Origin of the sequence: Bifidobacterium callitrichidarum (assembly GCF_003129905.1) — a bacterium.
Lineage (GTDB): Bacteria > Actinomycetota > Actinomycetes > Actinomycetales > Bifidobacteriaceae > Bifidobacterium > Bifidobacterium callitrichidarum.
Genome location: NZ_QFFM01000014.1, coordinates 1 through 54,190, shown reverse-complemented (window position 1 = coordinate 54,190; position 54,190 = coordinate 1). Strand labels below are relative to the sequence as shown.

Here is a 54,190-nt window from a genome sequence, read left to right as displayed (position 1 = left end):
GTGCCGTTGTCCATGTCGTCGAACAGGTAGGTGCTGATGTTGTAGAACACGTCGAGGCCGCCGAGGTCGATGCTGGCCACCGGGCCGACCAGGTTCCAGCGTCGGCCGAGGCTGTATTTCATCACATCATCCACGGTGGCGGCGTCCGCAATGCCTTCCTGGATGATGTGGAATTCCTCACGCAACACGGCCATCTGCAGTCGGTTGCCCACGAAGCCCAGCGATTCCTTCTTGATTTTCGCCGGCTTCTTGCCGATGAGATTCATGAGGTCGAACGTCACATCCACCACATGCGGGTCGGTATGGGCACCGGGCACCACTTCCACCAGCGGCATTAGCTGCGCCGGATTCCAGAAGTGGGCTACCACGAAACGTGCGGGACGCTCCAATACCGACTGGATGGCGGTCGGACTCAAGCCGGACGTGTTGGTGGCGAAAATCGCATCCTTCGGCGCAAACCGTTCGGTCCCGGTCCAGGGTCCAAGCCCCAGTGAGCCTCAGGCCGGCGGCCCCGAAGGTCGAGCCATTGTGGTTACAGAATGAGCCCGCGCGGGCATTATTCAAACTAGCAGCATGAAGAGAGGAGAAAGGAAACCGTGGGGGCGCACAGGCTTGAACTGTGGACCGGCGGATTATGAGTCCGATGCTCTAACCGACTGAGCTACACCCCCGTCACGGCGACGATGATGATAATAGCACAGACCACAAAGGAGGTGGTCTAAATGCAATTACAGAAAACACCGTGGCCGGACAGTTGGAAAGACTCGGCAGAGCAATGGCTGGTGTATCTGAAGGCCTCCGGGCTGAAGGACAGCACGGTGACAACGCGGCGGGTGAAGCTCTCGGGCTTCGCCCGCTGGGTTGATAAGCCGCCGTATGAGGTCACGTATGAGGATTGCGAAGCGTGGATGGGCCGTGAGCATCTTGCGGCCGAGACGCGCAAGGGCATACGGGCCACGATGTCCAGTTTTTTCGCCTGGATGCTGGCCACCGGCCGCATCGATGTTGACCCGTCCGTGAATCTGCCGCATGTGGCCGGTTCCTCGCCTCACCCGCGCCCTTGTCCCGAGGCGGGTATCAGGCTGGCGCTGGACACCCTGAGCGAGCGTGACGCGCTCATGGTCAAGCTTGGTGCCGAGCTCGCGTTGAGGCGTTCCGAGATCGCGGGGATACGCGGGACCGACATAATCACGGACGGCTTCGGCAACCAGAGCCTTGTGGTGCGGGGCAAGGGCGACAAGCAGCGGCTGGTGCCGCTGTCTCCCCGGTTGGCCGCGCGCATCAGCCTGGCCGGTGACGGCTGGCTGTTCCCGTCGCGCAACGACCACGGCGAAAGCCATCTGAGTCCGGGGCGTGTCGGGAAGATTATCGGGCCGGCGTTGCCCGATGGGTATTCCACGCACAGCCTGCGTCACCGTGCGGCCACGCATGCCTACACGGCGACGCGGGACCTGTTGGCGGTGTCCGCGTTCCTGGGGCACGCGAGCGTGGCCACGACGCAGCGTTACGTGGCCATGCCTCCCGAGCATCTGCGCGACATGGTGATGGCCTGCGCCCTGTAGAGGAACGGCCCCGACCGGGGCCGTTCGGCTTATTTGTTGTCCGCGTGCCTGGCGCGTGATTTCGTGGTGACGGGATTGTCCTTCCACCACGCCCACAGGGCCGCTCCCACGTTCCACGACAATGCCACGAGCTGATTGACGGTCTCGTCCGCTATGGGGATGGTGTCCACGCCGAACATGACCAGCGCCGCGTTGATGAGGCCCAGCAGCAGGATGGCGAAGCGTGCGATGGTGGCCGCGCTGATTGCGGGGATTTGGTTATTGCTCATGCGTTGTCCTTGAGTCGTGCGGCCACCTTGTCTGCGATCTGGTCCATCTGCGCGTCGGACAGCTGCACGGTCGCGGTTTCGGGGATTGTGGTATCCGCGTCCTTGATGCCGCAGAGTTTCTTGAGCAGGGCCATGGTGCGGTAGGCGCGGCCGGTGAGCCATTTCCATTCCTCGCTGGTGACGCGGTTGTTGATGCCGTTCGCTGCGTTGTCTATGCCGATGAGGCGGTCGCGGGCCTTCACGCCGTTGATGTTGACGTTCCAGACTTCCTCGGGTGACATGTCGTCTCCTTCCATTTGGTCGTAATACTGTTGGGCGCGCGCCATGTAGGCGTCGCGCTGGGTTCCTCCGATGCTTGCCGGGCATTCCGTGGCCTGGAAGTGGTTGTGGGGGAACACGTTCTTGAGCCATTCGGGGCGGCCGAGCCCGTAGTGATGGCACAGGGCGGCCACGAGGTGCGCGCCGTTGTCCAGGGTGGCTTCGCTGATGGTCCATGGCTGGCTGGTGATGTCCGCGTGCTCGATGCCGATGCTGGTGGTGTTGGCGTCCCAGTCTCCGGCGTGCCATGCGGTGTCCGCGTCGTTGACCAGGCGGCCGATTCGCCCGGCTGCGTCCACCTGGTAGTGCGCGGACGCGGCGCGGGTCTGCCATACCTGCCAGCAGCCTTCTATGCTCAGCGGGCCGGAGTTGTGGTGCACCAGAATCTTGTCTATCCGCCTGCCCGAGCGTCCCGGAGTGTAGTGGGTGGTGAGCAGCATGGTCTGGTCGGGTTCTAGCGTTTCCCAGTTCTTCATGGCGGTTCTCCGTTTCTAGGGTTCGTGTTGGAACAGGTCGTCGGGAGGTTCCGGGGGCGGCGGGCCTAGGCCCTTGTATATGTGGTCTATGAGGCTTCGGTTCCATTGCCACAGGCGCTGGTTGTCGGCCAGCATCTCCTGCGCGAGCATGTACGCCTCCAAGTGGGTCTTGGCGGCGGTGAACATCTGGGAGCCGGCGGCGCCGACTATCGCGCCCACGAGGCCCACGAGTGCAATCAGCAGGTCGTCGTTCACGGTTCACCCCTTGATTTGCCAGGAGCAGGAGACGCGCACGAGTCCGCCCACTGCGAGGTTCGAGGCCCCCTTGAGCTTGACCAGGTTGAAGTTGCCGCCGGTCTCCACGCTGGCGGCCCATGTCCACATGGTGCCGTCGCTCGGGTTGCTGATGGCCGGGAACACCATGTAGTTCGCCGGGGCGATGGCGGAGGGGAACGTGAGCAGTTTCTCCGTGGCCCAGTCGGTGGTGCCGCCCGATGCGTAGGTGACTTTTTTGACCTCGGTGTCCACGAACACGCGGTCGCCGATGATTTCGGCCTTGAACCAGTTGCGGTTCCAGTTGGTGCTGTTCGCGGTGAAGAAGTGGTTGGATATGTCGGTGGTGGCGCGCACCCATTTCGTGCCGTTCCAGTAGTACGCCCCACGGTTGTAATAGAGGCTGTCGGAATACACGTAGCCGGTCTGGCCGGTCACGCCGGTTTGTGCGTCGAGCGCGCTTTTGGTGGTGGCGATGACCGGTGTCGCCCCGGCCACGGTGGCGCGCTTGTCCACGAGGTTCAGGGCGCTTTCGACGCCGTTGGCGAAGGTCTTGAGCTGGGCGGGTGCCTCGGATACCAGGTCCGTGCTGTCCGGGTATGGGATGCCGTAGATGGGTGTATTGCTGGTCATTGCTCCTCGCTTTCGGTTTCGGTTGTCGTGGTGGCGGAGTCGAACGTGGATATGACGGCCAGTTCGGCCCATGTGCATGCCACGGCCCGGTATTGCGCGGGCCATCCCGCTATGTCCGCCCATTTGAGCCGTGTGGTCATGGTGGCGGCGGGCAATGGCCACACGGTCACCTCATGGCGAAGGACCGGGTCTCCGTTGCGCCACCGGTAGGTGAGCGTGCCGCCGATGGTGGTCCACGCCCCGGTGAAGGCCGGCAGCCCGTCGCCGCCCGCCAGACGGTGTATCGAGGCGTTGGTGAAAACGATGGGGCCGCTGGGGGCGCTCACGTACAGTTCGGGCCGGTTCACGGGGTCTATGCGCCGGCTGTCGAACACGATGCCTTGCGGGCGTATTCGCATGTTCACGGCGTAAAGCCAGTTCGCGGCGGATATGCGCTGGCTCAGCGACGGCGTCCATATGGTGCCGCCCCATGTTCCCGCCGTGCTGTCGCTTGTCACCACGTCGGTGTCCACGTTCATGGACGACTGGGTGGCGGTCAGGTTGGCCGGCAGCGAGTCCATGGACGTGAACGTGGTTTCGCCGTCCTTGAATGACAGGACGCCGTCGTTGTCCTTCTCCACGGTTTTGACGCCAAACGTGATCTGGGTGACCGGTTCTGGCACGTCGTATGATTCGCCGCCCTCGACCACGGAACCGTCCAGGGCGGGGCGCTTCACGCCGTTCACCGTCGTGTAGAGGCTGCCGGCCGCGTCCATACCAAGCGTGGCGGGGGTGCCGAGCGCCGTGTATGAGATGCGGCTGGACGCCTTGCTGGGGTATTCGCCCCACAACGGCATTTCCGGCGCGGTGGCGTACATACGGTGCAGCAGGTCGAGCTGGCTGGGGTAGTCGTCCGTGGGATACGGTGCCACATTGGGCGGCCGCGTCAGGCCGGCGGCGTCGGCCTGAGGTGCGCCGGCGGCCGTGGCCCGGCTGTTGAGCGTGGCGAGTCTTGTGACCGGGATGTCCACCCAGTGCAGGCCGGCCCATTTCGCGGCGCTGTTGGTCGGCCCCTGCGATTGGAGGCGCTTCCATAGAATCATGCGGCTGGATGCGGAGAGTTCCAGCAGGTAGCCGCGCGCGTCCGGGGTGACGGTGCCGCCCGTGCTCACGATGCCGTCGAACAGGGTTATCGCGGTGGAGTCCACGCCGGTCGGGTCGCCGGGCGTGTACGTGGCGTGCAGGCCGGCCCATGTGGCCGTCGCGGCGGCGTAGGTTCCGGCGGGCATGTCGGCCCATGTGGGCTGTTCCGAGATCTGGACGAGCACGCGCGCGCCGGCCATGGTCGCGGCCCGGCCGGCCAATAGTCCCGTGCGGTCCCTGAGCGTGAACGTGAGCACGCTGGGGTCGGGCTGCGTGTCGGGCGAGTCGGTGCCCCAGCGGACGGTCAGGCCCTCGAGGGCGGCCACGGTGGCGGTGTGGTCGTTCAGGAGCCGGAAACCGTCGCCCGTGTCCATGAACAGGTACACCTGCTGCATGCGTCACCCCCTCTTGCGGTCGTAGTCGTTCAACACGCGGCGTATCTGGCGGGCCACGCCGTCCGGGTCGGTCACGAGCCCGGTGAACGTGACGGACACGTTCACCGTGTCCCCTCCCCCGCCGGTGTCGCCGCCCGTTGCCGTCACGGCGGGCGCGGTGAGCACGGTGGAGGCCAGGCCGGTGTTGATGCGGGCCACGGCACTGCGCACGTCGCGGTCGAAGCCGGTGGTCATGCCCTTGGCCAGGCCCTGCATGATGAGCCGGCCGTTTCTGACCAGCAGCACGCGGTCGTAGGAGGCCGGGCCCTTGTGTTCGGCTATCCAGTCGGCGATGCCGCCCACGAAGTCGGTCACGTTGTTCCATGCGGACTTCAGGCCGTTCAGGAAACCGTCCAGAATGTTCTTGCCAGCGTTGTAGAGGATTGAACCGGCGTTGGAGAAGAAGCCTCCTATCATGCCGGGTATCGATTTGAACCACGCCACGACCGAGTTCCATTTGTCCTGGGCGAACCGGGCGGCGTTGGAGAACGCCTGGCCGATGCTGTCGCCGAGGCCCTGGAAGAAGGCGATGATGTTGTTGACGGCGGTGGATATGAACTCGGTGAAGTTCGCCCATATCTGCTTGCCGGTCTCGGTCTGGGTGAAGAAGTAGATCAGTCCGGCCACGAGCGCGGCTATGGCGGTGATGATGAGCACGATGGGGTTCGCGTTCATGGCGGCGTTCAGCGCCCACTGGGCCACGCTGGCGGCCGTGGTGGCCAGGCTGAAGCCCTGCAATGCGCCGGCAACTGCCTGGATGATGCCGGCGACCTTGAACACGGCGAAGCCGGTGCCGAAGCCCACGAGCGCGCTGGCGATGGGTTCGGCGTTCGCGGATACCCAGTCGCCGAACGATGAGAGCGCGTCGGCCACGGTCTTGACCACGCCGGCCGCTCCGGCGAAGGCGTCGCCCACGCCCTGACCTATGCTGCCGGCGTCGCCGAGGCCCTGCAGGCCGGGCAGGAGCGTGGTGGCGATGTCGCCCAATGCGCCGCCCAGTGATTGGAACGCGCCGCCCAATGCGCCCACCATGTCGCTGGCGGCCTGGAACGCGCCGGTGTCCTGGATGCCGCCGATGAAGTCCTTCATGGCCCCGGTGGCCTTGCCGGCGAAGTCCGACACGGTTTCGGCGGCCTTGCCTATGGCCCCGGTCACCAGTGGTTTGACCAGGTTGAAGGCGTCGGTCAGGCCGCCGGTTATGGCGGCCTCGAGGTTGCCCAACGCGCCTTCCATGGTCTGCGTCGAGGTGGCGGCCTCCTTGGCCACGTCGCTCATGCCGAGCTGCAGCAGGGCCTGGTTGAACTCGTCGGCGGTTATCTCGCCGTCGGCCATGGCGTCCCTGAAGTTGCCCGTGTATGCGCCGTTGGCCGCCAGGGCCTCCTGGAGCTTGCCGGACGCGCCGGGGATGGCGTCGGCGAGCTGGTTCCAGTTCTCGGTGGTCAGCTTGCCAGCGCCGGCGGTCTGGGTGAGCATCATGGCCACGGACTTGAACGTGTCCGAGTTGCCGCCGGCCACGGCGTTCAGGTTGCCGGCCGCCTCGGTCAGCTCCGTGTAGTTCGTTATGCCGTTGGCCGCCAACTGGGCGGTGGTGTTCTGGATGGTGGACAGGTCATACACGGTGTCGTCCGCGTACTTGCGGGCGGCTGCCGTCGCCTTGTCCACGGCGGCCGTGTCCAGGCCGGCGAAGCTCATGGTGTTCTTGAACTTGTCCGTGGAATCGGACATGTCCATGACCGCGCTCGAGAAGCCCTTGATGGTGTCCCACAGGGCGGTCACGCCCTTCAGCGCGGCCCCGCCCATGAACGAGCCGAACGCGGCGGCCTTGCTGGTCGTCTTCTCGAAAGCCCTTACGGCGTCGTCGGCGTTGCCGGTGATGCGCACCGACATGACCGCGCTACGTCCCGCCATGCCCTGTCTCCTCCATGCGTTCCATTTCCTCGTTCAAAAGCCGTATGCCGGTGCCCCAGTCCAGCTCGCTGGCCTCGGTGCGCCATTGCCATGGCGTGCCGCCGAAACGGCGCGCCAGGATGAACGACATGAGGCCGAGCGAGTCGTCGGGCCACTCGGCTAGACGGTAGGGTTTGCGGGCGTCTCCACGTCGATGGCTTCCACGGCGTCCAGCCATCGTTCGTACGGTTCGGACGTGTTGCCCGCGTAGCGCTGGGCGAGATAGGCCATGTAGTAGGACTGGCGCAGGCGGCTGCCGTCGCCGGGCGTCCATCCCTCGATCTGGGCGTGTTCCTCGCACGAGGTGACCACGCGCGGGGTCAGCGGGGCCGTGTCCACGTGCCCGTCGGTATAGGTGACCTTCGCTGTGCTGTACATTCATGCTCCCTTGACTTGGCTGAGTGTCTTCTCGATGAAGTCCATGTACGGCCGCTGCCATGCGTCCTCGGACTGGGCCACGCCGTCGTTGACGAACAGGCGCGGCCGTATGTTGTGGCCGGGCCACCCGTAGTTCAGCGGGCCGGCGTACGGGACGGCCTTGCGGCCAGCGCGGATGACGCCGGCCCTTTTCGTAGCTCCCACGCGCAGCGACTTGGAGAGCCGTCCCGTGTCGCCCACCGGGGTGAGGCGGCTGACGGCGGGCAGGGCGATTTCGGCGGCCTGACGGTTCACGCCCTTGAGCTCGCCCATGTCCGCGCCGGCCTTGCGCATGGTGGCCACGAACCGTTTCTGACCGACCACCATGAGCGCGCGGCCCGTGGCGCTCATGCGGTGGCGGGCGTGTACGCCGCGTGCGAAAGGTTCGTGACCGGGAACGAAAAGTCGTTGGTGTTCTTGGATTTCACGTCGCCGCCCATGGCCACCGGGGTCACGGTCACGTCGCCGGTCCATTTGATGCCGCCGGCCTTGTTCGGGATGAACTCGAACGGCAGGGTCTCGTTGGCGTGGTCGAAGCACCAGGTCGGCAGGCCGTCCTGGCTGAAGTCGTCGCCTATGGTGCCCTCCATGGTCCACGTGGTGCTGGTGTTCGTCTCCTCCGAACCGTCCAGATAGGTCACCGGGTCGTCACTCGAATTGCTCGGGTTCAGCTGGGCCTTGGTCAGGTCGGCGCTGAAGTCCCGGCCGGTGTCGGTGTCCGTGATCTTGAACGAGCCGGGGCCCAAAGTGCGTACTTTCGCCATAGTCTTATTCCTCCTCGATGAGTTCCAATGGGTTGAGTGTGAGCTGGTAGGCGGCCACCGTGCCCGCGCCTGCAAGGGACATGCTGACCGGACGGGCCGCCTGTATGTTGATGTCGTGCGAGGCCAGCACGTCGATGGCCCGCATGATGAGGTCGAGGCCGGTGGCCTGGGTGGCCATCGTGCCAGCTATCACGTCCAGCCGCCACGTGGTCTCGGGCAGGTCGCCCCACCGGGGATATTCCAGGTCGGGCGGTTCCACGAACACGGCCACACGGCCCGGGGACGCGCGGGCGGCCTGCAGGTCGTCGGTCACGACCTGCACGAGGTCGCCCAACGTGGATTCCAGCAGTTCCATGAGCGCGTCCCGCTCCCGTGTCACGCGCGCGCTCATGCGACCACCAGGCCCCCGGTCGGCACGCCGGCCGCGTTGAGCTTGGGCCATACGCTGCGCAGCGGGTCGCTGCTCACCCGGTAGGGTTCCAGCGTGCCGTCGGCCACGTTCATCACGCCCAGGCGCGCGTCGCGGCTGTTGTACAAATCGGCGGCGCAGCCCACGATGCAGTCCGCGCGCACCTCGTCCGCCACGCTGGCCCCGCCTATCGCGTTGTCCACGTAGACGGTGGCCGTCGCGATCTTCTCCGCCAGGCGCTGGTCGTCGCCGGCTGGCACGTTCACCTCGTCTCGCAGACGTGTCACGAGCGTGGTGGTGTCGATGGCCATGGCCTTTTCCTTTCTGCTATTCGTCGCGGGTCAGCACCGGCGTGAACGACACGTCGGGCGTCCTGCTGGTCGTGTAGATGCTGAACCGGTAGTCGCCGGCCGCGAGGGTCGCGCTCATGGGTTCCTTGTCGGAACGCAGCAGCCTGTTGCCGGTGCCGTTCCGGCTGACCAGCACGAGCACGTCGCTGAGCGGTGCCAGCCGGTACGTGCCCGCGTCCAGGTGGATGCCGTACGCCTCTGCCACGGGCGCGGGCAGGCTGTAGGTGGTGTCGGGCATGGTTCCGGTCAGGTGGAGCACGTCGCCGGTCAGGGACAGCGACAGGCCGGCGGCGGCGATGTTCGTAGCCTTGTCAGGCCAGTACGGCCACAGGTTGGTCAGCTCATAGGGTCGCCCCCCCCCCATCGGTCACGTCGGGCTTGCGCCACGGCGGGAGCGTTTCGCCCAGGTTGACCATGGGCCTGACGTCCTGAGCGGTGAAATCGCTGGCCGTGCCGGCGCGGCGTACCGCCATGAGCACACTGGTGGCGTCCTTGGGAATGACGCCGCCCGCCGCGTAGTCTCCTCGTACCGGGTAGAGGAACTGGTGAGCGTTGTCGCTCTGGCCGTTGAACCTGACCAGTATTTCGGTGTTCGCGGGCAGGTTGTCGCATCCCAGCTGGAAGGTCTCGCCCGGCGGGAACGCCGTCATATCCTGCTCCCATTTCAGCCCGGACCAGCCGACTTTCGTCTGGCCGGACAGGCTGAGCGCGCCGGCGGCGTCCACGGTGGCCGTGTCGCCGCCGTTCTCGTTGGAGACGGGGCCGTAGCGCAGGATATTAGGGCTCGGGCTCACGCTTTTGGGAACGCTACCGGGATGAGGCCCTGGGCGTTGGTGGCGGCGACGGCCATGTAGCCGTAGACCGAGTAGTTTTCGGTGAGCTTGGTCGGGTCGCCGTCGGACAGCTGGGTGGGGCCGCCGGACTCCCAGACGGTCACGGCCTCGGGGTCGATGAAGCACGCGGTGCCTTCGGGGGCCTTGGGGAGCATCTGGACGGGCAGGCGCAGGAACTTGCCGGCGATGCCGGTCAGGTCGAAGTCGCCGATGGTGTCCGAACCGTCGCCGGACAGGTCGAAGAACCGGCTACCGGAGTCCTTGAGGGCGATGAGCGCAGCCATGACGTCCTTGCTCACGCCCAGGCGGGTCAGGTTCACGTTGCGGTCGTCGGCGAGTTCGGCGGCGTCCATGATGAGCGTGGCCCACTGGTCGATGGTCATGGCGGTGAGCGCGGCGGGCGCGTCGATCTTGTTCGCGTCGCTCGTGGCGTCTCGCTGCGCGGCGATGGTGTCGTACAGGAACGTGCGCACGGCGTTCTCGGTGGCCTTGGCGTAGGCGTTGCGCAGGGCGGACAGCGCGGTGTTGAGCATGGGCGTGGTGCTGCGTTCGATGACCTGGCGGGATAGGGTGGTGTAGCCGCCGTAGGTGTTGATGGCCACGCTCTTGGTTCCGAACGTGACCTTGCCGAACGTGAGCGCGTCGCCCTCGGTGGCCTGCTTGCCGACGCTGGTGGTGTCGGTGGCCACGACGTTGTATTCCATGGTCATGCCCTTGTCGGGCAGGGTGTCGTGGGTGAGCAGGTTGGTGACCTTGCGGCGCATCTCGATAAGGCGCAGGTCGTCGGCAATCCAGGTGGTGGTGTTGCCGGTGTCGCCGGTGGCGATGAGGTCGCGGCATTCGTGCATGAGGTCCACGGCCGCCTGGTCGCCCCGGTAGAGGGCCTGGAGGTAGTCGCCGGCGGTGCGGTATTCGCCGCCCAGCGTCTTGTGTTCGGGCGCGCTGCCCTTGGCCATGGCGGCCTTGAGGCTTCGCTGTTCGTCCTGAATCGCGTTCAGGGCGTCCTGTAGTTCCTTGTCCATGCGGGGTTCCTCGCTTTCCTTGTCGTTGTCCGCTTGGTTTTCCAACGTTTCCGTTCCGGCCGCGTCCTGGATGGCGCTGCGTTGGCCGGTTATCTTCGCGGCCTCGTAGGCCGGCCAGCTGACCACGCTCGTTTCCAGGAGGCGCACGCGCCGGCGGTGGGTGATGCCGGCCTTGTCCAGTTCGTCCTGCACTGGGATGAAGCCCACGCTCAGCGAGTCCAGAGCCCCGTCGCGCAGCAGCTCCACCACGTCGCGGCCGCGCTGCGTGTCCGAGATGCGGGCCGTGATGTGCAGGCCGTCGTCACGGCTCTCGGCGGCGGTTATCCGGCCGATGAGTTCGCCGTGCTGGTAGCAGAGCTTGGCGGTGTCCACGTCGTCGAAAACGCAGTCACGGTCGAACGTCTCCGCGCCGTCCCAGGTGTCTATGATCTGGCCGAACGGCACGGCCACGCCCTCGAGCGTGCGCCCGTCGCCCTCGTCGGCCGTCCTGAGCGTCAGGCCCTTCAGTCCGATTTCACGCCGCTGCATCCTGTTCCCCTTCCCCGCCGTCGCCGGCGTTGCTGGTGGTCTCGTTGGTTTCGAGCGGGGGCAGCGCCTCGCGCGCCCTCACCTCGTTTATCTGCATCCATCCCGCGTCCAGCGCGGTCTTGTAGGCGTTGAACCGGTCGGCCATGTCGGCGCGGCGGCTGGAGTCCCAGTCGAACGCTGCCGTGCGCCCGCGCGGCAGCAGCCTGTTGAACAGCTCTTCTATCTCGCCGGTGTAGGCGGCCAGCGTGTAGTCGGCGAACTCTATCCAGGACTGCTCGATGTTGCTGTAGGTCAGGTTGGAGCCATCGACGGCGGCCAGCATGATGCTGGCGGGGATGCCGAGCAGGCGGGCTATCTGCGTGGTGTCGAACTTCTGGGTCTCGAGGAACTGCAGGTCGGCGGGCTTCATGTCCAGGGGAACGTAGCTGAGGTTGTTTCCCAGCACCTTGATGTCTCCGGCGGTGCCCTGGGCCTTCCAGTCCTGCTTGGCCTGCCTGGCGTAGTCGGGTGTCACTTTCTGGTCGGTCTTCAGATATCCCTTGAGGTTGCTGGAATCGGTGTAGAAGCGGGCCTTGTAGTCGCGGGCGAGCTTCGCGCCCTCCACCTCCTCGCGGGCGGCCGATATGGGGCCGAGGCCCCTGAGCCGGCCTGGCACGTTGAGGAACTTGCAGTGCACGATCTGTTCGGAGGTGTAGTCGCGGCCCAGGTACGAGTAGCGCAGGCGCGGGGCGGCCGGGTCGTTGCCGTCGTCGGTGACGGTCACGAGGCTGGGCGGCAGCACCTCGCAGCTGACGATTTCGCCGGCGTAGGACACCAGGCGCACGAAGGCGTTGCCGTCGAGCACCATGGACGCCACCATGTCGGCGATGAAGTCGCGGCGGGAACGGTTCACGTCGGGCTGGGCGATGAGCCTGGAGACGCCGTCGAGCTTGAGGCCGTCGCGCATCTCGTGGATGGGCAGGCCGGTTATGGCGGTCTGCAGCACCTGGACGCCACGGAACACGGTGGACAGGGCCAGCGGGTCGTAGGCGGATGCGCGCGAGGGCGGGCGGATGCCGTCGGGCATGTCGTCCATGCCGCTGCGAGTCAGGACGCGGCCGGCCAGCTTCACGCGCTGCCACAGGCTCAGACGTTCGTTGTTCATGCGGCCGATTATGCGGGCGGCGGCGCGGGACTGTCCACCACCGTGCCGCCAATCACCGCCAATCACCGCCAATCACCGCCAATCACCGACATGCGGGGTTAGTAGATCTGCAGGGGGCCTGCCTCCTCGGGCCGGTGGCTGGCTCCCCATGCGGCCAGCATGCAACTTTCGAGCGGGGACGTGAGGCCGGTGGAGCCGCGTCGGCTCACGCGCCAGGCGTCACCGGCCCATTTGCGTGCCGAGTTGGCGGCGCTGGCGTCCAGGTCCGGGTCGGCGGCGTGCAGTATCGCGCCGTTGACCAGGCCGCTCACGTAGCTTTGTCCGGCGGTCAGGTAGTCGGCTGCGTCCATGTCCACGAACGTTATTATGGGGTCGCCGTTGTGGTCGGTCATGTGGTGCAGCCGGTCGGACAGGTCGGCGGCGGTGCCCCGGCTGTCTATCACCACCGGCGCGCCATAGGCGGCGCATAGTCTGGATAGTTCGGTGGGCGCGTATCCGGTACCGTCAAGTATCTTCAGCAGCTGCGTGGTTACGGTGCCGTCCGGGTTCGATATGCCGGCCGAGATGCTGGTGTACGTGGAGTCCACATCGACGGCCACGCCGAACACGACGGGCCTGTTGTCAAGGTCGGCGGGGGCAACCGGTGCCGTGGCGGTGGCGGCCCATGTGGCTTCGTCTATCACGCGGTCGGTTATGCCTTCGTCGCGGCGGTTGCCGAAAGCGCGTGCCCAACCGGCCGGGTTGTCCCTGAATTGTTCGCGGAAGTCGATTAGCTGCGACTTGTCCCACAGGAGCCCCGCCGCCGGGTGGTGGCGCATGATGGCGTCGAGGTCCTCAGGGTCCGCGTCGGCCGGCAACCCGAAATCGAACCAGCAGGTGCGGCGTGATTGCTCGCCGGCACGGCAGGAGTCCAGACGTTTGTTGAAGAACGTGCTTTCGGCGGTCCCCTCGGTCGAGGTTATCCACAGTTGGGGCTGCACGCCGGTGGCCTTCAGACGGGTGGCCATGGTCGGCATGAAGCCGTCCAGTATCGTGTTGCCCGTCTCCTCGGACAATGAAAAGGCCTCGTCCAGCGTGATCTTGTCGCCCTGGACACCGTGGCCGGCAACCTTCGTGACGCTTTTGGGCATGATGATTGAGCCGTTGAGGAACGGCTGGGCCTCAGAGCCGTGCGCCATGTACGGGCGCGACGTGATGGCGGCCAGCGGCGAAGCCTGAAGGGTCTTCAGATACTTCTTGAAGTGGTCGCCCGCGTCCTTGCCGGTCTGAGCCAGGTAATAGATAAACCGGTCCGGCCCCCATTGAGCGTTCCTGGTGTCCACCGCGTCCACGAGCGTCGATTTGCCGCATTGGCGCGGGGTCGAAAGTATCACGGTGTCGTAGTAGTAGGTGCCGGTGTCCGGGTCGATTTCGCCGGCCACGTCCGCCACGAGTCTTTGCCACGGCAGCAGAGGGGTGCCCAGGAGTTGGGCGAAGCGGGCGACTATGGGCCCGTCCGTCGCGCGTTCCGGGTTCCTGGGTGTGCCGCCGCGCGGCGTGGCCGTCATGCCTTGGCCTCGGCCAGCAGGGCGGTAAGCGCCGGGTCCAGTTCCTTGGCGGCCGGCGACTTGTTTTCCAGTTCCTGGTACCAGCTGAGAAGCTGGGCCATGACGCGCGACGTGTCGCGGCCCTTGGCATTCAGGGCGTCGAAATTGCGGGCTATGTTAATCATCGTTTTGCAGATGTACACAGCGGAGGGGTTCAGCGGCCGGCCTTGCACGTAGGAGTCGATGAGTTCTTTTGTGGCCTTCTCCTGCAGGCCCTCGTTGGGGGTGTAATAATCATCGAAGCCCGGTAGTGTCATTTGCATTTCGTTACCTCGTGTATTTGCTTGTTTTCGTTGGTATTCCGCCGTTTTCTAATTTTTTTTATTTGGTTTGGGGGGATAAAAAACTGGGCGCGGGGTCTTTTGGCCGGCCGGGCTTTTAAAAAACGGCGGTCACCATTCCGGCCGCGAAGGCGACTGCGCACGATCAGTGCGAAGGCCGAGGGCCACGAGCCTCGCGCGTCGCTCCCGCTGCCTCGCGTCCACCAGTTCCTGTGACAGGTGAAGCGCGTACCATTGCCGCACCATCTTGCGCGCCGCGTCGTCCCCGGCCCGTTCCCACTCGATGCCGAAGCCGGGGTCTATCACATGCACGTCGTAGTCAAGCGCTATCCATTCGTCCAGCATGCGGGGGTGGCGTTTGGTGCCGGGCGTGGTACGGACGCACCACACGTCTATGGGCTCAGCGCTGATGGCGAACTGGCGGTAGGCACCCGACCAGGCCATGGCCACCGCGCGGCGTTCGGCCGGGCTGGGGGACACGAGGCCCATAGCGGAGGCCATGGCATTGAAGCTAACCACGGGGTCGCCCGTATTCCTATGCGATTCGATGTAGTCCACGGCCTCACGGTCGCAGCTGCCGGGCGGGGCCACGATCATGTGCAGCCTCGCGCCATATCCATACAGCACGCGGTCCTGTCGGCTGGCATTGCAGTGCTTGCATGCACGCCGGATATTAGGCACCGTGTCCATACCGCCGTGCGAATACGGCACTATGTGGTCGTCCTCGGTGCCCACGCGCGTGCATCCGGGCAAGCCCAGCCAGCATTCGCCGCCCCATGTCTCGATGACCTTCGCCCGCACCAGCGGGTCTATGGTCTGCCTGCGAGCCATCACCTCGCCCCTTTCCGAGCCTTCACCCACATGTCGAGGTCGGCCACCTCGTACATGCACGGGCTGTTCAGCGAGTCGCCGGCGCGGAACCACGTGGGCCCGGCGCCGTTGTCCCTGAGTCGTTCCATCTGCCGTTTGGACAGGCCCACGTACCGGGCGGCCTGCGTGGTGGTCAGCTTCGTGCGCGGGTTCACTGCACGCCCGCCCATGACTTGAGCGAGGCCAGCAGGTCGGCCCGGTCGAACACCTGCACGCCGGCACGTTTGGCCGGGCGCAGCACCACGCCCTTGCTGATGAGCTCCTGAAGCACGTGGTCGCCGGTCGGGTCGGCGGTCGGTGCGATCTTGCCGAGCCTGAGCAGGCCGCACACCATGTCGCGGCTGATGGTCTCGGCTCCCAGGGTGTCGTGCTCCAATTGGGCGAGGTTCCAACGGACGGCGTTCCTGATGTCCTTCGTCCGCTGGGCCTTGTTCTGGGGCGTCTGCCTTCTCGCCCTTTTCCTGTTCGGTCTGTAATCGACTGCATATCCCATTCTGTTACCTCGCTTCGTGTTCTGTATCCGGGGTCTGTCCGGCAGGTCGGTGGATGGAAGAGTTTTCATGTCATGTCACCTTCGGGTGGTGAACGGTTGAGCGGGGGAACCTAAGCCGAAAACAGGCGTGGAGCCATAAGGCTCCGCCATTCGTTTCCGGTGAGGTTCGCCCAATTGCTTCGTAACGGAGCCACGTATATCGCATTGAGGTCAGCGGCCGAGGCCGCGCGCAAGGTCACGACAAGGGGCCCGCCACGCATGGCGGTGAAGCACCCTGTTGCACCCTGACAATGCGCCCCAAGTCGTTCAGTAGTCCCGCATGGCGGCCCCCGGCCGCCGTTGTAACCACGCCACCGCATGACGTGTGTTTGTAACGCGCTGGGCAAGGCGCGCCCGGGTACTTTTCAAGCGTGGGCTATGGCTAACCGAGTGTCGTCACCAATCACGGCCCGTTGAGTTATTCGGAAGGAACGCCGGCCCTATTCGGCCGGGTCCGGCATGATGTTCAGCACGGCGATGAGCCCCCGCACCTCGGAGGGCGTAAGCGTGTACACCTGGGATGGTCTGTCGCACACCGTGCCGTCACGGCGGATGGGATGCGGCCGTATCAGCAGCTTGACGACACCGTTCTGGCTCAATGCCGTCAGGAACGTGTAATCGCCCTCGTCCGTCTGCCTGAGCTTCGCGTGACACATCAGCGGCCGGCCTCCCCGCGTTCGGGGCCGCGCACGGGACTGCCGTCGGACCGCACGGTCCTGCAGAACACCGTCACCGCGATCACCGCCACGGCCCCCACGGCTATCGGCCATGTGCGCCACGACAGCGACGACACCAGCAGCATGATTTCGGCCGGCAGGAAAAGAATCTTCTCGTACAGGGTCATGCCCTCACTCCTCTCAGCTGGCGGCGCACGCCGCCGATTGCCCTGGCTATCGCCTTGTTGATGTCCAGCAGTTCCGCCATGGACATGCCCGAAACCGTGAAATAATCACCGTCCACGCTGATGCTGAAACCGAACGAAAAACCCTCGTTCACGTCCCCGAACGTGTCCACATCGAAATGGTTATGGGATTCCTTCGTGAAAACCGCCATCAGTCCCGAGCCTCCCCGCGACGGATACCGCCGACGAACGCCATTTCGCCGGGCGTGAGAACGTCATAGGCATTAGCCCCGCGACGCTCCCCCGGCATGCCGCACGACAGCACCGGTTGAACCGGGGTCGTGACGGTCCAGCACAGCACGCGGAACGCGCGCGGGACGCCATGGTCCTCATACACGGCGATATCGTTCGGCAACAGATCTAGCTCATTCGCAATCTCCATCACTTCACCTCCATTGGCTGCTTAATGTCAGAACGACCAGTCAGATAGTCAATTGACACGTCGAAGTAATCTGCCAACCGGCTCAGGTCGCGCAGCGTGTAGTTAGCGCGGCCGTGCAATTTGTTGCCGAGCAGCTGAGGTGAAATGCCAATAGCGCTAGCCGTGTCCCTTTGAGTGACACAGCATTGGCGCATGAGATTCCACAACCTCTCTGACGTATCTTTTGACGACTGAAGTAAAACCACACGATAGTGTTATCACATAAATATCGAGTGTATCAACACAACACGCCGAGAGAAGTAAAACGTCGTTGTATTATGTAGCTATGACAGCAACAATGACACAGCCAGCCGCAAGGGCAAAAGCACAAGATATCGTGGCAATGAACGTTAACTTAATGGTCAACGCCCGCCATATCCAAAAGAAAGATTTAGCGCACGCACTTGGCATTGCGCCACAAACAGTGTCCAAGAAACTTCGCAGCGAGATTACTTGGACAATCAACGAGACTCAGGCCGCCGCCGACTTTCTGGGGACCGACGTTGCAACGTTGCTTAACCCGAATCTGACCACGCCCGAACTTATGGGTTATACAAACAACCGCCGCCCCGGCGATTCCGGTGACGGCGGTATGAAAGTCTTTCAAGAAGGTCTAGCACCCAGGACCGGGCGATTTCGCGCCACACGTCCTGCTTGACTCCCCGGTTTTCCGCCACCGATTCGATGACGAAATCGGCATCGGCCACACCCTGCTCATAGCCGACGACCGGCGTGATGCGGGCCAGCACATCATCCACGGATTCGCCCGCACGTAGCAGTCCGGCACCGGCGAACGTCTCCGCATCCGACCGAATGCGGGCCATACCACGGTCAAGCGAGGCCTCGCTACGGCCCACCAAGCGCGTCTGGTAGCCGGCGAGCGCGAATTGCAACGCAATGGCATGCCCCATCGTGCCCGTGCCCACATTGGCAATCACCTTGATATCGTTCGCGCTCTTCACGTTCAGTGCCGCCGCGCCCTCATGCTCCTGTGCCATCGTCGCCATCTCCATTCATCCCATCATCGGTGATTCGGTCCAGTTCCCGATTATGCCACCGATTCGGCGGTGGCGGCAGTCATGGGAGCATCCTTCCAACGCAGGAATTCGAATGCCAGTACGTACGCGAGCAGTAGCGCGGATGCGAGGAACACCGCGCGCAATGCCAGATCCAACGAGGGCAGGAATGTGGCGATCACGCCGAACACCGCCACGCCGATCGCGCCGCCGACCTGGCGGAACGTGTTGAACATGGCGGAAGCGATGCCGGCCTGCGAGGCGCTCACGCTTTTCAGAACCACTCCCGCAGCCGCCGGCGTGGTGATGGCCGCGCCGAATCCGACCACACTCAGGCCCGTGGCGATCACCCACACCGGAATCGGCCGGGCGCACAGGAATTCGAACAGGAATCCGGCGATCATGATGGCCAGGCCCAACGTGATCGAGAACTTCGAGCCGCGCGCAGTGACGATGCGCCCTCCCATCAGGTTGCCGACAATGGTCACGAATGCGGACGGCACGAACACCAGGCCAGCCGCGAACGGGTTCATATGCAACTCGTTCTGCAGGAACATCGTGCAGATGAACACCATGCCGTACCAGTTGAAGATCATGATGAATCCGATCTGCAACGCCACCTGCATGCCGCGCACACGGAACAGGCCGAGCGGCATCATCGGGGAAGAGACCTTGGTCTGCGAATACACGAACATCGCGAGCGCCACTATGCCGGCGACCAGCAGCGTCAGCGTTGAGGGCGCGGAGAATCCTGCGGAGCCGACCTGGATAATGCCGGCGACCAAGGCACTCAATCCGATCAACGCCAGAATCTGACCGATCCAATCGAATCGGGTGGACCGTTGCGGCGAAGGCGCAATATGCGGGGCGACCGCCAGAATGGCCAGGCAGAACGGCACGTTGATGGCGAACACCAGACTCCAGTGGATCGGCGTCAGCAATCCGCCGAGCAATGGCCCGACCGCGGAAGCCGAGGCACCGCCCGCACCCCAGAGCGCCAACGCCCATGCGCGATATCGCGGGTTCGGACTGGCCTCATTGATCAGCGACATCGACGCCGGCAGCAGCAGCGCCGAGGCGACGCCAAGCACACAGCGTCCGGCGACCAAGGCCATCATCGACCATGCGAACGAGCAGAACAGCGAAGCGGCGCCGAACAGGGCCGCGCCGATGAGGAAGATGCGTTTGGCGCCGAACTGGTCCGCGAGACTGCCGGCGAGCAGTAGCAGGGCCGCGAACAGGAGCGTGTAGCCATCCACCACCCACTGCTGCACGGCCATGTTCCCGCCGAGGTCGGCGGCGATGGTGGGCAGCGCCACGTTGACGATGAGCACGTCCATGCCGGCCAGGAACGAGGCGATGGCCGCCGCGGCTGTGGCGAGGTTTGCGGAATACTTCGATACTGAACTCACTGGTATCCTTCATATGTATACTTTTGGTTACTGCGTGAGATACTGTACGCTTGGGAAGTGTTGGAAGATATGGGTTTGTGAGTGATTGTGGTTTATGGGTTGTGAACTATTAGTTTATGGAAGCTCCCCTCAGTCAGTCTTCGACTGACAGCTCCCCTCAGAGAGGGGCGCCAGAACAGACGGGAAACGAACCACTCCTCCTCGGCGACCCTCGGCTCGGAGAAGGTGGAACACCACGATTCTGGATCCCCTCGCTGAGGGGGCATAGCAAGAAAGGGCTAGGTCACACCATGTATGACAAGCGACTGGACGCGGTGATCGCGGCGGCGGACACCGGCAGCTTCGCCCACGCCGGACGCGAACTGCATATCTCGACGCCGGCCCTGGCCAAGCAAATCAATACGTTCGAAAAGGAATACGGGCTGAAACTGTTCAGCCGTTCCCGCAACGGCGTGGAGCTCACGCCGCAGGGGCGCGATTTCGTCGCCGACGCGCGCGGCATCATGCATCAATGCAGGGAAATCATCGACCGCACGCAACGCCGCTCCGCCTCGGACGCCGCACCCGTGCGCCTCGGCGTCTCCGTGCTGCGCTCCGGCCGGCGCATTCTCGACCTCTGGCAGAAGGACGCCGGCAAGCATCCTGAGATTCGCCTGGAACTGGTCTCCCTCGCGGACGACACCACGACCATCAACAGCATCATCGCCCATCTGGGACAGGACATCGACATGGTGTCCACCGCGTTCGACGCCGACTACTGGAGCCGCTATTGCGGCACTTTGGTGCTCGACCATGAGCCGCTGTGCCTTGCCGTGCCGCGCGAGCAACCGCTCGCTCGCCTGCCGCGAATCACGTTGGACGATCTGGCAGGCACACGAATCCATATCATCGCCCAGCATCATGGCGGCGACGAGACCGCCCGCAGGCTGCTTTCCCAGCATGCCGACATCGAACTCATCGACATCGATCACTACGGCCTCGACACGTTCAACGAATGCGCGCAGGCCGGCGATCTGCTCATTTCCAAGTCCCTCTGGGCGGACGTGCATCCGCAATTGGTGAACGTGCCGGTGGATTGGCCCGAACCGGTCGGCCTGTCCTACGGCCTGCTGTATCCGCGCGCCCCCTCCCCCGCCGTCGCCGCGTTCATCGAACGTATTCGGGAGCTTGCCGCGATCTGACGGACGCTATGAGGCCAGCGGCAGCGTGATCAGCATCGTGGTGCCGGAGGATGACGTGGACTCCACACTCAACGTACCGCCGTATCGGCTGGCCACGTCGCGGGCCAAAGCCAGTCCCAGCCCGTAGCCCTGATGTTCGGTGCCGTCATCGTCGCGCGCGAACCTGCGGAACAGTCTCTCCGGATCCGAGCCGATGCCGCTGCCACAATCGGCGACACGGATGGCCACATCGCCGTGATGATGGTAACCAAGCGAGACCGTGACCGCGGAATCTGTCGGCGAATGCGCGATGGCGTTGTCGAGCACCGCCACCAGGCAACGCGAAAGCCCCACGGCATTGCCACGCACCACGAAATGCGATGGATCACCATCGATATGGGTGTTCAGGCCCACGTTGCGCTTGTCCGCCAGAGGCCTGACCGAGTCCACGGACTGGCTGATGACCTCGGCGAGCGCCACCGGTTCGGCGTCTACAGCGCCGCGCGCGGCCACCAGCAGATCGGTGATGATGGCGTCCATACGATCCACATCGCCGCGCAGATCGGCGATGGCGCCGTCGATGGGCTGACCGTGTGTGCGACGGAATTCAATCAGGTCGATGCGCGTGGAAATCACCGCCAACGGCGTCTTGAGCTCGTGACTGGCGTCTGCCACGAAGTCCTTCTGCAGTTCGAAGGCGTGCTCCAGCGGCGCGACCTCCTTGCGCGAATAGTATCGTCCGAGAAGCGCCACCGCCGCGATGACACCGAGCACGAACAGCACGGTGAATCCCACGGCCTTTCTGGTGTCGATGACCATCATGCCCGAGCCGAATTGCTCGGTGACAGACATGGCATTCGGGTCGAGCCCGCGCTCGGTGAACTCATGGCGCGAGCCGAGCAGCACGCCGGCCACGAATATGAGCCCACCCACCACGGTGATGACGGTCATCGCAATGGTCATACGCAGGCTGATCAAACCGGCGACGCTGCCGACATGATGGCTATATTTGCGCTGCGTTTGTTTGCTGCTCGTCATGTTCCACACTCCCTTCTGAATGACTAATGGATGACTGACGAATAACCGACGAATGATTCGCGGGCTTGTCACCACGTCCATTTCCTGTTGACCGGCGCCTCATCGAATGACTTCCCGGCCAAGTCTTCCTGGTCGACCAGGCCGGCGCTTTCCGGACGGAAGCGGCCGGAAAGCCCGCCGTCTAATCCTGCGGCCGCCCGATCCGATACCCCTTGCCGCGCACGGTGGCGATGATGCCGCGCGTGGTTTTACCGCGCACATACGACACGTACACGTCCACGGCGCCGATGTCGCTTCCGGTCGAAAAAGCGTTTTTCAGCAGTTCCTCGCGGCTGAACACATGGTCGGGCGCGGCGGCAAGCGTGGCCAGCAGCTTCGATTCCACGTCGGTCAGCGGCACGGCCCGCCCGTCCGGGTCCTCGATGATATTGGAGTCGGGCTTCAGGAGCCAGTCGCCGATCATGATGCTCGCCGCCTGGGCGTGGAAGCCACGGAGCAGCGCACGGAGCCGGGCCTCGAGCTCCACCACATGGAACGGTTTGGTGAGGTAGTCGTTGGCACCCGCGTCCAGACCATCCACGATATCGTCCACCTCGGCGAGCGCGGTCAGCATCAAGGCAGGCGTGGCGACCCCGGCCGCACGCAGGCCGCGGATCAGGTCCAATCCATCACCGTCCGGCAGGCGGCGGTCCACAATCAGCGCGTCATAGGTGCCGTCGGTCAGCTTGCCACGCGCATCGGCGATCGTCATGACCCAATCGATGCGGTAGTCCAGCCCAAGCATTTCCGCGGTCATCGATCCCAGATTCGGGTCGTCCTCGATGAACAGCACCGCCGGCAGCAGTAGCCGTTCCGGATCAGTCGCGTATTCGTTCGCCGTCATCATCCGCATACCTTTGCAGTAATACCATCACCGAGCCCCGCGTGCTGGCTCCCCGCTAAGGGGAGCCGTCTGCTTCCACAGACTGAGGGGAGCTCAGCCCAAGCGTCAAGCCTTTTCCTACGGTTATATCAGACCGCCAAGCATCTAAGAGTCCGCTAAGAAACGCGCGGACGTTGGCGCGATGCCACCGTCGAAGTAACGTGCCCAATATGAGCAATACGGAAAAGGTATTCACCGCGAACGGGGTGACGTGCATCGTACCGGCGCAGGGTGAGCGCCGCACGATTTTCGAGAATCTTGAATTTGCGATTGCCCCCGGCGAGATCGTGGATCTGGTCGGACCGTCCGGTTCCGGTAAAAGCAGTCTGCTGACAGCGTTCGCACGACTGAACCCGCATACAACCGGTTCGTTCGCACTGGATGGGCATGATTCCGGCAAGTTCACGCCGCAGCAGTGGCGGCATGAGGTGGCGTATCTGCCGCAAAAGCCGATTCTGCCGGGCGAGACGGTGGCCGAAGCGATTCGCCTGCCGTTTACGCTGGCGATTCGCGCGGGTGCCGTCGAAGGCGACAGTCAGGACGGCGCCGCCACTGCCGCCGGAGCCACCACGGCCGCTGATACCGCCGCCCCGCACCGTATCGGCAAAGTCGGCCTGGGGCGCAGGTTCGTGGCACTGTTCCGCAACAATGATCAGCAGGCGCGCAAGCTGCTCACCGATCAGAAGATCCGCATGACGCTGGATGCGATGGGATGCGAGGACATCGACCTCGACCGTCCGCCGCATGACCTGTCCGGCGGCCAAGCGGCGCGCGTCTCCTTGGCGCGTACACTCCTGACCGAGCCGAAGGTGCTGCTGGCGGATGAGGTGGATGCCGGCTTGGACGACGAGAATGCCGAAAAAGTGGCGGATATCATGGCCGCCGCAGCGTCCGGGGGCATGGCAATCATCCGCATCCGCCACCGCCCGCCGGATGGCCGTGCCTTCCGAATCGTGACCTTGGCCAACGGAATCTTAAGCGAACAAGCTGGCAAGCAAGCGTGACTTCACTATTGGCGCCCCTCCCTGAGGAGAACCGTCCGCCACGCGGCCTGAGGGGAATGAATCGTGAAAATGAAGGAAAGCATTAGACATGACCGGTAACGCATACGACATTGATATCTGGGGCCTGCTGGTCGCTTTGGCCATGGTGGCCGTCGCGGCCGGCATCAGCGAGCTTATGCGCATCAACATCGGCAAGACGCTGCTGTGGTCCGCATGCCGCGCGCTGCTGCAATTGTGCGCGATGGGCTTCATCATCGGCTATGTGATTCGCGCGAACAACGTGTTCCTGGTGTTCGCGGTGATTGCGGTGATGCTGGTGGCCGCCGTGCAGATCACGCTTTCGCGCGCCAAAGGCGTGCCGAAAGGCCTCGCCGGCCCGGTGCTGCTGAGCCTGACCATCACGATGCTGCTCATGATCTCGCTGGTCACCGAACTCGTGGTGCGCCCGCACCCGTGGTACGCGCCGCAACTCGTGGTGCCTCTGACCGGCATGCTGCTCGGCAATACGGTGTCCGCGCTGGCCGTGGGCCTGAGCCGGTTCTACGAGAGCATGAACGAGCGCCGCGACGAGATCGACACGCTCCTGGCCTTGGGATCCACCGCCTGGGAAGCCGCCCGCCCTTCGATCGTTTCCTCGATTCGACTGGGCCTGCTGCCCACCACGGCCACGCTGGCGTCCTGCGGCATCGTGACGATTCCGGGTATGATGGCCGGCCAGGTGATCGCCGGCGGCGACCCGCTTGAGGCCGCCAAATACCAGTTCGTGGTGTTCGCGGCCATCGCCGCGCTGACGCTGGTGGCCGACAGCCTCATCATGGCGATGGTCTACCGCACCTGCTTCACTGCGGACGACCAATACAAGCCGCCGGAGATGCGGTAGCGGGCATCAGACGGCCACGGATTATGCAAAACCCTCACTAAGTATGCGGCTCAACGAAGTACCCGCATACATAGTGAGGGTTTTAGGGTTCAAAGCCTCACTATGTATGCGAGACCTTGGTTCGCCCGCATACTTAGTGAGGCTTAAGGCGGCGTTCCGCCACCGAAAGCGGCCCAGGCTAGTCGAATTGGGCTGCAACCGCCCCAACGACGTAGGTAGCCGAGCCGTCACGCCAGCCTGCTGTAGGCTTCCTCGTCGACCGGTTCAAGCCACTCGGTGGAAGCACCTTCCTTCTTCGGCATGACGGCCACATGGGCGAACGCCTCGGTCGGCGCGGCGCCATGCCAGTGCTTAGTGTCCGGCGGGATGTAAGCCACCTCGCCCGGCTTCAGCTCCACCGGCTCCTGGCCTTCGATCTGGTAGTAACCGCGGCCGCCCACGGCCAGCAGAATCTGGCAGATGCCGTGGTGGATGTGCCAGTGATTCGTGCAACCGGGCTCGAAGGTCACGTTCGCCACGTTCACCTGATCATCGCCGGCCAGCGGGGCCAGGTAGCTTTGGCCTTCGAAATACTGGGCGAAGGCGTCGTTCGGCTTGCCCAACGGGAATACGCTCGGATTTTCCATGACTGTCTATGTCCTTTCTTTGTTACAAACCGAGTCCGGCGACCCACTTGGCGAGTTCGGGTTCCTTGATGTTGGCGGCCAGACGACGACCGTTCACCCAGTGCGCTGCCGGCGCGGAATCGTGCAGCTGCACGCCGTCGGCGCCGCGCGTGCTGGAGCCGGATGTAGCGAACGTCACGATGGTCTTGCCCGCCCAATCCTCGTTTTCCAAGAACGTGCGCACCACGCGCGGCGCGGTCTCCCACCACAGCGGGTAGCCGACGAACACCACGTCATACGGCTTCACATCAATCGGCTTGGCCAACGCCGGACGCATGTCACGGTGCGCATGTTCCACGGACGAGCGGCTTGCGGCATCACGCCAGTCCACGTCGGCCGCGGTGTACGGTTCGGCCGGTTCGATCTCGGTCAGATCAGCGCCGATCGCCTTCGCCAGACGCTCCGCCACCGCCTTCGTGGTACCGGTCGCGGAGAAATACGTCACCAGAATCTTCTTGCTCATATGCAATCCCTTTCTAGACATTCGTTTCCATTGAAGACCTGCCGGCGTCATTCGTCCAATAGGTATCGCCGATGGCTTACCATGCGAAAAATGCATGATTGCAGCGTCCGGTGTCTTAGTTCCAGGCAAGCGCGCATGCCATAGCGTAAGTGCCATGAACATTGCAACCATTACGCAGTGCCCGGTTTCCACGGGCGGATTCATCGGCGCGATCACAGACTGGCTTGTGGGTCTTATGTCCATCATGGGCTGGCTCGGCACCGGCATCGCCGTATTCCTTGAAAACCTGTTCCCGCCGATTCCCAGTGAGGTCATCCTGCCACTCGCCGGCTTCACCGCGGCACAGGGCCACATGACTTTGGTCGAGGCCATCGGCGGCGCGACCATCGGCTCGGCGGTTGGCGCATTGGTGCTGTACGGCATCGCCTATGCCATCGGTGCGAATCGCATGCGCAGGCTGTTCGATCTCCTGCCGCTTACCGACGCATCCGACATCGACAAGGCCAACGCCTGGTTCGCGAAATACGGCTTGGTTTCCGTGCTTATCGGCCGCGTGATTCCGATTGCGCGCTCGCTGATTTCGATTCCGGCCGGCATCGCCCGCACGAATCTGCTGAAATTCACGCTGCTCACCACGCTGGGTTCCGCGGTCTGGAACACGATTCTGGTCATGGCCGGCTATGTGCTCGGCGCCAGCTGGTGCTCGATTCTCGGGTTCCTTGACAAGTTCCAGTACGCGGTGGCCGCAATCGTGGTGGCGCTGCTCACATGGTACGTGGTGGTGAAGGTCCGCTCACATCTTCAGGCCGCCCAGGAATGATCCGGCTTTGGCCTCATCGGTGCGGTACGCCTTGCCGAATTCGTCGATGAGGCCATGGAATTCCTGCAATTGCGTGACGTCCAGCCGCGTCTCCAGCACAATCGGGGCAAAGGCCTTATGGAATGCCGGATAGCCCGCCGGCACGTCGAACCCCAGAAACGCGAATAGCCGTCGTGCATAGGTGTCCGCCACGAATGCACGACGGCCGAACACATACAGCACGAGATCGTCGGCGGTCTCCCCACCGATACCGAACAGCTCCAACAGTTCGGCACGCAACTCATCGTCCGGAATATCCGCCACGCCTTCAGGCCGTGCACCGCATCGTTCGACGTACCATCGGCTCAGCGAGCGCAGGGTCCTCGACTTGTTCCGATAGAAGCCCGACGGGCGGATGAGGTCTTGCAGCGTTTCCGGATCCAACGCCGCAATGGCATGGGGGTCAAGCGCACCGGCCTCCTTCAGCGCCGCGAGCGAACGTTCTACGTTGCCCCACGCGGTGTTCTGCGTGAGCACCGCACCCACCATGATCTCGAACAACGTATCCGCCGGCCACCAGTTCGTGGGGCCGATCGCCGGCTCCATCACGGCATACAGCGATTCGATGTCGGCCGGGACCGGCAGACGCATGTCCCGCGTGACACGTGCGGTGCGTCCGGCCCCGCTTCCCCGGCCGTACAGTCCAAACCGACTATCGCGACCATCGTGTTCCGGGAAACCGCCAGTCGCCCCGCCGGTGCCATCCGCCCCGGGCTCAGCCCCTTTCCCGCCGACGCTCAGTCGCCGAGTTCCTGCTTGAGCCACTGGCGTTCGGCATCGATTTCGGCGTCGTGGACCATGATGATCGCGCGACGGTATTTGTCGGTGACTTTGTCGTTGTCGATTGGACCCTCGCCGTCGCTGTAGAGGCGGCGCACGTCGGATTCGAGCAGGTCGAGACGGCGCTGCAGCACCGCCCGCCGGTCACTCTCGTCCGGAATGACGGAGAGGAACGACATGACGACCGCCCATTTGGTGATGTTGGTGAGGTTGTAGCCGCCGGTGTTCTTCAGTTCCTCGACGAGTGCGTCACGGCCGGTCGGCTCAAGGTGGAATTCACGCAGGCGTCGGCCGTTGACCACATTGAAGGTCTCGCCGATGTAGCCGGCCTTGACGAATTTGTTGGTGACGGAATGCAGGGTGCCGTCGGAGACCGCCTGCATGTAGCCCTGCAGCTGGTCCATCTTCTTGCGCAGCCGGTAGCCGCACAATGGTTCCTCCGAAAGGAAGCCCAAGGTCATGAGTTCTACGGTGTTCATCATATATTCATGATATCTCAAGCCGAGATATCTCAAAACGACACGCCGTGAGTGGAAGACCGTAACACCCCCGCAAACACCGGAATTCCAGCGATTTTCAGTTTGATATAAATCCTCTCGATATATCTCAGTTTGAAATATCTCTTGTCGAGGTGCATACTGGCATCAACGCGAACGCAACGGATACCAACCGAGGCAGCCAAGCAATCGCAGGCAACAACCACATACACCAACGCAACAACCCCGCCGTCACCGGCAATCATCGAAAGGACTCATTATGAGCAACATCACCATCTTCGGCGCAGGCAACATCGGTTCCGCAGTGGCGGGCATCGCCGTCAAGGCCGGCGCGAACGTGCAGGTCATCGACCGCAACCCGGATAAGGCCGCCGCGGCCGCCGAAGGCGTCACCGGCGCGAAGTTCGGCGAGGCCGTCACCGGCGACATCGTGGTGCTGGCCCTGCCGTTCCCGGCCTACGAGGAGACCCTCGCCGAGTACGCCGCCCAGTTCGCCGGCAAGACCGTGGTGGACGTGTCCAACCCCATCGACTTCACCACCTTCGACCTGGCCCTGCCGGAAGGCACCAAGTCCGCCGCCGAGTGGCTGGCCGGCAAGCTGCCTGAGTCCAAGGTGGTCAAGGGCTTCAACACCACCTTCGCCGCCACGCTCGCCACCGGCGAGAACGACGGCGCCCCGACCGTGGTGCAGCTCGCCTCCGACGACGAGGACGCCAAGAAGTCCGTGGCCGCCTTCATCGAGGCCGCCGGCCTGAAGACCGTGGACGCCGGCCCGCTCAAGCGCGCGCAGTACCTCGAGGGCTACGGCGCCCTGCAGATCATCCTCGGCGTGACCGAGCAGACCCCGTGGACCGGCGGCTTCAAGGTCGTGAAGTAAGCAGATATCCCACACCCCGCGCGCGGTGGCCGCCCGTCTCACACTTAATACAGGCTGCCACCGCGCGGAACATATTTTTTTGGCTCTGTTAAACCAAGATTGACATGAATTCCATTGGACTACCCCTCAGTCGGCTTCGCCGCCAGCTCCCCTGACAAGGTGGCCAAGAATAAGGGGCATGTCAATCTTGGTTTAACAGAGCCTATGTTTTCGGTGGGTGGAACCTTGATTTCCCAAGGTTTCACCCACCGTTCGTTTTGCGCGTCAACCAGCGTTTTCACCGTACGTTTGCGGCAAAGCACGATCCTCGGCGGGTCAGACATTCGTGATACGGTGAATCCATGTGTTCTTTGCGTTGTGCCTCGACGCCGGACAACAACGCTCCGGTGTACGCCCCTGGTTTCGTCTAACTCTGTAGACCCCGACCACGTCAGCCAACAGGCGCAACATTTTTCACTTCACCTATATATTCATCTGTGTATATGTATATATAGGTATTGCTAAGGAACACCTATATGTCTTATGCTCCCAAATCGCGCGCATCAAACGGCGTCGATTCATGGATTCGCCATATCGCACTGCTCCTGACCGGACAGGCATTCTCGCTATTGGGGTCCAACATCGTGCAATACGCATTGTGGTGGTGGATCGTCCTGCAGGAGAAATCCGGCTGGTCCATGCTGCTCGCCACCTTGTTCGGAGTGATGCCCCAAGGCGTCGTCTCCATATTCGGCGGATCGATGGCCGACCGGTATAACCGCAAGACGCTAATCATGCTGCCGGATCTCATCATCGCCGCGGTGACGGTGCTGCTGTCGGTGAGCTTCTCCATGGGATGGGCGAATCTCGCCATACTGTTCATCGTATTGTTCATCCGTTCGGCCGGAGGCGGCATTCAGATGCCAGCCATCCAGTCATTTATCCCGGATATCGTGCCGACCGGCAAATTGCTGCGCGTCAACTCGATATACGGTGTCATCAATTCGGTGAATCTGATTGCCGCGCCAGCGATTGCGGCGGTGCTCATCAATATCGTACCGTTGTGGTCGATTCTGCTCATTGACGTGGCGACGGCGATCATCGGCGTCGGGTTTGTCGCCTGCATCCGGCCGCCGCGCAAGGCACGCAAGGATAGAAAGACTTCACCATCCGCTCCGCTTGCGAACACAGCCTCCAACAATGACGAAACCCGGCAAGGCAAAGATCCGATTACGCTGCTCGTCGCCAGCGCGCGACGTTCCTTCGCCGACCTGCAGGCGGGATTCGCATATGCGATGAGCCGTCCGATGCTCAAAGGAGTGATTCTGGGCGACGCGCTCACCTGTTTTATGTCCGTCGCCCCGATGAACCTGACCCTGCTGCTCATGACCCGCGAATACTCGGACATCGATCTCAATCTCGGATTCATCAACCTCACCACCGCCTCGGACAAACTCGCGGCCAACGAGCTCGGCTGGAGTATCGGCATGCTGCTTGGCGGCGCGTTGATGTCTTCGCTCGGAGCCAAGGTGCTGCACGGCAGCCGCGCACAGATACGGGTGGCGGCATATTCCGTCGCCGTCGTCGGCCTTTCCATCGTCGGACTCGGACTGGCACCGAACCTGCTGACCTATCTGCTGATCGACCTGGTCAGCGGCGTCTCATTTGCCACATGCGTCGGCCCCATGCGCACGATCATGCAGTCGGAATCCGACGAGGCGATGGTCGGACGCATCTTCGGGCTTGACACCACGATAACGACGTTCGCCATGCCGTTGGGAATGCTGATCTTCGCTCCTCTTGCCGACATCATTCCCATTTCCTGGGTTTTCGTCGCCGGAGGCCTGCTCACACTCCCCGGAGCCTGGTACATGCTCTCCGTCACCCAGAACAGCGCTTCCCACGAACGAGAAAACATCACCGCCGTCGGCGGCGATGCCCATGATTCCGCCGACGGAACCAGGCATCGGTCCTGAATCATCAATAACGAAGGAGTACAGAATGCATACGATCCGCATGTACATCAACGGCCAATGGGTCGAATCCGCTTCCGGCGAGATCACGACAATCATCAACCCGGCCAATGGCAGTGTGGCGGCGGAGGCCACGCGAGGAACTGCCGATGATGTGAGCAAGGCCGTCGCGGCCGCCAAACAGGCGTTCACGCCGGGCTCGCCCTGGCGCAATCTCACGGCGGACGAACGTGCGGAACTGCTCAATACGACCGCCGACCTCATCGAGGCGAGAGCCGAGGAACTGGCGGTGGCCGAAACCAACAGCATGGGCAGGGTCTATAAGGAGACCCGATACGATGACATCTATGCCGCCAGTGGCGTCTTCCGGTATGCCGCGTCGCTGGTGCACGAATTGCAGGGCACGGCTTCCGCGGAAAACGGCGATATGCTGACCGTGACCATCCGTGAGCCGCTCGGCGTATGCGCGGTGGTGGCTCCTTGGAATTATTCGATGGGCACCATGGCTGCGGGCATGGCCCCGGCATTGGCCGCCGGCAATACGGTGGTGATCAAGCCGTCTTCGCTGACGCCGGTTTCCACGGCAATGATGGTTCAGGCCATGGAAGAGGCGGGCTTCCCCGCCGGTAGCGTGAATATGGTACTCGGCTCCGGCTCGGAGGTCGGTTCGGCATTGGCGCAAAGCGAGGACGTTGCCAAGATCACCTTCACCGGCGGCACCGCGACCGGCAGGGACATCATCGCGAAATCCTCGACCAGCGTGAAGCGGTACGCCATGGAGCTGGGCGGCAAGTCACCGTTCATCATCTTCGATGATGCCGATTTGGACGTGGCGGTGGACCGGCTGATGTTCGGTATTTTCCTGAGTCAGGGCCAGGTATGCATCGCCGGTTCGAGGCTGTTGGTGCAGGACGGCGTCTATGAACGGGTCACGCGCATGCTTGAGGAGCGCATCCCGAGGATTCGCATTGGCATGCCGCTCGACGAGGAGACGGAATTCGGCCCGATGGTGTCCAAGCGCCATATGGAGCATGTACTGGAATACATCGAAATCGGCAAGGCGGAAGGCGCCAAGGTGCTGATCGGCGGGCATCGCATCACCAAAGGCGATTTCGCGAAGGGCTACTTCATTGAGCCGACCGTGCTGGTGGATTGCAATGAGCACATGCGCGTGGTCAATGAGGAGATTTTCGGCCCGGTGCTCACCGTGCAGACCTTCAGCGACGAAGCCGAGGCAGTGCGCCTTGCCAACAGCACTGGTTATGGTCTGGCCGGCGGTGTGTTCACGCGCGATATGGGCCGTGCCCTGCGCGTGTGCGCCGACGTGGATACCGGCATCATGTGGGCGAACACCTATATGGACGAGACGCCGGGTGTGCCGGTGAGCCCGCACAGGCAAAGCGGCACCACGGTGGATGGCGGTCTTGACGGGCTTAAGGAATATACGGTGTTGAAGCAGATCAATCTCAAGATGAGCCCGGAGAAGTCGGGATGGTTCAATAACTAGTCAACGAGTCAACCGCGGGAGCCTACCGGGCCGACCGTATGGTCGCGATGCATGGAATGCTGATCAGCGCCATCAGCGCCGCGCCGATGAACACCGGACGGTAGGTTCCGCACACCGCATATATGGAGGAGGTGATCACGGCGGCCAGGATCATGCCGGATGTATTGGCGAGGTTCAATATGCCCAGTCCCTTGCCGGCCTCATCCTTGTTCGGCAGGACATCGATGCTGAGCGCCTGATTGCTGGCGTTGTAGGTGCCGTATCCCAGTCCGGCCAGCACACCGTATATATAGAATCCCGGTACCGAAGGCACCAGCCGAGGAGTGAGGAATCCGCAAGCCAGCAGTACCGCAGCGATGATCAGCAGCGGCTTTCTCCTCCCCCATCGCTCGGCGATGATGCCGGAGACGATCATGCCGGTCAGGCTCGCGGCCATGGTGCATGATGACAACACCGCGATGGTGGCCGCGGCCTGTTTGGCGTCCTGCCCAAGGTAGCTTTCGAGGATGTAGAGCTGGTAGGCGAACACCATGTTGTAGGCGAGCATCAAGCAGAATCGGCCAACCAGCGCCTTGTAGAAATCCGACGCCCCTCGAGTGGGCGGTTTGAAGCTTTTCAGGATCGCGGCCACGCCGTCTCCGGCTTTCGGCAGGTTTGCGGCGGACGGCTCCTTGGGCCATATGGACGTGACGATAAGACCGTCCAATGCCAGCAGACAGGCGGCGGCGACAAAGCCGACGGTCTTCTGGTCGTGGAACATCGCACCAAGCATGGTGCCGAGCGCGTTGCCGGTGGTGGTGCCGAGACCGTACGCCACGGACATGCGTACGCGAAGGTTGCCGGGGATCCGATCCGACAATGTGGCGAGGGTCGGCGACAGCAATGCGTTGAGGAACAGCTGCAATCCGCACCAGGCCGCGATGATGGTGATCGTCTGCTGCGCGACCGCCACCAGGAACAGGCAGGTTCCCGATGCGATGGCGCCGCCGATCATGAACGGCGTGCGGCGTCCGAACCGCGAGCGCGACCGGTCGGAGAGCGAGCCGAACACGATGTTCGCGCATAGCGCCACGATCGCGCCCGCCGCGTTGAGCTGCGCGATCATGCCGTTCGGGTCGGCGAACCCGTCGTCCTTGAGGCGTTGCGGAAGCAGCACCATGCTGGCGGAATTGAAAGCCGTCATCCACAGCAGGCCACAGAGGAAGAAACCCGTGAGGAAGCGGATCATGGTCGGCATGGGAAGGGCGATCCGGGACGAGACGTCTTCCTCATGACTCATTGATTCGTGATCCTTTGGAGGGTATGGCTGCTGGTGGGTGACGGCTGACGGACCGTGTGCCCGCCGGTCGTTATCCGGCGGGCACACGTCGTATGGTTCCGGAGGTCGGGGAATCGTCAGATAGCGTTGGCCTTGACGATCTCGCCGTAGCGCAGGGCGGAATCCTTCCAGATGCGCTCCTCGGTGTCATAGTCGACGCGGACGATGCCGAATCGCTTGCTCAGGCCGAGCGCCCATTCGAAGTTGTCCAGCAGCGACCATGCGTAGTAGCCGGTGACGTTCGCGCCGGCCTCGATGGCGTCGGCGACCGCGCGGATGTGGCGGTTCATGTAGTTGACGCGCTGCGGGTCGTGGACGATCTTGCCGCCGGGGGCCGCGGCGTCCTCGGTCACCACATCGTCCCAGGCGGAACCGTTTTCGGTGACCATAAGCGGCAGGTCCCGGAAACGAGAGCTCAGCTCGGTGAGCAGCGTGGTCAGGCCGTGCGGCTCCTGGTTCCAGCCCATCGCGGTCAACTCGCCGGTCGGCGGCAGGAATTCCACGATGTCCTGCGCGGGGGCCGGCACGCCCTCGTTGACGTTGCCCGGAGCGGCGGCGCGCACATGCGAGGTGGAGTAGTAGTTCAGGCCGAGCACCTGCAGCGGCTGGTGAATCGTCTCCAGGTCGCCGTCCTTGACGAAGGACCAGTCGGTGAGGTCCGCGGTGACGGCCAGGATGTCCGGATCGTAGCGGCCTTCAAGCATCGGGCCGTAGAAGACCTCGTTGTTCATCAGGTCGGCGCGGTGCTTGGCCGCGATGTCCTCCGGCGCGTCCGTCTCGGCGATGTTGACCGCCGGGTTCAGCGTCACGGAGATGCGGGCCTTGTCGCCGAGCACGGAACGGATGGCCTGGGTACCGAGGCCGTGCGCGAGGTTGAGGTGGTGCACGGCTTCAAGGGACTTCGCGTAATCCTTGACGCCCGGCGCATGCACGCCGTTGCCGTAGCCAAGGTACGCCGCACACCACGGCTCGTTGAGCGTGATCCAGGTGTCGATGCGGTCGCCGAACCGTTCGGCGAGCACCTGCGCGTAGTCCGCGTAACGCTTCGCGGTGTCGCGGTTCGGCCAGCCGCCCTGGTCCTCGAGGTACTGGGGCAGATCCCAGTGGTAGACGGTGCAGGCGGGCTTGATGCCGGCCTCGCGCAGGGCGTCCAGCAGACGCAGGTAGTAATCGACGCCGGCCTGGTTCACCTTGCCGTTCGGCTCGGGGATGATGCGGGACCAGGACACGGAGAAACGGTAGGCGCCCACGCCCATCCGCTTCATGATGTCGATGTCCTCCATGTAGCGGTGGTACTGGTCGCATGCGCGCTCGCCGGACGTGCCGTCGGCGATGGTGCCGGGCTTGGCGCAGAACGTATCCCAGATGGAGGGGGTGCGGCCGTCCTCATGGATGGCGCCTTCGACCTGGTAGGAGGCGGTGGCGGTGCCCCAGGTGAAGTCTTGCGGGAAAGTGAAAGTCATGGGTATGCTCCTCGACTTTGAGGTTGGTGGAAAGACGGAATTACCCGTCAGTACAAGGCAATAGGACGAAGAAAGGGAACGGCTGCCGGCCTCCCGAGTTCACGGGAAACCGGCAGCCGCCAAAGGAGGGACAGGGAAGTCTATCAGCCCTTGACGGCACCGGCCATGATGCCGGAGACCAGCTGCTTGCCTGCGAAGAAGAAGAGCAGGACCAGCGGGAACGTCGTCAGCAGCACGCCGGACATCACGATGGTGTAGTCCGTGAAGTACGCGCCCTTCAGTGCCGCGGCGGCGGTGGTGAGCATGCTGTTCTTGTTGGCGCCCAGCACCAGCATGGGCCAGAAGTAGTTGGTCCACTGGCCGATGAAGGTGAAGAGGAACAGCATGGCCGCCGCCGGACGCGCGGCCGGCAGGCCGACGGAAAGGAACGTACGGAACATGGAGCAGCCGTCCACACGCGCCGCCTCGATGAGTTCGTAGGGCAGGGCATCGGAAAGGTACTGCGTCATCCAGAACACGCCGAACGCGCTGACCAGGCCGGGGATGATCACGGCGAGCAGGTTGCCGTACAGGCCGGCCTTGTTGGCCATGATGTACAGCGGGACCACGCTCAGCTGCTGCGGGATGGTCATGGTGGCCACCACGCAGGTCAGCAGCACGTTACGGCCACGGAAATGCAGCTTCGCGAAGGAGTAGCCGGCCAGCGTGCTGAAGAACACGGTGGAGATGGAGACCACGGTGGCCACGGTGAACGTGCCGCCAAGTGCCTGCCAGAACTTGAGTTCGCCGAAGGCACGGCCGAGATTGCGGAACAAAGATCCGCCGGGGATCAGGGCCTGCACGCCGTACTGGTTGCTCGGGCTGTCCTGCGAGGCGATGGAGATTGCATAGTACAGCGGGAACACGAAGAGCAGCAGGGTCACGATCAGTCCCGCATAGCTGCCCCAGCCGGGTTTGCGGCCTTCGGAGGTCATGCCCAGACGGGCCTTGCGCTGCCGAGCGGCCGCACGGGACACGCCCTTGCCGTAGACCTGCTCGAGAACTGGGGTGCCGAGTTCGTTCTTGGTTGATTCTTTACCCATGATGATTCCCTCTTACTCGATTCCCGCAGCCGCGCGTGCGTTCACACCGGAACGGATGGCGCGCTGACGTTCGGCTTCGTTACGTTCCGCGGACAGCTTCTGGGCCTTCTTGTCGCCCTTGCCGCGCCCGCCGGAGGCCATGCGCTGGGTCAGGTAGAAGTTGAGCAGTGCGATCGCCACGATGATGAGGAACAGCAGCCAGGCCACAGCGGCCGCGCGGCCCAGGTTCGGCTGGCCGGGGGTCACGTTCACGAAGCCGAGCTTGTACAGGTAGAGGCTCACGGTCAGGTACTGGTTGTTCGGACCGCCGCCGGCGCTCGCCGCGTTGTGGAAGAGCTGAGGCTCATCGAAGATCTGCAGACCACCGATGGTGGAGGTGATGATGACGAACAGCAAGGTGGGACGCAGCATCGGCAGGGTGATGGAACGGAAGGTACGCCACTTGCCGGCACCGTCCACGACGGCCGCTTCGAGCACGTCACGCGGGATGGCCTGCATGGCGGCCAGCAGAATCAGCGTGTTGTAGCCGATCCAACGCCAGTTGACAATGGTGGCGATGGCGAGATGCGACCAGATCGTGCTGCCGTGCCACATGATGGGCTGCAGGCCGATCTCCTGCAGGACGACGTTGATGGCGCCCATCTTGTCGGAGAAGATCTGGGAGAAGATGATACCTGCGGCGGACGGGGCCACCACGTACGGCAGCAGCACGCCCATACGCCAGAAGGTCTTGGCCTTGAGGTTGGCGTCAAGAATCCATGCGAGCCACAGGGCGATGATGATCTGCGGCACGGAGCTCAGCAGGAAGATGCTCACCGAGTTGCGCAGGGCCACATAGAAGGTGGGCTGGTGAAGCACCCACTGGAAGTTGCCGTACCAGGACGGCGTGGTGCTATCACAGGTGGCGCCGCACACGGCCAGACCGGCGTCACCGGTCAGCGTGTTGTACTGGCGGGTCGCGATGACCACGGTGTAGATCAGCGGGAACAGGCCCACGATCAGGAACAGGATGAAGAACGGTGCGATGTAGATGTACGGCGAAGCCTTCCATTCGAAATTGCCGAGCCTGCTCCGCCACGAGGCCTTCGGCTGTGCGTTGTTCGCTGCCATGTTGTCTCCTTTGACAAATCCCCCAAAGAGAAGGTGCCGGGCCGGAAACCTGCCAACCCGGCACCCTTTCAATCACTTATGCGATGTCAGGACAGTGCCTTGACGTCCTCGACGTACTGCTTCCACGCCTGGGAGGCGGACTGCTCCTGGGTCACGTCCACGCGACCGAGGGCATCACCGAGCTTGGAGTCGATGTCGTAGTACTGGGCGCCGGTGTAGGGCACGACCTTGACGGCCTCGGCGCGGTCGGCGAAGATCTTGCCGATCGGGGCGTTGTTCAGGAACTCATCGGTCTTGTCGGCCACGGCCGGGTCCTTCATGGCGGTCGGGGAGCTCGGGTAGTTGGAGGCGGCCTTGAAGGTGGCGACCTGCTGCTCCGGGGCGGTCAGCCAGGCGACGAGCTTGGCGGCCTCTTCCTTCACCTTGGAGGTCTCGGGGACCACGAGCCAGGAACCGCCCTGGTTGGAACCGCCGCCGGGGGTCACGTCCGCGACGTCCCAGCCCTTGAAGTCGGAACCGGAGTTGCCCTTGATGTTGTTGACCAGCCAGGCCGGGCACATGATGGTGGCGAAGCCGGTGTCGGACTTGAACTGGGCGTTCCAGTCGTCGGACCACTGGTTGAGGTGGGCGGACATGTCCGTGGTGGCGGTCAGCTGGTCGTACATCTTCTTGATGGTGTCACCGGTGGCGACCACGGTGCCGTCTTCCTTGACATAGGCTTCCTTGACCTGGGTCTTCATGGTGCCCCAGATGCCGCCCATGGCGTCGTACCACGGCAGACCGGTCTTCTCGGTGTACTGCTTGCCGACTTCGAAGTACTTGTCCCAAGTGGCGTCATCGCCGCCGAGCATCTTGGCGACCTCGTCACGGTCGGTCGGCAGGCCGGCCTTGGCGAACAGGTCGGAGCGGTAGCACAGGGCGGTCGGGCCGATGTCGTTGCCGGCACCGATCAGCTTGCCGTCGGAGGTCTTGCCGCCCTCGGTCTTCCAGTCGAGCCAGTCGTTGCCCTTGACGTAATCGCTGAGGTCCATGAACGAATCGGGCATGGCGAGGATGGAGGGCATCCAGGCGATATCGGCGGCGTAGATGTCGTACGCATCGGCACCGGAGGAGATGGCGGTGTTGAACGCGGAGCGGGCCTCATCGGAACCGGAAGCGACGGTCTCCTCGATCTTGACGTTCGGATGCTCCTTCTCGTACTGGCTCCACAGATCGGCGCCCGGGCGCTCGTTGGTGGCCTTGCCGTAGCCGAAGTTGTTGAAGGTCTGGATCTTGATGATGGTCTTGCCGTCGGAGGTCTTCGCACCTTCGCTGCCGGAGTTGGATCCACCACATGCGGCGAGGCTGACCATCGTCGTCATGGCCAAGGCCGCCGCGACGATGCTCTTTGCCGACTTCTTTATCATGTTTGTTCTCCTTTTCCATGGACGCATCGCTGCGCCCTCTCCTCATGACGCTTCTTCGCGTCACCCTAGTTTTTGGAACCGTTTCCAAAAACTGATGAAGAATTTACCATACCAATCGGTAATTAAGCAACATCACGGCATGTTGTGCGTGTCGCGTAAGTTGTGCGCGTTCACATCAAACAAAAATGAACAAACCGGTTCGATACATCCGGCTTTCAGACATGGTTCAGACACTCTCCCGTTCCACGAGACGTGCAGGGAACAGCACGGCACGCCGCTTCCATTCCCCCGTCTCCAGACGCTCCACCAGCATCCCCGTGGCCGCTTCGGCCATAGCTGGCAACGGCTGAGCGAGCGTGGTCAATCCCGGATTCAAAACCCCAGCGGTCTGAAAGTTATCAAATCCGATGACCGACACGTCTTCGGGGACACGTTTGCCGGCAGTATGCAACGTCCGGTACACGCCTGCTGCGATATCGTCGGAATGCGCAAACACCGCGTCCACTTCGGGATGCTTCTCCAGAATCTCACGCATGCCTCGCTCACCATGTTCAATCGAATATTCACCGGGAACGGTTCCAATTATCTCACAACCAAACTGCCGTGCGGCATCAACGATACCCTCCGTACGCAACTGCGGCGTGAGCATATCGGTTGGTCCTTCCACTATTGCAATACGCTTGCGTCCGTGTTTCGCGAACAGCTCACCTGCGGCATATCCCCCCTGATAGCTGTCGACGTCCACATAAGGGTAGTGCATCGAAACATGCGGATGGCCAACGAACACCACCGGCTTGCCGTATTCCTTTACGGCATCGGCGAATGTTTTCGTGTAATGGAAACTGACGATTACCGCGCCCGCAGCCCCTGAACCATTCAACAGTTTCAGAAAGCCCTTGGCATCGTGCGGCTGCGTCAGCACCAAAAATGGCAGGAGATGGGCTGATGCGAACGAGGTCGCCAGTTGGGACACGACGCCCGAAATGAACGCATCATGGAACACGAAATCCGGTTCTTCCGTGGCCACAATGGCCACAATGTTCGATTTACCCGACGTCAATTGCTTCGCCGCCTGATTGGGCACGAAATGCAGGGCCTCCGCCGCCTGCTGAACCTTCAATCGGGTCTTCGCGGAAGCCGACCCATTGCCCAACGCACGTGACGCGGTCGACACCGCCACTCCGGCCAGCTTCGCCACATCACGAATCGTAACCGCATCGCCTTCCATGGCGAAAACCTCCTATGCCCGTCTCCTATGGCCGAGCACCACTTCGTATCTCGTATTGCCTAGCTTACAACGCCGCGATGTTCACAAACCACGCATTCTTTCATCGTCTACGATAAGGAATGCAAGGCCTTTGACGAAAGGAACCACGATGTCCAACAGCATGGCCGACGGCGATATCCTGTGGGCGCAGCGCAAGCGCAACTGGTGCCGCACCCCGTTCACGTTCACCACCTACACCTTGACCAACGACGAGATCGCGGTCAAATCCGGCATCCTGCGCGAGACCTACGACGTGACGAAGCTGTTCCGCGTGGTCGACCTGACGGTCACACGCACGCTGCTGCAGCGACTGTTCGGCCTGTCCACCATCACGCTGGAGACACGCGATCAGTCCTCCGGCGGGCAGCTGGTGCTCAAGAACGTCATCCACGGGTTCGAGGTGCGCCGCGTCATCCAGCGTGCGGTGGACCAGTCGCGTAACGTGAACCGCGTCAGCGCCCGCGAATACATGGGCGACTCCGCCTTCGATGATTCCGGGGAAGCCGACGACGACTACACTGCCCGGTAACGACTATCGAACCTCACCGAACGCCACGCGGCGGATGCCTTCGCGCAGGTCGTTCGCGTCCTTGGGCTCGCCGCCGAGCGCCCGGTGCAGGGTGAGGCCCTCGATCATCGCGTCCAGCAGCGCCACGGTCCGCGCGTCGAAGAAGCGACTCAGCTCCTGCTGCACGGCACCCATCCACCGGTCGCTGATGTCGCGGAAGGACTCGTCACGGGCGGCGAGCGTATAGAACTCGAGGGTGATGACCGTGTCCCGCTCCGTGGCGAGCACGTCGTGTTCGACGCTGGCGGCTATGGCCTCGCATGCCTCCTCGGGCGTGCGAGCCGCATCCATTCGCGCCGCGAACGCGGCGATGGACCGGTCGGCGAACCGGTCGAACGCCTGATGGAGCAGGTCATGCATGCCATCGAAGTAGTAGGTCATGGAGCCGAGCGGCACATGCGCCGCAGCCGCCACCACGCGATGCGAGGTACCCGCCACGCCGCGTTCGGCGACCACCGTCAGGCAGGCCTCGATGATGCGTTGCTTGCGGTCGGGGTCCACGCGCCTGCGCGGCGCGTCAACGTTGCTCTCTTCCATACCGGCCGACCTTACCCGCTTACAGGTACATGCGTACACACCCGATTGCCGCTGTCAGAACACGATTGCGGAGACCAGGGCCAGCGAGCACAGGGAGAACAGCGTGCTCACGAGCACGAATCCCACCGCGTATTCGGGCATGTTGTCCTTGCGGCCGGTGAACATCGCGATCGTGGTCATCGTAGGCAGGCCGGCAATCACCGTGATCACCAGTATCATGTCGTGCGTGATCGGCACCCAGGTCGGCAGGAAACCCACAACGGCCATGAGCAGCGCATAGAACGCCAGCGGGAACGCGATCATCTTGGCCACAAGGCCCACGTACAACTCGTAGCGACGCAGCACCTTCCACCAGCGGGTCAGCGCGAACAGACCGCCGAGGTAGATGAGCGACATCGGCGTGGCCATGTTACCGATGGTGTGCAGTGGCTTCAGGATGATGTCCGGTACGCGCGCGCCCAGCAGGATCAGCGCCAGCGCGATCATCACGCCGATGAAGGCGGGGTTGACGAAGCGGCGCAGCAGGCCGAGCACGCGGGAGCCGAACGCGGGCTTGCCGGCGGCCTTGCTTTTGGTGTCTTGTCCGGCGATTCCGCCACGAGCCGCAGCCTCACCCGCGCTTCCCGATGCTCCCCCGCCATGGCCGTCCTCGCGGACCGGCTCGCACAGCCACACGCCGTACGTCCACAGCAACGCCTGGTCGACGATGGACATGAGCGCCACGTAGATTGCACCCTCATGCGGGAACAACGCCATGATGAGCGGGATACCGATGAATCCGGCATTGCCGAAGATGAGCGATGCCTGGAACACATGGCTCCTGGAACCACGCAGACGCAGCAGACGCGCAAGCGTCCAGAACACGAGGATGAGCAGGCCATACATCACGGCGGTGAGCAGCATCACACCCCAGTTGGCCGCCAGATGGGAGCGGTCCGTGCCGTCCACGGCGTTCGAGAAGACCAGCACGGGGATGAGCACGTTAAGCAGCAGCGAGCACATGCCGTCCAGCGCCACCTTACCGTAGAACCGCAGGCGCACGCAGCCGTAGCCCACCATGAGCATGATGAAGAAGCCGACCAACTGGCCGACCATCACACCGAACTGTCCCACTTACTCCCCTTTTCTCATTCCCTCGGCTTCTCTTGCCCGCTAGAGTAGCTGCCGGCGAAGCCAACTGAAGGAATCGCATCAACAGTGACTCCGCTGGCTACGGAATAGGCATGCCACCCTACCGCAACTCATGCAGGATACGCCGCATGAACGGCACCGTCGTGGCGAACGTCAGCACATCGGACACGGTCTGCGCCACCTCCACGCCGGTGATGCCGATGGCATGTGGCAGCACAAGCACCACCGGCGCCAGGTACAGGCCCGTACGACATACCGCCAGGAACGAGGCGATGCCCGTTTTGCCGAGCGTCTGGCTGATCATGTTGCCCATCATGTTCATGCCGTTGAGCGCCACCGACAAGCATTGGAAGTGCAACGCGGCCACGCCCACCGTCACCACCGCCGGGTCCGATCGGAAGATTTCCACCAGTTGCGGAGCGGTCAGCCAAATCGTGATTCCCAGCGCCAACAGCACGCATGTAGACAGCTTCACGCAGAACCAGAATCCCTCGCGCACGCGCGCGAACTTACCGGCACCGTAATTGTATCCGCATACCGGCTGGAAGCCCTGGCCGAGACCCACGATCACCGAGTTGACACCGAGCATGATGCGCATCACGATGGCCATGCCGGCGATCGCCGCGTCGCCGAACGGGTTGGCGGCGATGTTCACGCAAGTGGTGGCGATGGAGCCGGCACCCTGGCGCACCAGGGAGGGCAGGCCCCCGCCCGCGATCTCGCGTAACAGCAACGGATCCGGCTTGCAGTTGCGCAGCGAGAGCTTGAGCACGCCGAATTTGGCGCTCATGACGGTCAGGATGATGAAGCTCACGGCCTGGCAGATGCCGGTGGCCAATCCCGCACCGAAGATGCCCAGATGCAGCACGAAAATGAACAATGGTGCCAGCAGGAAGTTGAGCAGCGCGCCTGAGACCAGACCGATCATGCCGAACGCGGATTGGCCCTGATATCTGAGAAGCCCGTTCAACGCGAACGAGCCGCACACACAGGGCGCGGCCACGAGGATCGGCGTCAGGTATTGCACGGCGTACGGCGCGATGGTGGCGGTCGAACCGAGCGCCACCACCAGCGAGCGCAGCGTGCTCAGGCAGATGATGGTGACCAGCAGTCCGAACAGCACCGCGCCCGCGAAGCCGAGTGCCAGCAGTCGTGCGGCGCGTTCGTTGTTGCGTTTGCCCAGCTCGCGACTCATCGAATTGCCCGCACCGTTGCCGCAGAAGAAACCGATAGCCTGCAGGATCGTCATGATGGAGAAGGCGATGCCGATGGCGCCGGATTGCGAGGTGCCGAGCTGGCCGATGAAGAACGTGTCCGTCAGATTGTACGCGGTGGTCACCAGATTGGAGATGACGGCCGGCAGGCAAAGCCTCAGAATCAGCGGACGGACCGGTTGTTCGGTCATTTGACGGTATTTTGCGTCCGCTGTCGCGCGTTTGATGCCTAGAACCTGAGCCACGCCGGTTATCCTACTCCCCCGCCGCGTCCGCGCCCCCGCATTGCCCGTCTTACGAGGGCGCGACGCTTTCCGTCAAAGGATGCGTAGGTATTGGCCGGTGATGCTCTGCGGATTGGCGGCGATCTGTTCGGGCGTGCCTTCGGCCACGATTCGTCCGCCCGCCTCGCCGCCGCCCGGACCGAGGTCGATGATCCAGTCGGCGTTGGCGATGACATCCAGATCATGCTCGATGACGACCACGGTGGCGCCGCTCGCCACGAGCCGGTCGAAAACGCCGAGCAGCACGCGCACGTCGAGCGGATGCAGACCGATGGTCGGCTCGTCGAACACGAACACGGCGTCCGACTGGGCCTTGCCCATCTCGCTGGCGAGCTTGAGACGCTGCGCCTCGCCGCCGGAGAGGGCGGGCGTCGGTTCACCGAGCGTCAGATAGCCGAGTCCCAGATCGTGCAGCGTGGTCAGGCGCGCATGGACCTTGCGCATGTCGCCGGTCACGGCCAGAGCCTCGTCCACACTCATCGCCATGAGCTGCGGCAGCGTCAGCGAACGTTCGCCGGCCGACTCACCATGCGCGGCATCGTCCCGCAGGACCCCACCGATGGTGGGCCCGCTCCCGTTGACGACAACGTTCTTGCCGCCGGTACCGTTCGTCTTGTGACTCTTGCCGATCTTGACGGGCCGGTGAATCGTTCCGGCTTCGGGCGCGTATCGGGAACCTCGGCAGTCGGGGCAGGCGATGGTCACGTCCGGCAGGAACTGCACGTCCAGTGAGATGGACCCGGTGCCGTCGCAGGTGGGGCAACGCAGGCGACCGGTGTTGTAGGAGAAGTCGCCGGCTTTGTACCCGGCCGCCTTGGCCTCGTCCGTACGGGCGAACGCGCGGCGCAATTCGTCGTGGATATCGGCATAGGTGGCCACGGTGGAGCGGACGTTAGCACCGATCGGCGTGGCGTCGATGAGGTTGGTGCGGGCGATGCCGTCGGCCTCCAGTTTGCGAACGTGCGCAGGCAACGGATCTCCGGCCGCCGCGGCCTTGAGCGCCGGAATCAGCGTTTCCAGCACCAGCGTGGTCTTGCCGGATCCGGACACGCCGGTGACCGCCACCAACCGGCCGCGCGGAATGTCCACGGAGAGCGGCTTGACCGTGTGCAACGGGCCGGTTTCCAGATGGATCCGGCCAAGCGCGAACATATCAGAACCGTCCGGTGATACAGCCGCGGCGGCACCACCGGCCTGGCCGGCATCGCAGGCTGCGGCTGTATCACTGGCCTGACCGGTGCCGCAAGTCGCGGTGGCACCAGCCATGGCAACGTTGTCGGCTGCGACGGCACCGTCTACCGATGCCGCACCGACGCACGCCCGCACGCGCCGCTGCCCATCCTCCGCGAGGAACGGCGCGATGCGGCTGCCGGCGTCATGTTCCACGTCCGCCACTGTGCCCTGCGCAATCACATGGCCGCCCTCGGCACCCGCCACCGGCCCCATTTCGATGAGGTGGTCGGCAGCCTTGAGCACGCGCACGTCATGGTCGACCACCACCACGGAGTTGCCGTCCGCCACAAGATCGCGCATCACGCCGAGCAGTCCGTCCACGTTCGAGGGATGCAGGCCGATGGACGGCTCATCCAGCACGTACAGCACGCCGGTGGTGCGGTTACGCACGGCACGCGCCAATTGCACACGTTGGCGTTCGCCGGTGGACAGGGTTGCTCCGGCACGGTCGAGCGAGAGGTACCCCAGACCGAGTTCCAGCAGTCGGCGGGCCACGTCGAGGAACGATTCACAGATGTTCGTGGCCATCGGCTGCATCTCCGGCGGGAGCGAGCCGGGCACGCCGCGCACCCACGCCACCGCGTCGTCCAGTGTCATGGCGGTGGCTCCGGCCAGATTCAGTCCCTCGATTTCGGGAGCTCTGGCGGCCTTGCTCAGCCTGGTGCCGCCGCAGTCCGGGCAGGGCTTCTCCTCCAGGAAGCGTGCCACACGCTTCAATCCCTGCTCGTCCTTGGCCTTGGCGAGCGCGTTCTCGACGGTGTAGACGGCGTTGTAGTAGGTGAAGTCGAGTTCTGCGAAGTCGTCGCCCTTCTTCGGCCGGTAGAGGATGTGTTTCTTGACGGCGGGGCCGTTGAATACGATGTCACGCTCTTCGGGCGTGAGCTCGCGGAACGGCACGTTGGTACGCACGCCCATCGCGCCGCACACCTGCTTCATGAGGTCCCACATCAGGGAGCCCCACGGCAGCACCGCGCCGTCGTCGATGCTTTTCGATTCGTCCGGCACGAGGGCAGCGCGGTTCACCTCGCGCACGATGCCGGTGCCGGAACAGGTGGGGCAGGCGCCGCCGGAGTTGAAGGCCAGCGATTCCGCGCCCGGAGCATGGAATTCCTTGCCGCAGTGCGCGCACACGGTGGGCAGTTCGGCGGCCACGTTCATCGTGGGCTGCTGCCGTGCGCCGCAATAGGGGCACACGTGCGAGGCACAGCGGGAGAACAGCAGTCTCAGACTGTTGAGCAGCTCGGTCATCGTGCCGAATGTGGAGCGGATGCCGGGCACCGCGGGCCGCTGGTGCAGGGCGAGCGCGGCCGGCACGTGCAACACTTCGTCAACCTGTGCGCGGGACGCCTGGGTCAGGCGCCGGCGCGTGTATGTGGAGAGCGCTTCCAGATACCGTCGCGAGCCCTCCGCATACAGCACGCCCAGCGCCAGTGAGCTTTTGCCGGAGCCCGAGACACCGGCGACGCCCACGAGCTCTCCAAGCGGCACATCGACGTCGATGTTCTTGAGATTATGCACGCGGGCGCCGCGCACTTCAATCGCTTCGGGCCGTTTCCCGGCAGCCATCGTGATTCCATCCGTAGTCATGCGGCCATTGTACGGCCGTCGTTATCCCGCCGGTCAGCCCCACTGGGCGCGCAGGGCGCTCAGCGCATCCTCGAAGGACGCCCCGAGCCGGCGAGCCTGCCCGGCATACTCCTGCGCGGCCTGGAGCAACGGCTCGGGAATCGTGGGCACATGCCGGATGCGTGCGGCACGGCCGGGCGCGGTTTCGATGACCCCGCTTTCGGCGAGCTCGGCGTATGCCTTGGCCACGGTGCCAGGAGCCAGTCGCAGGTCGCCGGCCAGTTGGCGCACCGATGGCAACTTGTCGCCGTCATGCAGGGCACCGACCTTCACCATGCCTTCGATCTGCGCGCGAATCTGTTCGTAGACGGGCGTCGGCGACGATTCGCGGATCACCAGACGCAGCTCGTCTCCTCCGCCGCTCATCGTCGGCTTCCCCGGCTTGTCCCGGTCCAGAGACGTACGACTGCGACACACGCCATAATCAGGTAGATGCAAGCGACCACGGCCACCACACCGCCCATGATGATCTGCGCGTTGCCCAACGTGGGATATACGTCGTCCGCGTAGGCCGGCGACAGCGAGCCATAATTGGTACCGACGTGCACGGTGGCGGTGCCGGCCACCACCAGCACGCCCACCGCGTAGGTGAGCATCGAGCCGGCGGACAGGAACACTGTGAACCGCGTCAGCAGCACGCGCCATGCCTTGTCCTCCTCGTCGTACCGCGGATCCGGGGAGCTGGGCACATGGGCGATGCGCCACAGCGCCAGGCAGGCCAGCGCCGCCAGCACGCAGGTGACGATGATCAGAGGCACCGCATAGTAGGAGCCCGGATAGGGGCCCGCCGAGCCTTGCGATTCGCCGTTCGGTCCGGTCAGTGCGATGCTCCGCATCAGGCCGAAATCATCGGGGCTCGCCGTGGCGATGGTGAAGCCAAGGTAGGCGATGAGCAGTCCCGCGGCCAGTAGCGGCTGCATGAGCACGTACCGCCGGGCATAGGTCCACGGCTCACGCGACCGCAGGGACGCCACGCGCACACCGCCACGGCCTTCCTGCCGCGACGCCGACTCCGGGAACGGCAACGCGATGACCGCCATGACCGTGGATGCGGCAAGCCCCGGCGTGAGCGCCGCGATGAGGGCCATGCTTTGCGGGAACGCATCATTCAGAGCAACACCCGCAATCAGCACGATTGCACCGGCGAGCAGCGCCATCAACACACGATGTCGGGCTACCAATATCGGACCGTCACCGGAGAACGGCGGATTGCCGCCGGCCGACCCCGCCCGCATCGAAAGCGAGGGCTCCCGGTTCATCCGCAGCAGAGCCCTGATCACCAGCACCAGCACGGTGATGGTAAGGACCAGCATGAGTAGCCAGATCAGCATCGCCACGATTACATAGGGCACCATGATTGACATCGCAACCACCCCATTCCTATATCGGATGGGCAGCTACGCCACGCGGTCGCCATCGACCACTTACGTAAACTGCACCATACTTCTAATACAGTTTAAAGTGTATCAGAAGTATGGTGCAGTTTCAATGGGTATTGAGCAATGAGTGCCCGCACGGATGAGAGGCGGACTGTATGAATGCTCCCCCTCGGTCAGCTTCGCCGACAGCTCCCTTTAGAGAGGGGAGCCCTGCTGGGCAGTGCGCGGATCCGGTCGAGTTCGCCGTCAACTCCCCTCAGAGAAGGTAGCCATGAGTGCCATGGCGCTCAGAAGCGAATCAGAGCCTTGATGACCTTACGCTGGTCCATGGCCTCGTAGGCGTCCTGGATGTGGTCGAGATCGTATTCGGCGGTGAACACACGGCCGGGATTGATCTCGTGATTCACCACGGCATCCAGCAGACCGTTCAGGTCGTAGTGGCGCACCGGTGCCGGGCCGCCCTTGATGCCGATGTTGCCGTAGAACGTGCCTTCGGCGCTGATCTCCACATCGTGCGGCAGCCCCACACGGCCGATGACGCCGCCGCGGCGGATGAGGCCGATGGCGGTGTCGAAGGACTGCTTGGAACCCACGCATTCGAGCACGGCGTCCGCACCGTAGCCGCCGGTCATCTCCAGCACCTTGTCGATGGCGGCCTGGTCGCGCTCGGCCACGATGTCCGTGGCGCCGAATTCACGGGCCAGGGCGGCACGGTCCTTGTGACGGCTCATGGCGATGATGCGCTTGGCGCCGAGCATGTGCGCGGAGAGCACGCCGCACAGGCCCACGGCGCCATCGCCCATCACCACGGCGGTGTCGCCGGGCTTGACTTCGGCGGAAACGGCGGCGTGGTAGCCGGTGGACATCACATCGGCAATGGACAGCAGCGAGGCGAGCGTGGCGTCATCGTAGTCCTCGGGAGAGCCGGGCACCTTGACCACGGTGCCGTCGGCCTCGGGCACGCGCACGTATTCGGCCTGGCTGGCACCGAAGTAGCCGCCGTGCGGGCACACGGATTCGAAACCGGCCTTGCACACCGGGCACTTGCCGCAGCTGTACGGGAAGGGCAGCACCACGAAGTCGCCGGGCTTGACGGACGTGACCTCGGGGCCGACCTCCTCGACCACGCCGATCGACTCATGGCCGATCTGGCTGTGCTTGGGGTGGCCGGAGAGTCCACGGAAATACCACAGATCGGATCCACACACGCAGGCGCGCACCACGCGCACCACCGCGTCATCGTCCTTTTCGAGGCGCGCCTTCGGCACCTCCTCCACGGCCATCTTGCCGGGTTCCACGAAAAAAGCGGCCTTCATGGTTTCGCTCATAATCATCGCTCCTTGTTGTTGCGGCTTTCCTCTATTGAACAACCGCTCGATAACGAAATCCAATAGCCCGCACCAATGTCGGGCCATGCCTTGCGCTTATGGAATGCGAACGTGTGCTCCCAACGCAGGCTATACCGTATAGGTCTACCACTCAGGCCTCTTGCCTTACGGCAATCGTTCGCATACAAGAAATCCCCTCCGGGACGAACCCGAAGGGGATTTCCTAAGTCGCTAGTTCAAGCGCACTAGATCTTGTCTGATGAAAATCAGGCGAGGATCTTGGTGACTCGACCGGAGCCCACGGTGTGGCCACCCTCACGCACAGCGAAGGTCAGGCCCTCCTCCATAGCGATGGGCTGAATCAGCTCAACGGTGAAGGTAGCGTGGTCGCCCGGCTGAACCATCTCGACGCCTTCCGGCAGCTCGATGACGCCGGTGACGTCGGTGGTGCGGAAGTAGAACTGCGGACGGTAGTTGGAGAAGAACGGCGAGTGACGGCCACCCTCATCCTTGGTCAGCACGTAGACCTCACCCTCGAACTTGGTGTGCGGGGTGACGGAGCCCGGCTTGGCCAGAACCTGGCCACGCTCGACGTCGGTACGGTTGATGCCGCGGAGCAGCAGACCGGTGTTGTCGCCAGCCTCGCAGGCGTCCATCGTCTTGTGGAAGGTCTCGATGGAGGTCACGGTGGTGGACTGGGTCGGACGAATACCGACGATCTCGACCGGGGAGTTGACGGCCAGCTGGCCACGCTCCACACGGCCGGTCACCACGGTACCACGGCCGGAGATGGTGAAGACGTCCTCGATCGGCATCAGGAACGGCTTGTCCAGGTCGTGAACCGGGGTCGGGATGTAGTCGTCGACGGCATCCATGAGCTTCTTAATCTGCTCAACCCACTTCTCGTGGTCCGGAGCGTCGTCGTGCAGGGCGCCGTAAGCGGACACGCGGATGATCGGGCAGTCACGATCGAAGCCGTTCTCGTCGAGGAGGTCACGGACCTCTTCCTCAACGAGCTCGATGAGCTCCTCGTCCTCGACCATATCGCACTTGTTCAGGGCGACCAGGATCTTCGGGACGCCCACCTGACGGGCGAGCAGCACGTGCTCGCGGGTCTGGGCCATCGGGCCGTCGGTGGCGGCCACAACGAGGATGGCGCCATCCATCTGGGCAGCACCGGTGATCATGTTCTTCACGAAGTCGGCGTGGCCCGGGCAGTCGACGTGAGCGTAGTGACGCTTAGCGGTCTGGTACTCGATGTGGGCGATGTTGATGGTGATACCGCGGGCGGCCTCTTCCGGAGCGGAATCGATCTGGTTGAAGTCGTACTCCGGGTTGACATCCGGGAACTCCTCGTGCAGCACCTTGGAGATGGCGGCAGTCAGGGTAGTCTTACCGTGATCGACGTGGCCGATGGTACCAATGTTAACGTGCGGCTTAGTACGCTCGTACTTTTCCTTTGCCATTACTCTTTGTCCTCCTGGACGTCTCGTGAGTGTATCCATGCTGGTCGCATGGGGACTCGCTTATTCTACTGGGTTTCTGGGTTATGTGCCACATTGAAGAGCCAGAACCCAGTCAGCGGTACACGATTTTACCGCTGACTGGAGACACTGGCCACTTCAATGGGCAGCGCGTGTCACTCGCCGCGCTGGGCCTTGATGATCTCCTCGGAGACGCTCTTCGGCACCTCGTCGTAGGAGTCCATCTCCATGGTGAACATGGCGCGGCCCTGGGTCTTGGAACGCAGGTCGCCGATGTAGCCGAACATCTCGGACAGCGGGACCTTGGCGTCGATGACCTTGACGCCGATGGCGTCGGTCATGGACTGGATGTTGCCACGACGCTGGTTCAGATCGCCGATGACCTCGCCCATGTACTCCTCCGGAGTACGGACCTCGACCTTCATGATCGGCTCGAGGATGACCGGCTTGGCCTTCGGGGCGGCTTCCTTGAAGCACATGGAGCCCGCGAGCTTGAAGGCCATTTCGGAGGAATCGACCGGGTGCATCTGGCCATCGGTGACGGTAGCCTTGACGCCCACGACCGGGAAGCCGGCGAGAATACCGGATTCCATGGCTTCCTTGACGCCAGCCTCGATGGACGGGATGAACTCCTGGGAGATGTGACCACCGGTGACGGCGTTCTCGAACTCGAAGGTCTTGCCCTCGGTGGTGTCGAGCGGCTCGAAGTTCATCAGGACCTTTGCGAACTGGCCGGAACCACCGGTCTGCTTCTTGTGGGTGTAGCCCTGGTCCATGACGGCCTTGCGGATGGTCTCGCGGTAGGCAACCTGCGGCTTGCCCTGGTTGCACTCCACCTTGAACTCGCGACGCATACGGTCGACGATGATGTCGAGCTGGAGCTCGCCCATGCCGGCGATCAGGGTCTGGCCGGACTCCTCGTCCGTGGTGACCTGGAAGGTCGGATCCTCTTCGGCCAGCTTGGCGAGGGCGATGCCCATCTTCTCCTGGTCGGCCTTGGTCTTCGGCTCGACGGCCACCTGGATCACTGGATCCGGGAAGGTCATGGAGTCGAGGGTGATCGGATCCTCGATGGAGCACAGGGTGTCACCGGTGGTGACGTTCTTCAGGCCCACGAAGGTGTAGATGTTGCCGGCATCGGCCACATCCATCGGGTTCTCCTTATCGGCGTGCATCTGGAAGATCTTGCCGATACGTTCCTTCTTCTCGCGAGTGGAGTCGAGCACGTTGTCGCCCGGCTTGACGGAGCCGGAGTAGACGCGCACGAACACGAGCTTGCCGTAGAACGGGTGGGTGGAGATCTTGAAGACCAGAGCCGAGAACGGATCGGACTTGGTCGGATGACGGTCGATCTCGACGGACTCGTCGCCGGGCTTGTAGCCCTTGATGGCCGGCACGTCCTCCGGGGACGGCAGGTAATCGACGACGGCGTCCAGCATCGGCTGCACACCCTTGTCCTTGAAAGCGGAACCGCAGAAGACCGGGAAGGCTTCCTTGGCGATGGTCAGCTGACGCACGCCGGCGCGGATGTCTTCCTTGGACAGGTCGCCGTCCTCGAAGAACTTGTTCATCAGGTCGTCGTTGGCTTCGGCGGCGGCTTCCACGAGCTTCTCGTGGTACTCCTCGGCCTTGTCCTGCAGATCGGCCGGGATGTCGGTGGTGTCGTACTTGGCGCCGAGGCCCTCGGTGCCGTTCCAGACATAGGCCTTCATCTCGACCAGGTCGACCACGCCGGCGAAGTCGTTCTCAGCGCCGATCGGCAGCTGCATGACGATCGGGTTGGCGCCCAGCTTCTCCTTGATGGTGTCGACGGAGTAGTAGAAGTTCGCGCCGAGCTTATCCATCTTGTTGACGAAGCAGATACGCGGCACGCCGTACTTGTCGGCCTGACGCCACACGGTCTCGGACTGCGGCTCCACGCCTTCCTTGCCGTCGAACACGGCAACGGCACCATCGAGCACGCGCAGGGAGCGCTCCACCTCGGCCGTGAAGTCCACGTGGCCAGGGGTGTCGATGATGTTGATCTGGAACTTGTCCTTGGTGTCGTGCGTCTGGCGGTTCCAGAAGCAGGTGGTGGCGGCGGACTGGATGGTGATACCGCGCTCCTGCTCCTGAGCCATGAAGTCCATGGTGGCGGCGCCATCGTGGACCTCACCGATCTTGTAGCTCTTGCCGGTGTAGAACAGAATTCGCTCGGTAGTGGTGGTCTTACCGGCATCGATGTGAGCCATGATGCCGATATTGCGGACGTCGTGGAGGTCCGAAATCTCTTCAGCCATCGTTTTTCCTTATTTCTTCCTGGATTACCAGCGGTAGTGAGCGAAGGCCTTGTTAGCCTCTGCCATCTTATGAGTATCCTCGCGACGCTTGACAGAAGCGCCGAGGCCGTTGGAGGCGTCCAGGATCTCGTTGGCCAGACGCTCGGCCATGGTCTTCTCACGACGGGCGCGGGAGAAGTCGGTCAGCCAGCGCAGAGACAGAGTGTTGGCGCGGTTCGGCTTGACCTCGACCGGCACCTGGTAGGTGGCGCCACCGACGCGGCGGGAACGCACCTCGAGGGACGGACGGATGTTGTCCAGGGCGCGCTTGAGCACGGCCACCGGCTCCTGGTCGGACTTCTCCTTGACGATGTCAAGAGCGGAGTACACGATGTCCTCGGCGATCGACTTCTTGCCGTCAAGCAGAATCTTGTTGATGAGCTGCGCCACCACGGTGGAACCGTAGATCGGATCGGGCAGCACGACGTGCTTCTTGGAAGGTCCCTTACGTGACATATCTCTTACTTCGCCTTCTTTGCTCCATACAGGGAACGACCCTGCTTACGGTCCTTGACGCCCTGGGTATCCAGCGCACCACGCACGATGTGGTAACGCACACCCGGCAGATCCTTCACACGGCCGCCGCGCACGAGCACGATGGAGTGCTCCTGCAGGTTGTGGCCCTCGCCCGGGATGTAGGCGGTGACTTCGACGCCGGAGGACAGACGGACACGGGCGACCTTACGCAGAGCCGAGTTCGGCTTCTTCGGGGTGGTGGTGTAGACACGGGTGCACACGCCGCGGCGCAGCGGGCTTCCCTTCAGAGCCAAAGTCTTGGACTTCTTCGGCTTTGCCTGACGTCCCTTACGGACGAGCTGTTCAATAGTAGGCAACTTGAATTCTCCGATTCAGTGGTTTCTCTTGCATTCGTGCGGCCGCCGCACTGCAGCCCCACTCCCCTGAACCTGCCAAGGCATGTCTGTTCGCAGCATGCCCGACGAATCGGAAAAGTTAGCCCAGTCCACCGGCCCGATGGCCCTCCAGTCTCCCGCGCCGCATTGCTGCGTGCGTTCACAGACTTGAGGGATATCCCAACGCGCACGCCTATCACATAAGGCATGCCGTTGGCACACACGAATATCTATATTACGGTTCCACCGGACAACGACGCATCCTCGCGTGTTGCGCCCGTACACCCCGTAAACGGCAGGTGCCCCCGGGGAGACCTTGTCACCCGGGGGCACCGCCAAATCTTTAGTTATTGTGAATTATATCACTTTTCCGTCACTTTGCGGCGGCAGCGACGTGCCTCACGTTTTTTGAGCGCGTAGGGTGTGGTGGTGCCTCATCGGGAATGAGCGCGAACGGTATCGGTCCT

The 54,190-nt window shown here is 63.3% G+C and carries 61 protein-coding genes, 1 tRNA gene and 3 pseudogenes (1 of these 65 cut by a window edge); 10 read left to right on the top strand and 55 right to left on the bottom strand.

The genetic code is table 11. From position 1 onward, the window contains the following. Positions 1–476 (bottom strand): annotated as a pseudogene (locus tag DF196_RS07840) (3-hydroxyacyl-CoA dehydrogenase family protein); its annotated part reaches 169 nt to the left of the window's first position; the annotation flags it as partial. Between the two features lie 121 nt (positions 477–597). Then, a tRNA-Ile gene (locus DF196_RS07835) sits at positions 598–671 on the bottom strand. Positions 672–818: 147 nt separating this feature from the next. Here DF196_RS07835 and DF196_RS07830 point away from each other — a divergent pair. After that, positions 819–1,562 carry a tyrosine-type recombinase/integrase gene (locus tag DF196_RS07830; protein ID WP_241519640.1) on the top strand — a complete coding sequence of 248 codons (744 nt, stop codon included), beginning with the start codon at positions 819–821 and terminating at the stop codon, positions 1,560–1,562. 29 nt (positions 1,563–1,591) lie between these two features. Here the strand turns inward: DF196_RS07830 and DF196_RS07825 are convergent, their stop codons facing one another. The 26 genes from DF196_RS07825 to DF196_RS07705 all read right to left on the bottom strand — a co-directional run bounded on the left by DF196_RS07825 (position 1,592) and on the right by DF196_RS07705 (position 17,298). After that, on the bottom strand, positions 1,592–1,831 hold the full coding sequence (locus DF196_RS07825; RefSeq protein ID WP_109057294.1) for a phage holin: 240 nt from the start codon (positions 1,829–1,831) through the stop codon (positions 1,592–1,594). Then, positions 1,828–2,625: a peptidoglycan recognition protein family protein gene (locus tag DF196_RS07820; protein WP_109057293.1), complete on the bottom strand. Its 798-nt coding sequence runs from the start codon at positions 2,623–2,625 to the stop codon at positions 1,828–1,830. Before DF196_RS07820 ends, DF196_RS07825 begins: the two co-directional genes overlap by 4 nt. 15 nt (positions 2,626–2,640) lie before the next feature. Next, entirely contained in the window at positions 2,641–2,880 is a 240-nt protein-coding gene (locus DF196_RS07815) for a hypothetical protein (RefSeq protein ID WP_109057292.1), read from the bottom strand. Positions 2,881–2,883: 3 nt separating this feature from the next. After that, positions 2,884–3,531 (bottom strand): hypothetical protein, encoded by a 648-nt coding sequence (locus DF196_RS07810; RefSeq protein ID WP_109057291.1) that lies wholly within the window; start codon positions 3,529–3,531, stop codon positions 2,884–2,886. After that, complete coding sequence (locus DF196_RS07805; protein WP_109057290.1) at positions 3,528–5,048, bottom strand: hypothetical protein; 1,521 nt, start codon at positions 5,046–5,048, stop codon at positions 3,528–3,530. Before DF196_RS07805 ends, DF196_RS07810 begins: the two co-directional genes overlap by 4 nt. Before the next feature lie 3 nt (positions 5,049–5,051). Continuing rightward, positions 5,052–6,995 (bottom strand): tape measure protein, encoded by a 1,944-nt coding sequence (locus DF196_RS07800; protein WP_170115016.1) that lies wholly within the window; start codon positions 6,993–6,995, stop codon positions 5,052–5,054. Next, a complete protein-coding gene (locus tag DF196_RS13470; RefSeq protein ID WP_158276294.1) occupies positions 6,982–7,125 on the bottom strand; it encodes a hypothetical protein in 144 nt (47 codons plus the stop codon). The genes DF196_RS07800 and DF196_RS13470 overlap by 14 nt, the downstream gene beginning before the upstream one ends. Positions 7,126–7,154: 29 nt before the next feature. Continuing rightward, the gene (locus DF196_RS07795; RefSeq protein ID WP_109057289.1) at positions 7,155–7,412 is read right to left on the bottom strand and encodes a hypothetical protein; all 258 of its coding nucleotides are present in this window, start codon (positions 7,410–7,412) and stop codon (positions 7,155–7,157) included. Continuing rightward, positions 7,413–7,802 (bottom strand): HK97 gp10 family phage protein, encoded by a 390-nt coding sequence (locus DF196_RS07790; RefSeq protein WP_109057288.1) that lies wholly within the window; start codon positions 7,800–7,802, stop codon positions 7,413–7,415. Then, positions 7,799–8,215, bottom strand: coding sequence for a hypothetical protein (locus tag DF196_RS07785; RefSeq protein WP_109057287.1), 417 nt, complete (start codon positions 8,213–8,215; stop codon positions 7,799–7,801). The genes DF196_RS07790 and DF196_RS07785 overlap by 4 nt, the downstream gene beginning before the upstream one ends. Before the next feature lie 4 nt (positions 8,216–8,219). Continuing rightward, positions 8,220–8,606: a hypothetical protein gene (locus tag DF196_RS07780; RefSeq protein WP_109057286.1), complete on the bottom strand. Its 387-nt coding sequence runs from the start codon at positions 8,604–8,606 to the stop codon at positions 8,220–8,222. Then, the gene (locus DF196_RS07775) at positions 8,603–8,911 is read right to left on the bottom strand and encodes a hypothetical protein (RefSeq protein ID WP_241519639.1); all 309 of its coding nucleotides are present in this window, start codon (positions 8,909–8,911) and stop codon (positions 8,603–8,605) included. Before DF196_RS07775 ends, DF196_RS07780 begins: the two co-directional genes overlap by 4 nt. A gap of 40 nt (positions 8,912–8,951) precedes the next feature. Next, the gene (locus DF196_RS07770; protein ID WP_109057284.1) at positions 8,952–9,338 is read right to left on the bottom strand and encodes a hypothetical protein; all 387 of its coding nucleotides are present in this window, start codon (positions 9,336–9,338) and stop codon (positions 8,952–8,954) included. Beyond that, on the bottom strand, positions 9,316–9,768 hold the full coding sequence (locus DF196_RS07765) for a hypothetical protein (RefSeq protein ID WP_109057283.1): 453 nt from the start codon (positions 9,766–9,768) through the stop codon (positions 9,316–9,318). The genes DF196_RS07770 and DF196_RS07765 overlap by 23 nt, the downstream gene beginning before the upstream one ends. Continuing rightward, complete coding sequence (locus DF196_RS07760; RefSeq protein WP_109057282.1) at positions 9,765–11,357, bottom strand: HK97 family phage prohead protease; 1,593 nt, start codon at positions 11,355–11,357, stop codon at positions 9,765–9,767. The genes DF196_RS07765 and DF196_RS07760 overlap by 4 nt, the downstream gene beginning before the upstream one ends. Continuing rightward, positions 11,344–12,501, bottom strand: coding sequence for a phage portal protein (locus tag DF196_RS07755; RefSeq protein WP_109057281.1), 1,158 nt, complete (start codon positions 12,499–12,501; stop codon positions 11,344–11,346). Before DF196_RS07755 ends, DF196_RS07760 begins: the two co-directional genes overlap by 14 nt. Before the next feature lie 98 nt (positions 12,502–12,599). After that, on the bottom strand, positions 12,600–14,048 hold the full coding sequence (locus DF196_RS07750) for a hypothetical protein (protein ID WP_109057280.1): 1,449 nt from the start codon (positions 14,046–14,048) through the stop codon (positions 12,600–12,602). Further along, the gene (locus DF196_RS07745; RefSeq protein WP_146194734.1) at positions 14,045–14,350 is read right to left on the bottom strand and encodes a hypothetical protein; all 306 of its coding nucleotides are present in this window, start codon (positions 14,348–14,350) and stop codon (positions 14,045–14,047) included. Before DF196_RS07745 ends, DF196_RS07750 begins: the two co-directional genes overlap by 4 nt. A 129-nt stretch (positions 14,351–14,479) precedes the next feature. Beyond that, positions 14,480–15,199 (bottom strand): HNH endonuclease, encoded by a 720-nt coding sequence (locus tag DF196_RS07740; protein WP_109057278.1) that lies wholly within the window; start codon positions 15,197–15,199, stop codon positions 14,480–14,482. Next, on the bottom strand, positions 15,199–15,408 hold the full coding sequence (locus tag DF196_RS07735) for a helix-turn-helix domain-containing protein (protein WP_146194733.1): 210 nt from the start codon (positions 15,406–15,408) through the stop codon (positions 15,199–15,201). The genes DF196_RS07740 and DF196_RS07735 overlap by 1 nt, the downstream gene beginning before the upstream one ends. Further along, the gene (locus DF196_RS07730) at positions 15,390–15,731 is read right to left on the bottom strand and encodes a hypothetical protein (RefSeq protein ID WP_109057276.1); all 342 of its coding nucleotides are present in this window, start codon (positions 15,729–15,731) and stop codon (positions 15,390–15,392) included. Before DF196_RS07730 ends, DF196_RS07735 begins: the two co-directional genes overlap by 19 nt. A 479-nt stretch (positions 15,732–16,210) precedes the next feature. Beyond that, positions 16,211–16,426: a hypothetical protein gene (locus tag DF196_RS07725; RefSeq protein ID WP_109057275.1), complete on the bottom strand. Its 216-nt coding sequence runs from the start codon at positions 16,424–16,426 to the stop codon at positions 16,211–16,213. Further along, on the bottom strand, positions 16,426–16,614 hold the full coding sequence (locus DF196_RS07720) for a hypothetical protein (protein WP_109057274.1): 189 nt from the start codon (positions 16,612–16,614) through the stop codon (positions 16,426–16,428). Before DF196_RS07720 ends, DF196_RS07725 begins: the two co-directional genes overlap by 1 nt. Beyond that, a complete protein-coding gene (locus DF196_RS07715) occupies positions 16,611–16,823 on the bottom strand; it encodes a hypothetical protein (protein ID WP_109057273.1) in 213 nt (70 codons plus the stop codon). Before DF196_RS07715 ends, DF196_RS07720 begins: the two co-directional genes overlap by 4 nt. Continuing rightward, positions 16,823–17,053 (bottom strand): hypothetical protein, encoded by a 231-nt coding sequence (locus DF196_RS07710; protein ID WP_109057272.1) that lies wholly within the window; start codon positions 17,051–17,053, stop codon positions 16,823–16,825. Before DF196_RS07710 ends, DF196_RS07715 begins: the two co-directional genes overlap by 1 nt. Then, positions 17,053–17,298: a helix-turn-helix domain-containing protein gene (locus tag DF196_RS07705; protein ID WP_277745490.1), complete on the bottom strand. Its 246-nt coding sequence runs from the start codon at positions 17,296–17,298 to the stop codon at positions 17,053–17,055. Before DF196_RS07705 ends, DF196_RS07710 begins: the two co-directional genes overlap by 1 nt. An 80-nt stretch (positions 17,299–17,378) precedes the next feature. On the opposite strand from DF196_RS07705, the gene DF196_RS14205 reads away from it, so the two are divergent. Then, a complete protein-coding gene (locus DF196_RS14205) occupies positions 17,379–17,750 on the top strand; it encodes a helix-turn-helix domain-containing protein (RefSeq protein WP_421728463.1) in 372 nt (123 codons plus the stop codon). On the opposite strand, the gene DF196_RS07700 is transcribed toward DF196_RS14205, so the two are convergent. Further along, positions 17,635–18,090 (bottom strand): 3-hydroxyacyl-CoA dehydrogenase NAD-binding domain-containing protein, encoded by a 456-nt coding sequence (locus tag DF196_RS07700; protein WP_109057270.1) that lies wholly within the window; start codon positions 18,088–18,090, stop codon positions 17,635–17,637. The two genes, DF196_RS14205 and DF196_RS07700, sit on opposite strands and share 116 nt — an antisense overlap. Before the next feature lie 50 nt (positions 18,091–18,140). Next, entirely contained in the window at positions 18,141–19,520 is a 1,380-nt protein-coding gene (locus DF196_RS07695) for an MFS transporter (RefSeq protein WP_241519638.1), read from the bottom strand. 290 nt (positions 19,521–19,810) lie between these two features. Between DF196_RS07695 and DF196_RS07690 the strand changes: the two genes are divergently transcribed. Further along, complete coding sequence (locus DF196_RS07690) at positions 19,811–20,701, top strand: LysR family transcriptional regulator (RefSeq protein ID WP_109057269.1); 891 nt, start codon at positions 19,811–19,813, stop codon at positions 20,699–20,701. A 6-nt stretch (positions 20,702–20,707) separates the two neighbouring features. Here the strand turns inward: DF196_RS07690 and DF196_RS07685 are convergent, their stop codons facing one another. Continuing rightward, the gene (locus DF196_RS07685; RefSeq protein WP_158276293.1) at positions 20,708–21,718 is read right to left on the bottom strand and encodes a sensor histidine kinase; all 1,011 of its coding nucleotides are present in this window, start codon (positions 21,716–21,718) and stop codon (positions 20,708–20,710) included. Positions 21,719–21,899: 181 nt separating this feature from the next. Next, on the bottom strand, positions 21,900–22,604 hold the full coding sequence (locus tag DF196_RS07680) for a response regulator transcription factor (RefSeq protein ID WP_206603786.1): 705 nt from the start codon (positions 22,602–22,604) through the stop codon (positions 21,900–21,902). Positions 22,605–22,810: 206 nt separating this feature from the next. On the opposite strand from DF196_RS07680, the gene DF196_RS07675 reads away from it, so the two are divergent. Both DF196_RS07675 and DF196_RS07670 read left to right on the top strand, forming a co-directional pair. After that, positions 22,811–23,644 (top strand): ABC transporter ATP-binding protein, encoded by an 834-nt coding sequence (locus DF196_RS07675; protein ID WP_109057267.1) that lies wholly within the window; start codon positions 22,811–22,813, stop codon positions 23,642–23,644. An 88-nt stretch (positions 23,645–23,732) separates the two neighbouring features. Next, positions 23,733–24,524: an ABC transporter permease gene (locus DF196_RS07670; protein WP_109057266.1), complete on the top strand. Its 792-nt coding sequence runs from the start codon at positions 23,733–23,735 to the stop codon at positions 24,522–24,524. Positions 24,525–24,751: 227 nt separating this feature from the next. Here DF196_RS07670 and DF196_RS07665 read toward each other — a convergent pair whose 3' ends face one another. Then, positions 24,752–25,150 carry a cupin domain-containing protein gene (locus DF196_RS07665; RefSeq protein WP_109057265.1) on the bottom strand — a complete coding sequence of 133 codons (399 nt, stop codon included), beginning with the start codon at positions 25,148–25,150 and terminating at the stop codon, positions 24,752–24,754. Positions 25,151–25,172: 22 nt separating this feature from the next. Beyond that, positions 25,173–25,652, bottom strand: coding sequence for a flavodoxin (locus tag DF196_RS07660; protein ID WP_109057264.1), 480 nt, complete (start codon positions 25,650–25,652; stop codon positions 25,173–25,175). A gap of 154 nt (positions 25,653–25,806) precedes the next feature. Here DF196_RS07660 and DF196_RS07655 point away from each other — a divergent pair, with 154 nt between their 5' ends. Then, complete coding sequence (locus DF196_RS07655) at positions 25,807–26,472, top strand: DedA family protein (RefSeq protein ID WP_109057263.1); 666 nt, start codon at positions 25,807–25,809, stop codon at positions 26,470–26,472. Here the strand turns inward: DF196_RS07655 and DF196_RS07650 are convergent. The 3 genes from DF196_RS07650 to DF196_RS07640 all read right to left on the bottom strand — a co-directional run bounded on the left by DF196_RS07650 (position 26,446) and on the right by DF196_RS07640 (position 28,033). Next, on the bottom strand, positions 26,446–27,102 hold the full coding sequence (locus tag DF196_RS07650; protein WP_109057262.1) for an endonuclease III domain-containing protein: 657 nt from the start codon (positions 27,100–27,102) through the stop codon (positions 26,446–26,448). The two genes, DF196_RS07655 and DF196_RS07650, sit on opposite strands and share 27 nt — an antisense overlap. 146 nt (positions 27,103–27,248) lie before the next feature. Beyond that, positions 27,249–27,773, bottom strand: a complete 525-nt coding sequence (locus DF196_RS07645) for a PadR family transcriptional regulator (protein WP_241519637.1) — start codon at positions 27,771–27,773, stop codon at positions 27,249–27,251. Positions 27,774–27,802: 29 nt separating this feature from the next. Then, on the bottom strand, positions 27,803–28,033 hold the full coding sequence (locus DF196_RS07640; protein ID WP_109057260.1) for a hypothetical protein: 231 nt from the start codon (positions 28,031–28,033) through the stop codon (positions 27,803–27,805). A gap of 14 nt (positions 28,034–28,047) precedes the next feature. On the opposite strand from DF196_RS07640, the gene DF196_RS13895 reads away from it, so the two are divergent. The 3 genes from DF196_RS13895 (at position 28,048) to DF196_RS07625 (ending at position 32,124) form a co-directional block, all read left to right on the top strand. Beyond that, positions 28,048–28,665: an NADPH-dependent F420 reductase gene (locus DF196_RS13895; RefSeq protein WP_109057259.1), complete on the top strand. Its 618-nt coding sequence runs from the start codon at positions 28,048–28,050 to the stop codon at positions 28,663–28,665. 515 nt (positions 28,666–29,180) lie between these two features. Further along, positions 29,181–30,620: an MFS transporter gene (locus DF196_RS07630; protein ID WP_109057258.1), complete on the top strand. Its 1,440-nt coding sequence runs from the start codon at positions 29,181–29,183 to the stop codon at positions 30,618–30,620. Between the two features lie 25 nt (positions 30,621–30,645). Then, positions 30,646–32,124: an aldehyde dehydrogenase family protein gene (locus DF196_RS07625; RefSeq protein WP_158276292.1), complete on the top strand. Its 1,479-nt coding sequence runs from the start codon at positions 30,646–30,648 to the stop codon at positions 32,122–32,124. A gap of 22 nt (positions 32,125–32,146) precedes the next feature. Here DF196_RS07625 and DF196_RS07620 read toward each other — a convergent pair whose 3' ends face one another. The 6 genes from DF196_RS07620 to DF196_RS07595 all read right to left on the bottom strand — a co-directional run bounded on the left by DF196_RS07620 (position 32,147) and on the right by DF196_RS07595 (position 39,731). Then, positions 32,147–33,403 (bottom strand): MFS transporter, encoded by a 1,257-nt coding sequence (locus tag DF196_RS07620; RefSeq protein ID WP_109057256.1) that lies wholly within the window; start codon positions 33,401–33,403, stop codon positions 32,147–32,149. Positions 33,404–33,519: 116 nt separating this feature from the next. Next, positions 33,520–34,905 carry a GH1 family beta-glucosidase gene (locus DF196_RS07615; protein WP_109057255.1) on the bottom strand — a complete coding sequence of 462 codons (1,386 nt, stop codon included), beginning with the start codon at positions 34,903–34,905 and terminating at the stop codon, positions 33,520–33,522. A 143-nt stretch (positions 34,906–35,048) separates the two neighbouring features. After that, positions 35,049–35,987: a carbohydrate ABC transporter permease gene (locus DF196_RS07610; protein ID WP_109057254.1), complete on the bottom strand. Its 939-nt coding sequence runs from the start codon at positions 35,985–35,987 to the stop codon at positions 35,049–35,051. Between the two features lie 12 nt (positions 35,988–35,999). After that, on the bottom strand, positions 36,000–37,097 hold the full coding sequence (locus DF196_RS07605; protein ID WP_109057253.1) for a carbohydrate ABC transporter permease: 1,098 nt from the start codon (positions 37,095–37,097) through the stop codon (positions 36,000–36,002). Between the two features lie 86 nt (positions 37,098–37,183). Further along, on the bottom strand, positions 37,184–38,503 hold the full coding sequence (locus DF196_RS07600; protein WP_193852568.1) for an ABC transporter substrate-binding protein: 1,320 nt from the start codon (positions 38,501–38,503) through the stop codon (positions 37,184–37,186). Positions 38,504–38,729: 226 nt separating this feature from the next. Then, a complete protein-coding gene (locus tag DF196_RS07595) occupies positions 38,730–39,731 on the bottom strand; it encodes a LacI family DNA-binding transcriptional regulator (protein WP_109057252.1) in 1,002 nt (333 codons plus the stop codon). A gap of 148 nt (positions 39,732–39,879) precedes the next feature. On the opposite strand from DF196_RS07595, the gene DF196_RS07590 reads away from it, so the two are divergent. Next, the gene (locus DF196_RS07590) at positions 39,880–40,299 is read left to right on the top strand and encodes a PH domain-containing protein (RefSeq protein ID WP_109057251.1); all 420 of its coding nucleotides are present in this window, start codon (positions 39,880–39,882) and stop codon (positions 40,297–40,299) included. Positions 40,300–40,302: 3 nt separating this feature from the next. On the opposite strand, the gene DF196_RS07585 is transcribed toward DF196_RS07590, so the two are convergent. From DF196_RS07585 to rpsL, 12 genes and pseudogenes are all read right to left on the bottom strand, one after another. Continuing rightward, positions 40,303–40,875: a TetR/AcrR family transcriptional regulator gene (locus tag DF196_RS07585; protein WP_109057250.1), complete on the bottom strand. Its 573-nt coding sequence runs from the start codon at positions 40,873–40,875 to the stop codon at positions 40,303–40,305. A gap of 54 nt (positions 40,876–40,929) precedes the next feature. Next, entirely contained in the window at positions 40,930–41,988 is a 1,059-nt protein-coding gene (locus tag DF196_RS07580; RefSeq protein ID WP_170115014.1) for an AEC family transporter, read from the bottom strand. 118 nt (positions 41,989–42,106) lie between these two features. Continuing rightward, positions 42,107–43,465: an MATE family efflux transporter gene (locus tag DF196_RS07575; protein ID WP_109057249.1), complete on the bottom strand. Its 1,359-nt coding sequence runs from the start codon at positions 43,463–43,465 to the stop codon at positions 42,107–42,109. Between the two features lie 72 nt (positions 43,466–43,537). After that, positions 43,538–44,656: pseudogene (locus tag DF196_RS14200) on the bottom strand (excinuclease ABC subunit UvrA); the annotation flags it as partial. A 144-nt stretch (positions 44,657–44,800) separates the two neighbouring features. Continuing rightward, positions 44,801–46,303: pseudogene (locus DF196_RS14195) on the bottom strand (excinuclease ABC subunit UvrA); the annotation flags it as partial. A gap of 54 nt (positions 46,304–46,357) precedes the next feature. Next, positions 46,358–46,729 (bottom strand): GntR family transcriptional regulator, encoded by a 372-nt coding sequence (locus tag DF196_RS07560; protein WP_109057248.1) that lies wholly within the window; start codon positions 46,727–46,729, stop codon positions 46,358–46,360. Further along, entirely contained in the window at positions 46,726–47,718 is a 993-nt protein-coding gene (locus tag DF196_RS07555; protein WP_146194732.1) for a hypothetical protein, read from the bottom strand. Before DF196_RS07555 ends, DF196_RS07560 begins: the two co-directional genes overlap by 4 nt. Positions 47,719–48,029: 311 nt before the next feature. Further along, positions 48,030–49,070 carry a zinc-dependent alcohol dehydrogenase family protein gene (locus DF196_RS07550; RefSeq protein ID WP_109057246.1) on the bottom strand — a complete coding sequence of 347 codons (1,041 nt, stop codon included), beginning with the start codon at positions 49,068–49,070 and terminating at the stop codon, positions 48,030–48,032. A gap of 266 nt (positions 49,071–49,336) precedes the next feature. Continuing rightward, positions 49,337–50,536: an elongation factor Tu gene (tuf, locus tag DF196_RS07545; RefSeq protein ID WP_109057245.1), complete on the bottom strand. Its 1,200-nt coding sequence runs from the start codon at positions 50,534–50,536 to the stop codon at positions 49,337–49,339. Positions 50,537–50,709: 173 nt separating this feature from the next. Then, positions 50,710–52,833, bottom strand: coding sequence for an elongation factor G (gene fusA, locus DF196_RS07540; RefSeq protein WP_109057244.1), 2,124 nt, complete (start codon positions 52,831–52,833; stop codon positions 50,710–50,712). A gap of 24 nt (positions 52,834–52,857) precedes the next feature. Beyond that, on the bottom strand, positions 52,858–53,328 hold the full coding sequence (rpsG, locus tag DF196_RS07535; RefSeq protein ID WP_094667337.1) for a 30S ribosomal protein S7: 471 nt from the start codon (positions 53,326–53,328) through the stop codon (positions 52,858–52,860). 5 nt (positions 53,329–53,333) lie between these two features. Continuing rightward, positions 53,334–53,705: a 30S ribosomal protein S12 gene (gene rpsL / locus DF196_RS07530; RefSeq protein WP_003808601.1), complete on the bottom strand. Its 372-nt coding sequence runs from the start codon at positions 53,703–53,705 to the stop codon at positions 53,334–53,336. Positions 53,706–54,190: the final 485 nt, after the last annotated feature.

What these genes read in the sequence shown, in the direction of transcription:
- DF196_RS07720 (WP_109057274.1), bottom strand. Translation starts at nt 16,614, where the DNA reads ATGACCCTGTACGAGAAGATTCTTTTCCTGCCGGCCGAAATCATGCTG.
- tuf (WP_109057245.1), bottom strand. Translation starts at nt 50,536, where the DNA reads ATGGCAAAGGAAAAGTACGAGCGTACTAAGCCGCACGTTAACATTGGT.
- DF196_RS07825 (WP_109057294.1), bottom strand. Translation starts at nt 1,831, where the DNA reads ATGAGCAATAACCAAATCCCCGCAATCAGCGCGGCCACCATCGCACGC.
- DF196_RS07665 (WP_109057265.1), bottom strand. Translation starts at nt 25,150, where the DNA reads ATGGAAAATCCGAGCGTATTCCCGTTGGGCAAGCCGAACGACGCCTTC.
- DF196_RS07730 (WP_109057276.1), bottom strand. Translation starts at nt 15,731, where the DNA reads ATGGGATATGCAGTCGATTACAGACCGAACAGGAAAAGGGCGAGAAGG.
- DF196_RS07790 (WP_109057288.1), bottom strand. Translation starts at nt 7,802, where the DNA reads ATGAGCGCCACGGGCCGCGCGCTCATGGTGGTCGGTCAGAAACGGTTC.
- DF196_RS07710 (WP_109057272.1), bottom strand. Translation starts at nt 17,053, where the DNA reads ATGGAGATTGCGAATGAGCTAGATCTGTTGCCGAACGATATCGCCGTG.
- DF196_RS07615 (WP_109057255.1), bottom strand. Translation starts at nt 34,905, where the DNA reads ATGACTTTCACTTTCCCGCAAGACTTCACCTGGGGCACCGCCACCGCC.
- DF196_RS07555 (WP_146194732.1), bottom strand. Translation starts at nt 47,718, where the DNA reads ATGGTGCCCTATGTAATCGTGGCGATGCTGATCTGGCTACTCATGCTG.
- DF196_RS07645 (WP_241519637.1), bottom strand. Translation starts at nt 27,773, where the DNA reads ATGATGAACACCGTAGAACTCATGACCTTGGGCTTCCTTTCGGAGGAA.
- DF196_RS07725 (WP_109057275.1), bottom strand. Translation starts at nt 16,426, where the DNA reads ATGTGTCACGCGAAGCTCAGGCAGACGGACGAGGGCGATTACACGTTC.
- DF196_RS07650 (WP_109057262.1), bottom strand. Translation starts at nt 27,102, where the DNA reads ATGCGTCTGCCGGTCCCGGCCGACATCGAATCGCTGTATGCCGTGATG.
- DF196_RS07630 (WP_109057258.1), top strand. Translation starts at nt 29,181, where the DNA reads ATGTCTTATGCTCCCAAATCGCGCGCATCAAACGGCGTCGATTCATGG.
- DF196_RS07625 (WP_158276292.1), top strand. Translation starts at nt 30,646, where the DNA reads ATGCATACGATCCGCATGTACATCAACGGCCAATGGGTCGAATCCGCT.
- DF196_RS07715 (WP_109057273.1), bottom strand. Translation starts at nt 16,823, where the DNA reads ATGGCGGTTTTCACGAAGGAATCCCATAACCATTTCGATGTGGACACG.
- DF196_RS07750 (WP_109057280.1), bottom strand. Translation starts at nt 14,048, where the DNA reads ATGACGGCCACGCCGCGCGGCGGCACACCCAGGAACCCGGAACGCGCG.
- DF196_RS07805 (WP_109057290.1), bottom strand. Translation starts at nt 5,048, where the DNA reads ATGCAGCAGGTGTACCTGTTCATGGACACGGGCGACGGTTTCCGGCTC.
- DF196_RS07585 (WP_109057250.1), bottom strand. Translation starts at nt 40,875, where the DNA reads ATGGAAGAGAGCAACGTTGACGCGCCGCGCAGGCGCGTGGACCCCGAC.
- DF196_RS13895 (WP_109057259.1), top strand. Translation starts at nt 28,048, where the DNA reads ATGAGCAACATCACCATCTTCGGCGCAGGCAACATCGGTTCCGCAGTG.
- rpsG (WP_094667337.1), bottom strand. Translation starts at nt 53,328, where the DNA reads ATGTCACGTAAGGGACCTTCCAAGAAGCACGTCGTGCTGCCCGATCCG.
- DF196_RS13470 (WP_158276294.1), bottom strand. Translation starts at nt 7,125, where the DNA reads ATGTCGTTCATCCTGGCGCGCCGTTTCGGCGGCACGCCATGGCAATGG.
- DF196_RS07690 (WP_109057269.1), top strand. Translation starts at nt 19,811, where the DNA reads ATGTATGACAAGCGACTGGACGCGGTGATCGCGGCGGCGGACACCGGC.
- DF196_RS07600 (WP_193852568.1), bottom strand. Translation starts at nt 38,503, where the DNA reads ATGATAAAGAAGTCGGCAAAGAGCATCGTCGCGGCGGCCTTGGCCATG.
- DF196_RS07770 (WP_109057284.1), bottom strand. Translation starts at nt 9,338, where the DNA reads ATGGGGGGGGGGCGACCCTATGAGCTGACCAACCTGTGGCCGTACTGG.
- DF196_RS07675 (WP_109057267.1), top strand. Translation starts at nt 22,811, where the DNA reads ATGAGCAATACGGAAAAGGTATTCACCGCGAACGGGGTGACGTGCATC.
- DF196_RS07590 (WP_109057251.1), top strand. Translation starts at nt 39,880, where the DNA reads ATGTCCAACAGCATGGCCGACGGCGATATCCTGTGGGCGCAGCGCAAG.
- DF196_RS07820 (WP_109057293.1), bottom strand. Translation starts at nt 2,625, where the DNA reads ATGAAGAACTGGGAAACGCTAGAACCCGACCAGACCATGCTGCTCACC.
- DF196_RS07685 (WP_158276293.1), bottom strand. Translation starts at nt 21,718, where the DNA reads ATGACGAGCAGCAAACAAACGCAGCGCAAATATAGCCATCATGTCGGC.
- DF196_RS07595 (WP_109057252.1), bottom strand. Translation starts at nt 39,731, where the DNA reads ATGGAAGGCGATGCGGTTACGATTCGTGATGTGGCGAAGCTGGCCGGA.
- DF196_RS07745 (WP_146194734.1), bottom strand. Translation starts at nt 14,350, where the DNA reads ATGCAAATGACACTACCGGGCTTCGATGATTATTACACCCCCAACGAG.
- DF196_RS07560 (WP_109057248.1), bottom strand. Translation starts at nt 46,729, where the DNA reads ATGAGCGGCGGAGGAGACGAGCTGCGTCTGGTGATCCGCGAATCGTCG.
- DF196_RS14205 (WP_421728463.1), top strand. Translation starts at nt 17,379, where the DNA reads ATGACAGCAACAATGACACAGCCAGCCGCAAGGGCAAAAGCACAAGAT.
- DF196_RS07740 (WP_109057278.1), bottom strand. Translation starts at nt 15,199, where the DNA reads ATGGCTCGCAGGCAGACCATAGACCCGCTGGTGCGGGCGAAGGTCATC.
- DF196_RS07610 (WP_109057254.1), bottom strand. Translation starts at nt 35,987, where the DNA reads ATGGGTAAAGAATCAACCAAGAACGAACTCGGCACCCCAGTTCTCGAG.
- DF196_RS07640 (WP_109057260.1), bottom strand. Translation starts at nt 28,033, where the DNA reads ATGATTGCCGGTGACGGCGGGGTTGTTGCGTTGGTGTATGTGGTTGTT.
- DF196_RS07760 (WP_109057282.1), bottom strand. Translation starts at nt 11,357, where the DNA reads ATGCAGCGGCGTGAAATCGGACTGAAGGGCCTGACGCTCAGGACGGCC.
- DF196_RS07780 (WP_109057286.1), bottom strand. Translation starts at nt 8,606, where the DNA reads ATGAGCGCGCGCGTGACACGGGAGCGGGACGCGCTCATGGAACTGCTG.
- DF196_RS07810 (WP_109057291.1), bottom strand. Translation starts at nt 3,531, where the DNA reads ATGACCAGCAATACACCCATCTACGGCATCCCATACCCGGACAGCACG.
- DF196_RS07655 (WP_109057263.1), top strand. Translation starts at nt 25,807, where the DNA reads ATGAACATTGCAACCATTACGCAGTGCCCGGTTTCCACGGGCGGATTC.
- DF196_RS07735 (WP_146194733.1), bottom strand. Translation starts at nt 15,408, where the DNA reads ATGGGCGGGCGTGCAGTGAACCCGCGCACGAAGCTGACCACCACGCAG.
- DF196_RS07800 (WP_170115016.1), bottom strand. Translation starts at nt 6,995, where the DNA reads ATGGCGGGACGTAGCGCGGTCATGTCGGTGCGCATCACCGGCAACGCC.
- DF196_RS07605 (WP_109057253.1), bottom strand. Translation starts at nt 37,097, where the DNA reads ATGGCAGCGAACAACGCACAGCCGAAGGCCTCGTGGCGGAGCAGGCTC.
- DF196_RS07700 (WP_109057270.1), bottom strand. Translation starts at nt 18,090, where the DNA reads ATGGCACAGGAGCATGAGGGCGCGGCGGCACTGAACGTGAAGAGCGCG.
- DF196_RS07550 (WP_109057246.1), bottom strand. Translation starts at nt 49,070, where the DNA reads ATGAGCGAAACCATGAAGGCCGCTTTTTTCGTGGAACCCGGCAAGATG.
- fusA (WP_109057244.1), bottom strand. Translation starts at nt 52,833, where the DNA reads ATGGCTGAAGAGATTTCGGACCTCCACGACGTCCGCAATATCGGCATC.
- DF196_RS07755 (WP_109057281.1), bottom strand. Translation starts at nt 12,501, where the DNA reads ATGAACAACGAACGTCTGAGCCTGTGGCAGCGCGTGAAGCTGGCCGGC.
- DF196_RS07620 (WP_109057256.1), bottom strand. Translation starts at nt 33,403, where the DNA reads ATGAGTCATGAGGAAGACGTCTCGTCCCGGATCGCCCTTCCCATGCCG.
- DF196_RS07660 (WP_109057264.1), bottom strand. Translation starts at nt 25,652, where the DNA reads ATGAGCAAGAAGATTCTGGTGACGTATTTCTCCGCGACCGGTACCACG.
- DF196_RS07680 (WP_206603786.1), bottom strand. Translation starts at nt 22,604, where the DNA reads ATGATGACGGCGAACGAATACGCGACTGATCCGGAACGGCTACTGCTG.
- DF196_RS07670 (WP_109057266.1), top strand. Translation starts at nt 23,733, where the DNA reads ATGACCGGTAACGCATACGACATTGATATCTGGGGCCTGCTGGTCGCT.
- DF196_RS07795 (WP_109057289.1), bottom strand. Translation starts at nt 7,412, where the DNA reads ATGTACAGCACAGCGAAGGTCACCTATACCGACGGGCACGTGGACACG.
- DF196_RS07785 (WP_109057287.1), bottom strand. Translation starts at nt 8,215, where the DNA reads ATGGCGAAAGTACGCACTTTGGGCCCCGGCTCGTTCAAGATCACGGAC.